The 45,801-nt window shown below is 60.3% G+C and carries 42 protein-coding genes and 1 pseudogene; 19 read left to right on the plus strand and 24 right to left on the minus strand.

All coding sequences use genetic code 11. From position 1 onward, the window contains the following. Positions 1-214: hypothetical protein (locus EBQ26_RS13070; RefSeq protein ID WP_238944320.1), on the plus strand; the 214-nt coding region annotated here is incomplete at its 5' end. Positions 215-337: 123 nt separating this feature from the next. Here the strand turns inward: EBQ26_RS13070 and EBQ26_RS10910 are convergent. The 3 genes from EBQ26_RS10910 to EBQ26_RS13075 form a co-directional block, all read right to left on the minus strand. Then, entirely contained in the window at positions 338-1,189 is an 852-nt protein-coding gene (locus EBQ26_RS10910) for a nucleotidyl transferase AbiEii/AbiGii toxin family protein (protein ID WP_122239086.1), read from the minus strand. After that, on the minus strand, positions 1,186-1,791 hold the full coding sequence (locus EBQ26_RS10915; RefSeq protein WP_122239088.1) for a type IV toxin-antitoxin system AbiEi family antitoxin domain-containing protein: 606 nt from the start codon (positions 1,789-1,791) through the stop codon (positions 1,186-1,188). The genes EBQ26_RS10910 and EBQ26_RS10915 overlap by 4 nt, the downstream gene beginning before the upstream one ends. A gap of 465 nt (positions 1,792-2,256) precedes the next feature. After that, positions 2,257-2,442 carry a hypothetical protein gene (locus tag EBQ26_RS13075; RefSeq protein WP_238944321.1) on the minus strand — a complete coding sequence of 62 codons (186 nt, stop codon included), beginning with the start codon at positions 2,440-2,442 and terminating at the stop codon, positions 2,257-2,259. 117 nt (positions 2,443-2,559) lie between these two features. Between EBQ26_RS13075 and EBQ26_RS13165 the strand changes: the two genes are divergently transcribed. After that, positions 2,560-3,303: an RHS repeat-associated core domain-containing protein gene (locus EBQ26_RS13165; RefSeq protein WP_275265350.1), complete on the plus strand. Its 744-nt coding sequence runs from the start codon at positions 2,560-2,562 to the stop codon at positions 3,301-3,303. Next, a complete protein-coding gene (locus EBQ26_RS12745; protein WP_147474052.1) occupies positions 3,300-4,394 on the plus strand; it encodes a hypothetical protein in 1,095 nt (364 codons plus the stop codon). The genes EBQ26_RS13165 and EBQ26_RS12745 overlap by 4 nt, the downstream gene beginning before the upstream one ends. Positions 4,395-4,536: 142 nt before the next feature. Here EBQ26_RS12745 and EBQ26_RS13085 read toward each other — a convergent pair whose 3' ends face one another. Next, positions 4,537-4,680, minus strand: a complete 144-nt coding sequence (locus EBQ26_RS13085) for a hypothetical protein (protein ID WP_238944322.1) — start codon at positions 4,678-4,680, stop codon at positions 4,537-4,539. A 271-nt stretch (positions 4,681-4,951) separates the two neighbouring features. After that, positions 4,952-5,284 (minus strand): integrase core domain-containing protein, encoded by a 333-nt coding sequence (locus EBQ26_RS10925; protein WP_238944323.1) that lies wholly within the window; start codon positions 5,282-5,284, stop codon positions 4,952-4,954. 751 nt (positions 5,285-6,035) lie between these two features. Here EBQ26_RS10925 and EBQ26_RS10930 point away from each other — a divergent pair. After that, entirely contained in the window at positions 6,036-6,530 is a 495-nt protein-coding gene (locus EBQ26_RS10930; RefSeq protein WP_122239093.1) for a DUF4240 domain-containing protein, read from the plus strand. A gap of 303 nt (positions 6,531-6,833) precedes the next feature. Continuing rightward, on the plus strand, positions 6,834-7,544 hold the full coding sequence (locus EBQ26_RS10935) for a hypothetical protein (protein ID WP_122239095.1): 711 nt from the start codon (positions 6,834-6,836) through the stop codon (positions 7,542-7,544). A gap of 73 nt (positions 7,545-7,617) precedes the next feature. Here EBQ26_RS10935 and purD read toward each other — a convergent pair whose 3' ends face one another. Both purD and EBQ26_RS10945 read right to left on the minus strand, forming a co-directional pair. Continuing rightward, complete coding sequence (gene purD, locus EBQ26_RS10940) at positions 7,618-8,913, minus strand: phosphoribosylamine--glycine ligase (protein WP_122239097.1); 1,296 nt, start codon at positions 8,911-8,913, stop codon at positions 7,618-7,620. An 81-nt stretch (positions 8,914-8,994) separates the two neighbouring features. Beyond that, a complete protein-coding gene (locus EBQ26_RS10945) occupies positions 8,995-9,714 on the minus strand; it encodes a YebC/PmpR family DNA-binding transcriptional regulator (RefSeq protein WP_122239099.1) in 720 nt (239 codons plus the stop codon). Between the two features lie 149 nt (positions 9,715-9,863). Here EBQ26_RS10945 and EBQ26_RS10950 point away from each other — a divergent pair, with 149 nt between their 5' ends. Together EBQ26_RS10950 and EBQ26_RS10955 are read left to right on the plus strand one after the other, a co-directional pair. Beyond that, positions 9,864-10,184, plus strand: a complete 321-nt coding sequence (locus EBQ26_RS10950) for a Dabb family protein (protein ID WP_122239145.1) — start codon at positions 9,864-9,866, stop codon at positions 10,182-10,184. Next, a complete protein-coding gene (locus EBQ26_RS10955; protein WP_238944324.1) occupies positions 10,174-10,611 on the plus strand; it encodes a PaaI family thioesterase in 438 nt (145 codons plus the stop codon). Before EBQ26_RS10950 ends, EBQ26_RS10955 begins: the two co-directional genes overlap by 11 nt. A gap of 162 nt (positions 10,612-10,773) precedes the next feature. On the opposite strand, the gene rnhB is transcribed toward EBQ26_RS10955, so the two are convergent. Both rnhB and lpxB read right to left on the minus strand, forming a co-directional pair. Then, positions 10,774-11,478 (minus strand): ribonuclease HII, encoded by a 705-nt coding sequence (rnhB, locus tag EBQ26_RS10960; protein WP_122239147.1) that lies wholly within the window; start codon positions 11,476-11,478, stop codon positions 10,774-10,776. Between the two features lie 22 nt (positions 11,479-11,500). After that, entirely contained in the window at positions 11,501-12,670 is a 1,170-nt protein-coding gene (gene lpxB / locus EBQ26_RS10965) for a lipid-A-disaccharide synthase (protein ID WP_238944325.1), read from the minus strand. On the opposite strand from lpxB, the gene EBQ26_RS13090 reads away from it, so the two are divergent. Next, positions 12,665-12,802, plus strand: coding sequence for a hypothetical protein (locus EBQ26_RS13090; RefSeq protein WP_238944326.1), 138 nt, complete (start codon positions 12,665-12,667; stop codon positions 12,800-12,802). The genes lpxB and EBQ26_RS13090 overlap by 6 nt on opposite strands. Positions 12,803-12,833: 31 nt before the next feature. On the opposite strand, the gene lpxA is transcribed toward EBQ26_RS13090, so the two are convergent. The 13 genes from lpxA to rpsB form a co-directional block, all read right to left on the minus strand. Further along, entirely contained in the window at positions 12,834-13,637 is an 804-nt protein-coding gene (gene lpxA / locus EBQ26_RS10970; protein ID WP_122239105.1) for an acyl-ACP--UDP-N-acetylglucosamine O-acyltransferase, read from the minus strand. Between the two features lie 83 nt (positions 13,638-13,720). Beyond that, positions 13,721-14,167, minus strand: coding sequence for a 3-hydroxyacyl-ACP dehydratase FabZ (gene fabZ, locus EBQ26_RS10975; protein ID WP_122239149.1), 447 nt, complete (start codon positions 14,165-14,167; stop codon positions 13,721-13,723). Beyond that, positions 14,167-15,213: a UDP-3-O-(3-hydroxymyristoyl)glucosamine N-acyltransferase gene (lpxD, locus tag EBQ26_RS10980; RefSeq protein ID WP_238944327.1), complete on the minus strand. Its 1,047-nt coding sequence runs from the start codon at positions 15,211-15,213 to the stop codon at positions 14,167-14,169. Before lpxD ends, fabZ begins: the two co-directional genes overlap by 1 nt. Before the next feature lie 196 nt (positions 15,214-15,409). Beyond that, complete coding sequence (locus tag EBQ26_RS10985; RefSeq protein ID WP_122239107.1) at positions 15,410-15,922, minus strand: OmpH family outer membrane protein; 513 nt, start codon at positions 15,920-15,922, stop codon at positions 15,410-15,412. A 21-nt stretch (positions 15,923-15,943) separates the two neighbouring features. Continuing rightward, complete coding sequence (gene bamA / locus EBQ26_RS10990; protein ID WP_122239109.1) at positions 15,944-18,238, minus strand: outer membrane protein assembly factor BamA; 2,295 nt, start codon at positions 18,236-18,238, stop codon at positions 15,944-15,946. A gap of 80 nt (positions 18,239-18,318) precedes the next feature. Beyond that, positions 18,319-19,812 (minus strand): site-2 protease family protein, encoded by a 1,494-nt coding sequence (locus tag EBQ26_RS10995; protein WP_122239111.1) that lies wholly within the window; start codon positions 19,810-19,812, stop codon positions 18,319-18,321. A gap of 85 nt (positions 19,813-19,897) precedes the next feature. Further along, positions 19,898-21,103, minus strand: coding sequence for a 1-deoxy-D-xylulose-5-phosphate reductoisomerase (gene ispC / locus EBQ26_RS11000; RefSeq protein WP_122239113.1), 1,206 nt, complete (start codon positions 21,101-21,103; stop codon positions 19,898-19,900). Between the two features lie 92 nt (positions 21,104-21,195). Beyond that, positions 21,196-22,089 (minus strand): phosphatidate cytidylyltransferase, encoded by an 894-nt coding sequence (locus EBQ26_RS11005; protein ID WP_122239115.1) that lies wholly within the window; start codon positions 22,087-22,089, stop codon positions 21,196-21,198. After that, complete coding sequence (gene uppS / locus EBQ26_RS11010; protein ID WP_122239117.1) at positions 22,083-22,865, minus strand: polyprenyl diphosphate synthase; 783 nt, start codon at positions 22,863-22,865, stop codon at positions 22,083-22,085. The genes EBQ26_RS11005 and uppS overlap by 7 nt, the downstream gene beginning before the upstream one ends. 132 nt (positions 22,866-22,997) lie before the next feature. Beyond that, on the minus strand, positions 22,998-23,558 hold the full coding sequence (gene frr, locus EBQ26_RS11015; protein WP_122239119.1) for a ribosome recycling factor: 561 nt from the start codon (positions 23,556-23,558) through the stop codon (positions 22,998-23,000). 99 nt (positions 23,559-23,657) lie between these two features. Next, on the minus strand, positions 23,658-24,389 hold the full coding sequence (pyrH, locus tag EBQ26_RS11020) for a UMP kinase (protein WP_122239121.1): 732 nt from the start codon (positions 24,387-24,389) through the stop codon (positions 23,658-23,660). A 276-nt stretch (positions 24,390-24,665) separates the two neighbouring features. Then, positions 24,666-25,550, minus strand: a complete 885-nt coding sequence (tsf, locus tag EBQ26_RS11025) for a translation elongation factor Ts (RefSeq protein WP_122239123.1) — start codon at positions 25,548-25,550, stop codon at positions 24,666-24,668. Positions 25,551-25,718: 168 nt separating this feature from the next. Then, positions 25,719-26,468, minus strand: coding sequence for a 30S ribosomal protein S2 (rpsB, locus tag EBQ26_RS11030; protein WP_122239125.1), 750 nt, complete (start codon positions 26,466-26,468; stop codon positions 25,719-25,721). 191 nt (positions 26,469-26,659) lie between these two features. Between rpsB and EBQ26_RS11035 the strand changes: the two genes are divergently transcribed. Both EBQ26_RS11035 and EBQ26_RS11040 read left to right on the plus strand, forming a co-directional pair. Next, positions 26,660-28,039 (plus strand): amidase, encoded by a 1,380-nt coding sequence (locus EBQ26_RS11035; RefSeq protein ID WP_390614195.1) that lies wholly within the window; start codon positions 26,660-26,662, stop codon positions 28,037-28,039. Continuing rightward, positions 28,029-28,415 carry a group III truncated hemoglobin gene (locus EBQ26_RS11040; protein WP_122239129.1) on the plus strand — a complete coding sequence of 129 codons (387 nt, stop codon included), beginning with the start codon at positions 28,029-28,031 and terminating at the stop codon, positions 28,413-28,415. Before EBQ26_RS11035 ends, EBQ26_RS11040 begins: the two co-directional genes overlap by 11 nt. Positions 28,416-28,618: 203 nt before the next feature. Here the strand turns inward: EBQ26_RS11040 and EBQ26_RS11045 are convergent, their stop codons facing one another. Next, on the minus strand, positions 28,619-30,586 hold the full coding sequence (locus EBQ26_RS11045) for a DEAD/DEAH box helicase (RefSeq protein WP_122239131.1): 1,968 nt from the start codon (positions 30,584-30,586) through the stop codon (positions 28,619-28,621). A gap of 485 nt (positions 30,587-31,071) precedes the next feature. Beyond that, positions 31,072-33,948 carry an isoleucine--tRNA ligase gene (ileS, locus tag EBQ26_RS11055; RefSeq protein WP_122239153.1) on the minus strand — a complete coding sequence of 959 codons (2,877 nt, stop codon included), beginning with the start codon at positions 33,946-33,948 and terminating at the stop codon, positions 31,072-31,074. Here ileS and EBQ26_RS12750 point away from each other — a divergent pair. From EBQ26_RS12750 to EBQ26_RS11090, 9 genes and pseudogenes are all read left to right on the plus strand, one after another. Continuing rightward, positions 33,947-34,327, plus strand: coding sequence for a hypothetical protein (locus tag EBQ26_RS12750; protein ID WP_147474053.1), 381 nt, complete (start codon positions 33,947-33,949; stop codon positions 34,325-34,327). The genes ileS and EBQ26_RS12750 overlap by 2 nt on opposite strands. Before the next feature lie 30 nt (positions 34,328-34,357). Further along, positions 34,358-42,253, plus strand: coding sequence for an RHS repeat-associated core domain-containing protein (locus EBQ26_RS11060; protein ID WP_122239135.1), 7,896 nt, complete (start codon positions 34,358-34,360; stop codon positions 42,251-42,253). A 1-nt stretch (position 42,254) separates the two neighbouring features. After that, positions 42,255-42,500, plus strand: a complete 246-nt coding sequence (locus EBQ26_RS11065) for a hypothetical protein (RefSeq protein ID WP_122239137.1) — start codon at positions 42,255-42,257, stop codon at positions 42,498-42,500. A 26-nt stretch (positions 42,501-42,526) separates the two neighbouring features. Further along, complete coding sequence (locus EBQ26_RS11070; RefSeq protein ID WP_122239139.1) at positions 42,527-42,739, plus strand: RHS repeat-associated core domain-containing protein; 213 nt, start codon at positions 42,527-42,529, stop codon at positions 42,737-42,739. Positions 42,740-43,079: 340 nt separating this feature from the next. Beyond that, complete coding sequence (locus EBQ26_RS12755) at positions 43,080-43,784, plus strand: hypothetical protein (RefSeq protein ID WP_147474054.1); 705 nt, start codon at positions 43,080-43,082, stop codon at positions 43,782-43,784. A gap of 8 nt (positions 43,785-43,792) precedes the next feature. After that, entirely contained in the window at positions 43,793-44,008 is a 216-nt protein-coding gene (locus EBQ26_RS13200; RefSeq protein WP_390614196.1) for an RHS repeat-associated core domain-containing protein, read from the plus strand. Positions 44,009-44,466: 458 nt separating this feature from the next. Continuing rightward, entirely contained in the window at positions 44,467-45,003 is a 537-nt protein-coding gene (locus EBQ26_RS12760) for a hypothetical protein (RefSeq protein ID WP_147474055.1), read from the plus strand. 228 nt (positions 45,004-45,231) lie between these two features. Next, entirely contained in the window at positions 45,232-45,678 is a 447-nt protein-coding gene (locus EBQ26_RS11085) for an RHS repeat domain-containing protein (RefSeq protein ID WP_238944329.1), read from the plus strand. 39 nt (positions 45,679-45,717) lie between these two features. Beyond that, positions 45,718-45,801, plus strand: a pseudogene (locus tag EBQ26_RS11090) (DUF1153 domain-containing protein); the annotation flags it as partial.

The following is a 45,801-nucleotide window of genomic DNA, read 5'->3' on the forward strand; positions in this document are numbered from 1 at the left end:
GCTTGCCCATCTGGGCTTTGATACGCAACACCTCTTTCACTACCCACTGGGGCTTGGGTTGGCCGATGCGCACTTGCCCCTGGTTTTGCGCAGCCGCTTCGCTGTCGGTGGGGGTGAGAGGAGCGCGACGATGCCGGAGTGTCTTCCTGCGTCGTTGGATTTGGGCGAACCAAAAACACACGAGCAGGATGAACAGGATCAGGCAAAGCAATAGCACGGGGCGTCAAGAAATACGGGGGATGAGCGGGGAGTCATTGGAGCCCCCATGCAAATCTGCATGGGAACTGGACCGACTGTGGCGATGAGCGCGAGCAGGTAGCGCCCAGGACGTGCGCAGTCATCGCACGGCGCGGTTCAATGCCGATTCCAAGGCTGTCCTTAGCCGAACCACGATGGCAGCCAGGGGCTCGGAGGCGAATTCATTCTTCTTGACGAACGACTGCCACAGCGCCTGCCGCGACGTATCGTGGGCGAACTCGTCCGTGAGACCGACAGGCAGCTCGGTAGGTACGGCCATGCCGCGACGCTCGAAGGTGGCCTTGATCGCCTGGGCGAGTAGATCGGCGTCGAGAGTTTCGCGCTCCAGCAGCACCGACAGGTCAAAGTAGTCCTTCACGCGGCTGTTCGTCATGCCTAGCAGGGCGATGGCGTGGAGCTTTTCCGCGACCACGGTGTAGGTCGGATAGACCCGCAGACGCGGCGCGGGCAAGTCGTTCAGCAACACAGGGTAGACCGAATCCACCGGCCCAGGCGTAACGGCGTCACCGAAGCCGACGTCGATCTGCGTCTTGCAGCGCGCTTTCGCCAGCTCGCCTGCGATAGTCACCCGCACGCCGCCGTAGCCTGCTTCTTTGCGGATTTCCTCAGCGGCGACTGAGGCCGGATCGAACACGATGCCATCGTTCACCGAGATGGCAGCGATCTCGCGGAAGACTTGCGCGACGGATTCCAAATCGCTTGCGCCGAAACCCAACAGGTCGGCATCGCGCGTAGCCCGGTGCGGCATGTCGTACCAAAGCGTGAACAGCAGCGCACCCTTGAGCAAAAAACGACCCGCATGCTCGGATTGGCTCAGGCGATAGAGGATGCGCTCCAGTGCGAAGCGCACCAGCACCTGATTGAAATCCGATTCCTGTGCCTTGGCGATGCCCAGCAGGCGTGCGCGGACGGATGCGGCCATGTTGCTCATTCGACAGCCTCCAGGTAGGGGCGCATCACGTTGGCCACGCGACAAATCTTTGCATAGCGCCACAGGTCATCCGCCGTTGCTTTGGCGCTGCGCCGAGCGTCTTTCAGTGCCTCCAACGCCACGTCTAGGCCGATCTTGTTGCGGTGCTTGAAGCAGTCCACGACCGTCTTGGCCGCGCCGTATACCCTCAGCTTCACGCCCTCGCGCAGGTGTTCCTCGACACCCACCGTGTAGACGCTCTCGATCATCTGAACCATCTTGATTGGCGGATAGTCGATCCGTGGCACGTGGCTGCCGCGTGGCATGGCGATCCAGATCTGGCGCGGCAGTTGTGTGGTCAGCTCGTGAAATTGCAACGCCGTGAGCAGGCAGAACACGGCCTGCGGCGCCTTGGTGGCGACGGCTGCGAGACTTTCGAATTCCGATCCCTGCGCATCTGACAGGCGGTACAGGCCACGCCCCACCCTGTCCAGAACGCCAGTGGCGATCAGGCGCGTCAGGACAACCCTGGGCGCATTGATGGCGTCTAGATCGCTGGCGCGCAGCAGTCCTTTCTGGCTGGCCAGTTCGAGGACGCGTCGGGTGTGGGTATCAGCGAGCATGGTGAGAGTTTGCTCCGTTTATTCGTTTAATACAACATTTTGACGATAAAACGGAACTTCTGCCGTCCAGCCATGTGACGACTGACATGCGCCATTGCGACGCCAGTTTCCGCCCATTCATGGCGCGATGGCACGCCTGTGCGATTCCCCGGGCCGGGATCAAACCACTGATAGTGCGTTGCCTGTGGCAACGAGCAAATGCGCGGTGGCGTCGCATTTCCCCTCGGGTGCACGATCAACGTAGAACTGCGCCGCCGATGGCAGCGCCCTTGTGACAGAAAGGCCTCCTCTTGTAGAGAACTGCACCACCAAATACAAACGCCCAACCATTCTCGGTTGGGCGTTTTTCTTTGCGCGCTCCGCACACCGCGTGGTGCCCCGTCCGATGTCCGCCGACACTTCTCCACCTGCTTTCAACCCCGTTTTTTCACAAAACAGGGCTGAAACCCGCAGTTGCGCGCGCCATCACAGCATCCGCACGCGTGATTTCCTCTCTTCCGCCACTACCAATACGACCCCGCCGGGCGCAGAATCAGCAAAACCACCGGCCAGGGCGCACAACAAACCACCACCTGGTACCTCTACAGCGACGAAGGCCTGGTAGAAGAAATCAACGCCGCCGGGCAAACCACCAAAAGCTACGGCTGGCAAGCCGACAGCGGCTGGGGCACAGCCCCGCTGTGGCAAACCGAGCACAACAGCGGTGCGCAAGGCCAGGCGCAGACCCAAACCCACTGGCTGCACACCGACCACCTGGAGCGCCCGCTGGTGGCCAGCGACAGCAGCGGAGCGGCCACCTGGCAAGCCCTGGCCGAAAGCTTTGGGCAAACGTGGGTGAACAGCACCAGCCGCACCGAAGTCAACATACGGCTGCCGGGCCAATACTGGGACGCGGAAAGCGGCAGGCACTACAACCAGCAAAGGTATTACGACCCGCAAACGGGCCGCTACATGCAAAGCGACCCGCTGGGCCTGTACGATGGCATCAACACCTACGGCTATGCGTACCAGAACCCGCTGAGCTACAGCGACCCCACGGGAGAGGCCGTTCCGGCCATTGTGTGGAGCTATGCGCGATGCGTGGCAAAGTGCAAAGTGTCGGATGCCCTCAGGGCTGCCATTCAGAGTGAGTGTGATCCTCGGACGTTGGGTGATTGTGCGCTTGAGTGCTTGAATCCGCTTAAGTGGCTGAAACTTGATAAGTTTGGCTTTAATAAACTGCCTCGATATCAAGGGCCAAAGCCAAAATATCATGTTAATCAAGCGCATGTTCGACTGCGAAGGGCAAACGATAAAACCCCGCTTCCGGCAGATGCTGAAGATGTTTACAAGAGGGCAGTTCCGGGGGATCCAAAAAATCCAAAGCATTGGTATGGACTAAACAGCAAAGGGGATGTATATCGATTCAGCTCTGGAAATGATGGCACTGCGCACTTTTCAGGAAGCAAGAATATACCCCCCGGGTTTGTTACCCCTCCATATGTACGTGATAGATTGAGGTTAAAGAAGTGAATATCGAAAGAATTATTGGCGCAGGCCCACTGAAAGTTAAGTACAAAATTATTAGCGACGTCGATTTTTTATACGGAAATATTTGCTTTGTTTATGATGGAGTGGAAATTGGCGATTACGATGATATCGTCAACTTAAATGACGTGCACGACTGGCTAAATGATTTTTCACAAAAAAAAGAGATGCGAAATATTGGTTTTTTAAATGGCGAACCAAAAGAATCGCTGCTTAATTTTATATATTTCCAAATAGTGACGTTTATGACTCCAGAATGTGATTTTGACAGCTACGAAAGTCCGCCATCATTGACCCTTTATCGAATGAATGATATATTTCATTTGGATGATAATTTGTCCTACTCTTTCTTGGATAAATTTTTTGGCATTTTGTTTGATGATTTTTCAATAAACAAGCAAAGATTTATATGGGGTTCCTGGAAAGATAGAGTGCCTCACGAAATTTTGCTGAGCACTGGATATTTTGAGGATTTGATATCTGAATTTTCATCTTCGTTTATGAGTTCTTATCCATACAAGGCCCGCAAGAATAATGATATAAACAAAAAAAACGGAATATTGGAAAACGTGATTGGTTGTGGATGTTTGAAATTTAAATATAAAGTCTCTGATAAAAGTAAAGCGATTGGAAATTTTTGCATTAAAAATAAAGATATGGAAATTGGCAATTACAGAAGCTCTGTAAATTTAATGAATCTGAGTGCGAGATTGAATGAATTTTCTGAAAAGAAAAATAAAAGATTTATAGGATTTTTGGATGGAGATTCTTCCGTGGATATATTTAATTTTATTTATGCGCAAACAGTTGACTCGAAAAACGGCTTGGAGCAGGATGGCCTTTCATCGCATCTTGCATGCAAAATGAGAGAAATTTTTTATTTGAGTGATTGTTTTTCTTCGTCTTATTTTCGAAAACATCATTTGATTCTATTTAATGATAGATTGATTAAAAAGCAGAGACTTATATGCTTTAGACAGGAGGATGAGGTTCTGCACGATTTTTTGCTTGAGCAGGATTATTTTGAAGAACTGGTGATGGATTTTTCTAGATCGCTGCATGAGTCGTTAAAATAGTAGGGTCTTTCCTGTTTTGTGGTTGGATCTTAAATCATTTCGATCAAGGGAAGCTGGATTTGGCGTTGAAGGAATATGCTTCGATTGCAAGGCAAGAATCCGACCTCTCGGGCCAGGCCAATAGGATGCTTGGGCTCATCAATCAAAAGGCCCGCAAAACAACCCGAACCAGACCGTAAAAATCAATTCTCAAGCAACCATGCGCCTTATTGTCCTCACCATCATCGCCCTTTTCCTTGTTCTGGGCATCAAGCACTGGCGCCAGAGCCGGGATCCGCTGGCCCATGCCACGGCATCAGCTCAGGGCTTCGTGTCAGTGCCCATGCCCGATGGCGCTGTCCCGTCCGCTGTCCGCCGACACTTCTCCGACTGCTTTCAACCCCGTTTTTTCACAAAACGGGGCTGAAACCCACAGTTGCGCGCGCCATCACGGCATCCGCACGTGTGATTTCTTCTCTTTTCGCGCTATTTCTTGCTCGATCCCGCCCCAACAGGCGCGTTGATCCCTTGCGCTACGCACAAACCAGCGGACAGTTCTGTGAAGCGGCTTGTACGCTTTAACGCCTGATCCAATAACCGCAAAGCACGCCATCCAGGGTTTGCACAAGCAGCGCGTCCCGTGCGCCCCGATGGAGATCTTCTGGTACCAGCCCAGCCCAAGCTTCTTTGGGCGTCAAGCCCTTGAGGTTTTGGTGCGGAAGCACATGGTTGTAAAACCAGGCGGCTTCCTGAAGAACGTTTTGCACATCCGCTGTGCTTTGATGAACCAGCTGCCGCAGCCAAGGCTTGATAGCGCCGAAGAATCGCTCTATCCGTCCATTGCACCAGGGCGCACAAACAGGCGTGGTTTGTTTGCGAATGCCCACCAGTTTCAGGAATGTGGTGAACACGAAGCTGTTGAAAGATGGCTTCGTTGTCCGTGCGCACCGCTCGGGGCTTACCATGCTGACCAATGGCCAGGCATAGGTGACCCAACAGTGTCCAGCTGCGTTTGTTGATCAGCGTGGTGAGCCGAACGCACAGCCGCGAGCCGTGATCGAGAATGCCCAGGCATGCTTGCGGTTTGCCACATGCGGCAACAAGGTTCAAATCCATGACCCAGACGGCATGCCTATCCAGCCTTTTGCCATCAATCAGTTCGAGCCCGCGACAGACAGGAAGTAACCGGGTATGCCGAGCTGATGGACTTGATGTTCCGGGTATAGGAAGGCACTCCATTCAACGGAAACCACGTCAAACAGTTGCGCCAGATCCTGCCGCAATGGCCAGAAGGACGAGTGGCATCGTGGCATTACAAAACCAACTGGAACAGCGTTGCAGCCATTGATGAGAACGGCGCGCTGATTGGCATCTCCTTCGAAGCGCGTCGCCCCATTCGACACGCCTTGCGGGCCGTTTGCGTGTGCTTGGGCCTATGCACATAGACTACAGACTGCGCCCATCATGCTTTTCCCTCGCTTCCGGATGCGCGATCTCGATACGAGCAGGATGAAACCTTAGAAACTGCAAGATGGAAACCTTGGTTAAATAAAAAACACGACTTGGACCCAGGTCGTATCGGGAAAAGAAATATGACGGATGATATGAAGAAAACTTCTTCAGCCAGTGCAGTTCAACTTTTTCATCTCTTTATGATTAGTTATGCCTAAAGACAAATCACCTGAAGATATTTTTTGGAGTTTCTATGATAACCACGAAAAATGGAGCAATGACTTTGTCACCGAAATAAACCATCAATATTCGATTCTAAGCAACGAAAACAAAATAAATGTCTCCATAGGCTTTCACAGAGTTGTGCTAAATTTACAAAGACAAGAGCTGTACGATCTTTGCAGAATTTTCAACAATGGATACTGTGGAGATGACAGATTCTCTTATTTTGCAAGGTCCATGATTTATCTTGGAAAATATTATTGTGAAAAATTGATTGAAAGCCCAGATTTATTTTTCTTCTTGGCCCTAGACAGTGGGTGGGGCGATTACGGATTCTGGATTGAAGATTTCGGAGAGCTTGAAAATAATGATTTTTGCGTAATGCATGACTCTCCAGAATTTGAATTTATAAAAAAATCCGAATCAGAATTAAACAAAGAATACCCCCTAACATCCGCCTTCTGTCATTCAAAAAAGTGTTGAAGTTCTCGATTCCGCTGTCCTTCGACGCTTTCCCTTCTACTGCCAGCCCCGTTTTGCACAAAACCATGGCGAAGTTTGCAGGAAGGCTCGGCCTCACAGCGTTTGCGCGCGTGATTTTCTCTTAACGGGCAGGACATACAAAGGCAAAATCATCGCTTCAAGAACCAAGCCTTACTCCTTTTGGAATTGGCCTCGGCTTGGAGAAGCGCTTCAGTATCAACCATGGCAACAATGAGGCAAGTCCCCAAGAAAGGCTAGCATCAGCAGACGCATTTCCATAGTGTGGAAAGAGCGCGTTTAACTTTGCCCCTCAAGGAAACTGACCTCTACAAGACACTGCTTACACTGCTCGAAAATGAAGCTCTTTACAACGTTTCATTCCTAATGAACCTGCAAAAAATCAAATCCTATCTTAACAATATCATGCATATTGAAAGTTATAAATTCCCCGGAGTTCATGAGCTAGCTTTAAGCCGAGGTACAATTAGGCTACATTGCAAATGCGACATAGAAGAAATGAGAGGATGGAGAGAGCGCAGGCACCCCATCAATAAAGATAAATTCCTCAAAAATTTCTTTGACTTCTCCTTCAAAACCAGTGTTGCATTCCTTATCTCTCCATTTTTAACTCACAACAACCGCCTAAATAGACACACCGGATTACAAAAAATATTGGAAAACCATTTTAAAATCGCCAATATAGAGCCAATCGAACAAAAAGCCTTGACAACGAATGGCAAATTGCTATTTATTGCAAGATGCCCCTTCAACTCAATAAACTACAGCCACATCCTGGAATTCTTTTTCTTCGGCGGGGAAGGCTTTATTCTTGACGCAACCAACCACTCCCCCGACCTTGAAAGCCTCATAACAGAGGCCAGCTTCCCAACCTCATTGGCATGCTCCGCAATAAATAGCTTGATCAGGTCTGATTTTGAATTGTTGATTTTTGACCATTACATAGAAACCGAAGATTTCTCCGCATTCAAAATCAAAAAATCAATTACCAAATAACAAATCCCATCATGTCTTGACTATCAAACCATGATGGGATTTGTTGTTTGTCTATGGTGTAGAAACCTGGTTCTTAGCCTTTTATTGCCCGATAGCCAATGTCTTTGCGGTACTGCGCGCCGTCGAATTGAATACGGCTGGCGGTTTCATAGGCTTTTTGCTGGGCCTGGCGCACGTTATCGCCCAAGGCGGTGACGCACAGCACGCGGCCGCCGCTGGTACGCAGCACGCCCGATTCATCCCAGGCCGTGCCGGCGTGAAAGACCATGACTTCCGGCTCCTCATCGTCTTCCAGCGGGGGCAGGTTGGTGATGGCATCACCTTTGCGGGGGGATTCAGGGTAGCCGTGCGCGGCCATGACGACGCCCAGGGCCACGCGGCGATCCCACTGCAATTGCACTTGGTCGAGCTTGCCATCGGCTGCTGCGGCCAGGACTTCATACAGGTCGCTTTTGAGGCGCATCATGATGGGCTGGGTTTCCGGATCGCCCATGCGGCAGTTGAATTCCAGCGTGCGCGGCTGGCCGTTGGCATCGATCATCAAGCCTGCGTAGAGAAAGCCGGTGTAGGGGATGCCATCGCGCTCCATGCCGCGGATGGTGGGCAGGATGATTTCGCGCATGGCTTTGGCGTGCACATCGGCGGTGACAACGGGCGCGGGCGAGTACGCGCCCATGCCGCCCGTGTTGGGGCCTTGGTCGCCATCCAGCAGACGTTTGTGGTCCTGGCTGGTGGCCAGGGCAAGGACGTTTTTGCCGTCGGAGAGGACGATGAAGCTGGCTTCTTCACCGGTGAGGAATTCCTCAATCACCACGCGGGCTTCGCCCTGGTTGTGGGCGGCGCCGTAGCGGTTGTCCAGCAGCATGTCGTCCACGGCTTGGTGGGCCTGCTCGATGGTTTCGGCCACGACCACGCCTTTGCCCGCAGCCAGCCCATCGGCTTTGACGACGATGGGCGCGCCCAAGCGGTCGATGAAGGCTTTGGCGGCCACCGGGTCGGTGAAGGTGTCGAACGCGGCCGTGGGGATGCCGTGGCGTTGCATGAACTGCTTGGAAAACGCCTTGGAGCTTTCCAGTTGCGCGGCGGCTTTGCTGGGGCCAAAGATGCGCAGGCCGTGGGCGCGGAATTCGTCCACCACGCCTGCGGCCAGCGGCGCTTCGGGGCCGACAACAGTGAGGGCGATTTTTTCCTGTTGCGCCCAGGCGCGCAGTGCCTGGATATCCGTGATGGGCAGCAGCTCAAATTTGGGGTTGAGCGCCATGCCGCCGTTGCCCGGCGCGACAAAGAGCCGCGTCACGCGCGGGGATTGCGACAGTTTCCAGGCCAGCGCGTGTTCGCGGCCGCCACTGCCAATGACCAGAACTTTCATGATGAATTGAAACGAGGGTTGTTCGAGGGTGCATCTCGCGCAGGAGATGCGTCCAGGGGCCACGGTTTGCGGCTTGGGCAACTACAGCGCGGCGTTGTGGAAGATGTCTTGTACGTCGTCCAGGTCTTCCAGCACGTCCAGCAGCTTTTGCATGCGCTGGGCGTCTTCGCCTTCCAGGGCGATGGTGTTGTCTGCGCGCATGGTGACTTCGGCCATTTCGGGCGTCAGGCCCGCGCTTTCCAGCGCATTTTTGACGGCCTCGAAATCGTTGGGATCGCACAGCACTTCGATGGCGCCTTCGTCGTCGGTCAGCACATCGTTGGCGCCGGCTTCCAGCGCCACTTCCATGACTTTTTCCTCATCCGTGCCGGGGGCGAAAAAGAATTGCCCCACGCGCTGGAACTGGAAGGCCACCGAGCCTTCCGTGCCCATGTTGCCGCCGTATTTGTTGAAGGCGTGGCGCACTTCGGCCACGGTGCGCTGGCGATTGTCGGTCATGGTGTCCACGATGATGGCTGCGCCGCCGATGCCATAGCCTTCGTAGCGGATTTCTTCGTAGCTCACGCCTTCGAGGTTGCCGGTGGCCTTGTCGATGTTGCGCTTGATGTTGTCCGCGGGCATGTTTGCGGCTTTGGCCTTGTCGATGGCCAGGCGCAGGCGCGGATTGGCTGCCGGATCGCCGCCGCCAGCGCGTGCGGCTACGATGATTTCGCGGATGATGCGCGTCCAGATACGGCCGCGCTTTTCATCTTGCCGACCTTTGCGGTGCTGGATATTGGCCCATTTGCTATGCCCTGCCATGCTGGAAAAACCTCCGTCGCTGCGCGGACGGACGGGGCCTTCGCGCGCGCGATCAATTGTGAATTGGGGAATACAAAAACGGGCTATTCTAGAGCGTGTTATGTCCTTTGCGCCCTGGGCCAAAGCCAGCCCTGGCGCCCTGCTTCTTCATGACGATCAAACACATAGTGATGTGGCAGTTGCACGAAACCGCTGAAGGCGCCGACCGCGCCACCAACATGCAACGCATGAAAGAAATGCTGATGGGCTGCGCCGCCATCGTGCCCGGCATCGTGCGTTTTGAAGTCGCCACCGCCGCCGAGGCCCAGCATGCGGGGCTGGAGGCTGCCGCTTGCGATGTGGTGCTCTACAGCGAGTTCACCGATCAGGCTGCCCTGGATGCCTATCAGAGCCACCCGCAGCACGAGGCCATCAAGGGGTTTATCGCTGCGGTGCGCCAATCGCGCCAGTGTCTGGACTATGTCGCCTGATCCCGCCCCTGCCCCAGCTTCGCCTGGCAGCCTGGCCGGGCGCGGCTTTCGCATTCCGTTTATTGAGCATTTGGGCATCGAGATCGTCGCCTATGGCCAAGGCGCTTCGCATCTGCGCATGACGCCTGCGGCAGAGCACCACAACGCCTACGCCATGGCGCACGGCGGCGTGGTGATGACTTTGCTGGATGTGACCATGGCCTTTGCTGCGCTGGAGCCTGATGCGCCCGAGATCGGCGCCATCACGGTGGAGATGAAAACGACGTTTCTGCGCCCTTCCACCGGCGCGCTGACGGCCCGCGGCAAAGTACTGCACCGCACGCGCACCCTGGTGTTTGCCCAGGCCACGGTTTACAACGCGGCGGGCGAGGCCAGCGCCCAGGCCAGCGGCACGTTCGTGCTCAAGCAACGGCCGGCCGCGGCCTGACACGCTGGCGCCCGTCACGCCAGGGCTTTGCACGGGCCCGAACTCATATACCAATCAAAGAAAAACCCACTTCAATACCATCATGCCGAAATATGGCAAATATTTTTCTTATTGATTAGCAAAAATAGCGCAAGCCAAGCCTGCTCCCGCCCATTCGCAGCATCAACTGGCATTGACCGGGGGCAAAGCGCCCGATTCCTCAGCCCATCGGGTAACGCTTTCGGCCACGGGCCTGAAGCTGCGGCGGTGCAGCGCGCAAGGGCCGTGCGCTTGCAAGGCGGCCAGGTGGGCGGCGGTGCCGTAGCCTTTGTGCCGGGCAAAGCCGTATTGCGGGTGCTGCTGATCGGCCTGATCCAGCCAGGCGTCGCGGTGGACTTTGGCGAGGATGGAGGCCGCCGAAATGGCCTGCACCTTGGCGTCGCCGCCAACGATGGCGACGGCGGGCACTTCCAGCCGGGGCGTGCGGTTGCCGTCCACGCACACCAGCCGCGGGCGGATGCGCAGCCCGGCCACGGCGCGCTGCATGGCCAGCATGGTCGCTTGCAGGATGTTGAGGCGGTCGATTTCCTCCACGCTGGCTTCGGCAATACAAAACGTCAGCGCATGGGCTTTGATGGCATCGCTGAGTTGCTGGCGTTTTTTGGCGCTCAGACGTTTGGAATCGTCCAGCCCGGCGATGGGATGCAAATCGTCCAGGATGACGGCGGCAGCCACCACCGGCCCGGCCAGCGGGCCACGGCCCGCCTCATCCACCCCGGCCAGCAGGGGCGGCAGCGCCTCCAGCAGCAAAGGCAACTCGCCCTGCTGGCGCGCAGTTTTTTGTGCAGCTTTTTGTGCAGCGCTGGAGGCGGCTTTTCGGGAGAGCATTTGGCGCGCGGCGCCTGCGGCGTCAGCGCGCGCGGAGGGTTTGGATGGCATGGGCGGCAAGGGCGGGGGTATCGGCTTGCAGGGATTGGTGCAGCGCGGTGAATTGGTGTTGCAGGCGTTGCCAGGCGGCGTCGCGGTCGATGCTGGCGGCAAGCCATTGGGCGACGGCATAGGCCAGCGCGCGGGGGGTGGCCTCGTCTTGCAGCAGCTCAGGCACCACGGCTTCGCGCAGCAAGATGTTGGGCAGGCCCACCCAGGGCTGCAATTGCTTGCGGCGCATCAGACGGGCGCTCCAGGGGTGCATGGCGTAGCTGATGACCATGGGTTTTTTGAACAAAGCGGCCTCCAGCGTGGCGGTGCCGCTGGCGATGAGGGTGACATCACAGGCTTGCAGCGCCAGGTGCGATTGGCCATCGAGCACCTGCACAGGCGCGCCGGGCACAGCGTGGGCGCGCAGCATGGCATCAATGCGCGCACGCTGGGCCGGCACGGCGGGCAAGACGATGGACAGTTGTGGCCAGTCGCGGCGCAGCAAGGCGGCGGCGGCCAGAAAGCGCGGGAGCAGGTAATCAATCTCTTTGCCCCGGCTGCCCGGCAGCAGCGCCAGCACAGGCCCCTCGAGCGGCAATCGCAAAGCCAGGCGGGCGGCTTGGGGATCGGGCTGCAAGGCGATGGAGGCCGCCAAGGGGTGGCCCACAAAGCTGGCCGCGATGCCGTGCTGGTGCAGCAAGGCTGGCTCGAAAGGGAAAAGGCACAAAACATGGTCGGCCGCCGCGCGGATGGCATGCACGCGCTCAGGCCGCCAAGCCCAGATGGAAGGGCAAACGAAGTGCACCGTGGGAATGCCCGCGCGGCGCAGGCGCTGCTCCAGCCCCAGGTTGAAATCGGGCGCATCGACGCCGACGAACACCTCGGGCCGCTGGGCCAGCAATTGGTTGCCCAGTTGGCGGCGCAGGCGCAACAGCCCGGCCACGCGCTTGACGACTTCCCAGCTATAGCCATGCACGGCCAGGCGCTCACTGGGCCAGCGCGCCTCAAAGCCCTGGGCTTGCATCTGCGGCCCGCCAATGCCCCAGCCGCGCACCGCCCAGCCTTGCCGGGCCAGGCCGCCAAGCAGCAGCGAAGCCAGCAAATCGCCAGAGGCTTCGCCAGCCACCATCGCCAGGTTCAGAGGAGTTGGAGCGCCATGCATACAGGTGAAGGGCTAGTGCCCAAAAAGCGGCAGGCCGCGATGGATGGCGGCCTGCACGGCAAGGGGGCAAATGCAGCAAATACAAATCAAAAGAAAATTCGCTTCAACACCATCATGCCGAAAAAGGCATGATTTATTTCCTTTTGAATGATAAAAACAGGGATTAACGTGCAATACCGCGTTCAGCCTGCTGAGCAAAGGCCAGGATGTTGAGCACTTCCTCCCAGCCATCGCCTTGCACCAGATTGGCCTGCAAGTCTTGCAGTTGCGCGCAAGCGTCGTCCAGCGAAAGGCCTTCGCGGAAAACGATGCGGTAGGCATTTTTCAGCGCGGCGATCTGATTGGCGTTGAAGTGGCGGCGGCGCAAGCCCTCCACGTTCAGTCCATGCACGGCGAAGGGGTTGCCCCCGGCCAGCACGTAAGGCAGCACGTCTTGCGAGACATGGCTGGAAAAACCAATCATGGCGTGCGCACCGATGCGCGTGAACTGGTGCACGCCCGTCAAGCCACCCAAAATGGCCCAATCGCCCACATGCACATGCCCGGCCAGCGCCACGCTGTTGGCCATGACGATTTCGCTGCCCACCTGGCAATCGTGCGCGATGTGGGCGTAAGCCATGATCCAGTTGTTATCGCCCACGCGCGTCACGCCGCCGCCTTGCGCGGTGCCGATGTTGATGGTGACGAATTCCCGGATCGTGTTGCCGTTGCCGATATGCAGCTCGGTGGGCTCGCCCGCGTATTTCTTGTCCTGCGGCTGGCCGCCAATGCAAGCATGCGGGTAAATGGCGTTGTTTTCGCCCAGCGTGGTGCGCCCATCGATCACGCAGTGCGCGCCAATGGTGCTGCCCGCGCCGATGCGCACGTGCTCGCCCACAACGGCATAGGGGCCAACTTGCACGCTGGCATGCAACTGGGCGCCTGGATGAACGATGGCGCTGGGGTGGATCAAGGCTTGTGCTGACATAAAAACGGGCCGTGCGGGCTGAGAGGGTTGGACAGGCTAGGCGGCAAGGCGGCGGGGCAGGCGCGTCAACGGGCGGCGCGCATTCAGCCCCGGTCCACCGGGCGCATCGTGCACATCAGGTCGGCTTCGGCCACCACCTGACCATCGACTTTGGCCACGCCTTTGTATTTGTAGATGCCGCCGCGCACCCGATCGATGCTCGCCTCGAGCACGAGCTGGTCGCCCGGCACCACGGGGCGCTTGAAGCGGGCGTTGTCGATGCCCACGAAATAAAACACCTTGTCTTCCCCCGGGGCTTCACCATAAGTCTCGAACGAGAGCAGACCCGCGGCCTGCGCCAGCGCTTCCAGCACCAGCACGCCAGGCATGACAGGGTTTTTGGGGAAGTGGCCATTGAAAAACGGCTCATTGACCGTGACGTTTTTGTACGCCACGATGCGCTCGCCCAAATGGATTTCCGTGACGCGATCGACCAGCAAAAAGGGATAACGGTGCGGCAGCAGCTCGAAGATTTTGTGAATGTTCATGATCATGATGCGTGTGGCGGCTTTGTCTCTGGATGGTTTTGTAATGCGGCCAGTTCTTTTTCCAGGCTGCGAATGCGTTCTCGCATTTTTTTCAGTTGTCGCAGCAGGGCGGCATTTTGCTCCCATTTGGCATGCGGCTCGAACGGATAAACCCCGGTATAGCGCCCCGGCTCGGTGAGCGAGCGAGAAATCACCGTCGCGCCGGAAACGTGCGTATCGTCGGCCAATTCGATATGGCCAACCACCCCCACTCCGCCAGCGAGCGTGCAATGCGCGCCAATTTTGGTGCTGCCGGAAATGCCCACGCAGGCCGCCATGGCGGTGTGCTCGCCGACCTGCACGTTGTGGGCAATTTGAATGAGGTTGTCGAGTTTGACTCCCTTGCCAATCACCGTATCGCCCAGCGCGCCACGGTCAATGCAGGTATTGGCACCCACTTCCACATCGTCGCCAATGCGCACGCGGCCCAGTTGCTCGATCTTCACCCAAGGGCGGGCCGGATCGCTGCGATCGGGCGCAAAGCCAAAGCCATCGCCGCCGATGACCGCGCCCGACTGGATGATGCAACGCGCGCCAATGATGCAATGACGCTCGATGGTCACGCGCGAGCCTACGCGGGTTTCAGGGCCGATCTCCACCCCCTCCTCCACCACGCTGAGCGCGCCAATAGAGGCGGTAGGGTGGATACGCGCCGTGGGGTGCACCACTGCGCTGGGGTGAATGCCTGCAGCAGGTAGCCCTTCACGGCGCTGGCGCCACCATTGCGTCAGACGGGCGAAGTACAAATAGGGATCGGTGGTTTCGATGCAGGCCGCATCCGCGCCGCCCTGGCGGGTCTGGGCTTGCGCCAGTTGGTTGGGATGCACGATGACGCAAGCCGCCCGGGTATGCCCCAGCGCTGGCGCCAACTTGGGATCGCTGAGAAAGCTGATGGCCTGCGGGCCTGCCGACTCCAAGGGCGCAATACCCTCAATAACGGTATCGCCCCGGCCATGCAATTGGCCGCCGAGCGCCTGGATGATGTCCTCAAGAGTGATGGCCTGCCGCACAGAAGCCTCTCCAAAGCCTTGCAATACCCATCCCCTGGCTCAAGGTTGCCGACATTGCCCAGCCAAGGACGCACAGCCAAGGACGCACAGCCAAGGCCACTACACCAGCGCTTTGTTACAGGGAATGGAATGAAACAGTTTTGCCCAGCCACACCCTTGGGTTGCAAGGGCATGGCTGGGCAAAAAGGGAAGGAACTTAACGCTTGCTGGCGTTGAGGGCGTTAATCACCTTGTCGGTAATGTCGAGTTTGGGGTTCACCCAAACCGCTTCCTGCAAGATCACATCGTAATTTTCGCTTTGCGCCACTTGTTGCACGACGGCGTTGGCGCGCTCAAGCACCTGGGCCAGCTCCTCGGTTTTACGGGCAGCCAAGTCCTCCTGGAATTCGCGGCGCTTGCGCTGGAATTCACGATCTTGCTCCATCAACTGGCGCTGGCGCTGCATACGCTGGGACTCGGACATGGTGGCCGATTCGCGCTCAAAACGATCCGACGCCGCTTGCAAGCTGTTGCCCAGGTTCTGGATTTCCTTCTCGCGGCGCGAGAACTCCTGCTCCAGGCGCTGCTGGGCGGACTTGGCCATGTTGGAATCGCGCAGGATGCGGTCGGTATTGACAAAGCCGGCCTTGAACGCTTGCGCGTAAGCGGGCGCCCACGCCAAAGTCGCCGCAAGCAAAACAGCCGATGAAAGTTTGAGTACTGGTTTCATGACGGTAAAAACCCTTTTGTTTTAAAACGAAGTTCCGATCTGGAATTGAATTTCCTCGATTCTATCGCCTGCTTTCTTGCGAATGGGGTGCGCATACGCAATACGCAGCGGGCCAACAGGCGAAATCCAGCTCAAGCCCACGCCCGTGGAAGCACGCAAATCCGAAAAGCGCACCTTCTCATGCGCGCCAAACACATTGCCGGCATCGACAAAAGCAAAGATGCGCAGCGTGCGGTCATTGCCCGCACCAGGGAACGGCGTAATGAACTCCACATTCAGGTTCACTTTCTTCAGTCCGCCCAGCGAAGCACCGGTCAAATCACGCGGCCCCAGGGAGCTTTGCTCAAAACCGCGAACCGAACCCAAGCCACCCGAGTAAAAATTCTTGAATACGGGGAAAGGTCGATCGCCCATGCCCTTGCCCCAGCCTACCTCGCCATTGAAGGCCAGCGTGTAGCGCTTGCTCAGCGGGATGTATTGCTGGTATTGGTAGTTGCTCTTGAGATAGCGCGTATCGCCTGCGAAAGACCACTCGCTGTTAAAGCGCTGGTAACGCCCCTCATTGGGCGCCAGCGCACTGTCGCGGCTATCGCGCGACCAACCAACGGTGAACGGCACGGAAGTGCTGGTGTAACCAAAGCGGTCTGCGTAGTGCAGATACGCGGCGGGGATCATGGTGCCAGGCTTGATCTGGTTGCGCTCGGCCCCCAGGCCGAAGTACACGGTATCGATTTCGCTGAACGGCACGCCAAAACGCACCGAAGCGCCATACGTCACCAGCGAGTAATTGCCGCCCATGTAGTCATAAGGCTTGTCGGTGCGGTAGTAGGCATCCAGCGTGCGCGAAACGCCGGACTGGGTGAAGTAAGGGTCGGTGGTACTGAACACCAGCGTGCGGTTGTACTTGCTGGTGTTGAGGTCCAGGCCCAGGTAATGCCCCGTACCCATGAAGTTGTCCTGCTTCAGGCCAAAGGAGAAAGAGAGCTTCTCGGCACTGGAAAAACCCGCACCCAATTGCAGCGAGCCGGTGGGTTTTTCCTTGACGCTCACCTGCAAGTCCACCTGGTCGGGCGAGCCGACCACCTCCTGGGTTTCCACATCCACTTCCGTGAAGTAGCCCAGCCGATCCACCCGATCGCGCGAGAGGCGGATTTTCTGCCCGTCGTACCACGAGGCCTCAAACTGGCGGAACTCGCGGCGGATCACCTCATCGCGCGTGCGCGTATTGCCCGTGACGATGATGCGACGCACGTACACGCGGCTGCGCGGCTCGGCGCGCAGCACCACTTCCACCGTGTTGTTTTCGCGGTTGACTTCCGGCTGAGCCTCCACCTGGGCAAAAGCGTAGCCGTAATCCGAGAAATGCTGGGAAATGGCCTCGGTCGTTTGGGTGACCTGCTCCTCGTTGTACGCCTCGCCAGGCTTGATTCGCACCAGCGACTTGAACTCATCGTCGCGGTCCAGAAAGTTGCCTTCCAGCTTGACGCCCGAGACGCCAAAGCGCTCCCCTTCATGCACATTGATGGTGATGGAGATGCTTTGCTTGTCCGGCGAAATCGCCACCTGGGTCGAATCGATGCGGAAATCCAGATAGCCGCGCTGCAAGTAGTGGGAGCGCACCGATTCCAAATCGGCATTGAGCTTGGCGCGCGAGTAGCGGTTGGATTTGGTGTACCAGCTCAGCCAGCCGCCCGTGTCCTGGTCCATCAAACCTTTGAGGGTGGACTCCGAAAAAGCCTTGTTGCCCGTAAAGCGGATTTCACCGATCTTGGCCACGCTGCCCTCATCGACCGTGAAAACCAAATTCACGCGGTTGCGATCAATGGGGGTGACGGTCGTCACAACGTTGGCGGCATAAAAACCCCGCGACAGGTATTGGCGCACCAACTCCTGCTCCGCCCGGTCGGCCATGGAGCGATCGAAGGGGCGGCCTTCCGCCAGACCCACATCGCGCATGGCTTTGCTCAGCACATCGCGATCGAACTCCCGCGTGCCGGAAAACTCCACATTGCCGATCACGGGGCGCTCTTGCACAACTACGACCAAAACATTGCCATCTGCCTCAATCCGCACATCGTTGAACAAACCCAGCGCAAACAGCGCACGGATGGATTCGGCCGCCTTTGCATCGGTGTAGCGATCACCCACCCGAATGGGCAAAGAGGCAAAAATAGTGCCGGCCTCAACCCGCTGCAAACCTTCCACGCGGATATCCGCCACGGTAAAAGGCTCGACGGCCCAAAGCGTCAGGCTGGTGGCGCAAGTGGCCACAGCCACCGTCGCACGGGTACAAAAACGTTTGAAAAAGTGGTTCATGGATTGGTCAGACACGCGGCAAGAGGCGGGAGGCAAAAGGCGGGAAGATGCAGGCATTGCAGGCCAGTTCGTCACACGCTTTAGCCTATCCACCGGCTCAAATCGTTGAACACAGCCAGGGCCATCAACATCAGCAGCGCTGCGACCCCAAAGGCCTGCCAGCGCTGCTCCCATAGCTGCGATACGGGTTTGCCCGTCACAGCCTCCCAAAGATAATACATCAGGTGCCCACCATCGAGCAGCGGCACGGGCAGCAGGTTCAGCACCCCAAGGCTAAGGCTGATGACGGCCAAAAAATGCATAAACGCCATGCCGCCAAGGCTGGCCGATTGCCCCGCATACTGTGCAATGGAAATCGGCCCACTGAGATTGTTCAACGAAGCCTGCCCTAACAACATCCGGCCCAACATGCGCAGCGTCAGCCCCGCCATTTCCCAAGCGCGCTCGGCCCCGCGCACCAGGCCCTGCCATGCGCCATAGCGCACCAGGGTCATGGCGGCCTCACCACTGCTGCCCAGCATGGCGCCAATCGTGGCTTTCGCTGCCGGTGCAGGCGCAACGGCCGTCGTATTGGGTTCAGGCTGCGCGTTGGCGCTGGGCTGGTGCGCTTGCGCACGCGCTTGGGGGCGCACGGGCAACTGCAAGGTTTGCCAGTTTTCGCCATTGGCCGCGGCCTGCTGCACCCCAGCGCCTGCCTGGCGGCGGCGCACGCTCCAAAGCTGTGGGCCTTGCGCGGCGTCGTAGGCGACGATCACCGCGCGCAATTGCACCGCATCGCGCATCGGCACGCCATTGACGGCCAGCACCACATCGCCTGCACGCAAGCCTGCCTGCTGTGCTGCGCCACCCTCCAGCACCTGCCCCAGTACGGGCGCGGCCAACGGGGCTACGAGGCCAATGGTGCGTTGCACCTGCCCGTCCCAATCGCTGGCCTGCAACTGCGCCAACGGCAGCCGCACCACGCGCTCGGCGCCATGTTCGCTTTGCACGCGCAAGGCGAGGTCTTGGCGCTCCAGCGCAGCGCGGCTGAGCCGCCATTGCAGCTCATCAAAAGAAGGCACGGCATGGGTTGGTTCAAGCCCCATCGCCTCATCCCATGCCTGGCCAGCGGCCAGGGCGTAAGCCTGGAGCACCCTGTCGCCCTGGCGCAAGCCAGCCGCTTCGGCCAAGGAGCCAGGCTCGGGCGTCGCCAGAATGGGCTGGGGCGCTTGCACGCCCCACCAGTTGATGGCAGCAAACAGCAGCACGGCCAGCGCCAGGTTGGCCAGCGGCCCGGCCAGCACTACCGCCACCCGCTTGCGCAGCGGCTGGCGATTGAAGGCGCGGTGCAGTTCATCGGGGGGCACGGCTCCTTCACGCTCGTCCAGCATCTTGACGTAGCCCCCGACTGGCAAGGCCGCGATGACGAATTCCGCTTCCCGCCCCGGCCAGCGCCAGCGCAGCAGCGGCTTGCCCATGCCGATGGAGAACCGCAGCACCTTGATGCCGCAGGCCACGGCCACGCGGTAATGGCCGTATTCGTGCACCGCCACCACCAAACCGATGGTGATGAGAAAAGCCAGCAGAGTCAGCATGGGGTGGCACGCGCCCTACGCGTGTTCAAAACGTATTCCAAAACGGGGGAAAAGGCCGTTGACGCAAGCCGCTTGCCACGGCGGCTCACGCCTGGGCCTGCACACAGGCCTGGGCAACGCGGCGCGCCCGGGCATCCAGCTCCAGCAGCGCCTCCAGGCTGTCGCACGCGCCCGGCTGGCAGGTTTGCAGCGTGTGGGCGTTGACGGTGTAAATGCGATCAAAGCGCAGCGCGCCATCCAGAAACGCCTGCACCGCCACTTCATTGGCGGCGTTGAGGATGGCCGTGCTGCCCGCCGGGCCACGCAACGCCTGCCAGGCCAGGGACATGCAGGCAAAGCGTTGCTGGTGGGTAGGGTCGTCAAACGATTCAAACGTCAGCGCCGCCAGTTGGCGGAAATCCAACCGGGCGCTGCCCGATTCCATGCGCTGGGGCCAGGACAGGCCATAGGCAATGGGCACGCGCATATCCGGCGTGCCCAGTTGGGCGACGATGGAGCCATCACGGTACTGCACCATCGAATGCACCACACTTTGCGGGTGGATGACCACCTCCAACTGCTCGGGCGGCAGGTCAAACAGGTAGCGCGCCTCAATCACCTCCAGCGCCTTGTTCATCATGGTGGCCGAATCGACGGAAATCTTGCGCCCCATGCTCCAGTTCGGGTGCGCGCAAGCCTGCTCGGGCGTGACCTGGGCCAGCGTGCCCACATCGCGCTGGCGAAACGGCCCGCCCGAAGCGGTGAGGATGATTTTCTCCACCCGCTGCGCCCAGGTCGCCGGGTCTTCGGGCAGGGATTGGAAGATGGCCGAATGCTCGCTATCGATGGGCAGCAGCGTCGCGCCGTGCGTGCGCACCTGCTGCATGAACCAGGCACCGCCCACCACCAACGCCTCCTTGTTGGCCAGCAACAAACGCTTGCCCGCCTGCGCCGCCGCCAGCGCAGGCGGCAGCCCGGCCACACCGACGATGGCGGCCATCACCACATCCACCGCCTCGTGCGCAGCCAGCGCGGCAATGGCTTGCGGGCCTGATGCCACCTCGGTGCGCAGCCCCTGGGCCTGCAAAGCCGCGCGCAACTGCGCCGCGCTGGCCTCATCGGCCATGGCCGCCACGGCGGGCCGAAATTGCAGGCACTGCCGCACCATCAAATCCACATTGCGGCCCGCGCTGAGGGCAAAGGCCTCGAAGCGATCGGCATGGCGGGCCAGCACATCCAGCGTGTTCACGCCAATAGAGCCTGTCGAGCCCAGCACAGCCACCCGCTGCAACGGTGCAGTCGTCACAGTCATACCCATCCCCAATCAACCATTCAAAAGAAAATCATCTTTATACATACCATGCCAAAATAGGCATTTTTTATTTCTTTTGATTTGCAAAAAACTCACGACAAAGCCACCAGCAGCGCCCCCACCGGCAGCACGGGCAGCAGGCCATCGATCCGGTCGAGCACGCCGCCGTGGCCAGGCAGCACCTGGCTGCTGTCCTTCATGCCCGCAGCCCGCTTGGCCAGGGATTCGAGCAAATCGCCCATCACGCTCATGGCCGCCAGCAGCAGGCACAGCGGCACCAGCGCGGCAACGCCCCATTGCTGGGCGGCCACGCCGTAAAAGCTCTTGCCCCAGGCAGCGGGCACATGGCCATCGGCCCACAGGCAGGCCGCCGCCAGCGCCAGCACCGCCAGCATGCCGCCGAGCACGCCCTCCCAGCTTTTGCCGGGGCTGACGGAAGGGGCCAGCTTGCGTGCAAAAAACTTCTGCCCGCAGCTTTTGCCCGCGATGTAAGCGCCCGTATCGGCCACCCACACCAGCGCCAGCAGCGTGAGCAAAAAATAAACGCCGTGGGCAAACACCTGCACCGCCGCCGCCCACGCCGCGCCCAGCACCACCAGCCCTGCCAGCCTGCGCGCCAGGCCCAGCCCGCTATCCGCAGCCACGGCCTGCCAGGCAGGCACCCCGCCGCGCAGGGCCAGCACAGCCAGCAGCAGCCAAGCCATGAGGTACACAGCCCAAGCCAGCGCCCACCCGTCGCTGTGCGCCTCTGGCGCGCGGGTGGGCCAGCCCAGCAAGGCCGCCGCCGCCGCGCCCACCAGGGCGAAGCCCAAGCCCAGGGTGCGCGCCGCCCCTTCAGGCAAGCCGCTCAAACGCCCCCACTCCCACGCACCCAAGCTGATGAAGGCCGTAATCAACAAGGCAAAAGGCCAGCGCCCAGGGGCTGCCAAACATACGGCAACAATCAACAGCAACACGGCGGCGGTGATGACGCGCTGCTTCAGCATGGCAACTCTCCCGGCTCGGCTCCACGGGCGTCCTGCCCCTTATCCTGCCGCTTGACCTGCCCTGTCACTTGCTCGCCCGTCTTGCCAAAGCGGCGCTGGCGCTGGGCGTAATCGCGCAGGGCGGCGTCCAAATCGGCGGCGTCGAAATCAGGCCACAGCGTGTCGCTGAAATACAGCTCGGCATAGGCCAGTTGCCAGAGCAAAAAGTTGCTGATGCGGCGCTCGCCGCCGGTGCGAATGAGCAAATCGGGATCGGGCACATGCGCCAGCGCGGTGTGCGCTGCCAGCGTTTGCTCGGTGATCGGTGCATGGGGCGATTGCTGGCGCGCGCGCTCGGCGGCCTGGGCGATATCCCAGCGGCCGCCATAGTTGAAGCACACGTTGAGGATGAGGCCGTCATTGCCCGCCGTCTCGCGCTCGGCCTGCTCCAGACCCTGGCGCACTTTTTCCGCCAGCGGCGCACGCTCGCCCACGCAGTGCAGGCGCACACCGTGGGCCTTGAGGCCCGAGACTTCGCGGGCCAGCGCGCTGAGCATCAAGCCCATCAGGCCGGAGACTTCTTCGGGCGGGCGGCGCCAGTTTTCCGACGAAAACGCAAACACGGTGAGCACGCGCACCCCGCGCTCACCGCACAGTTGCACGCAACGGCGCAGGGCCTCCACCCCTTTCTTATGCCCGGCCAGCCGGGGCAACAGGCGCTTTTGCGCCCAACGGCCATTGCCATCCATGACGATGGCCACATGGTGCGGCAGCGGCGCTAAAGCGTTGGATCCCATCGTCGCAAGACTCGCAAGGTGAAACGACCAAATTATAAATCAAAAGCAAAGAAACCGCCCTATTTCGGCAATTCTACAATAAAACGCATTTGCTTTTGATTTGGAAAAATAGAGGAATATCGGCGCAACGCCTCACACCTCCATCACTTCTTTTTCCTTGCTCTCCACCAGCGTGTCGATTTCGGCGATGAATTTGTCGGTCAGTTTCTGGATATCCGCTTCGGAGCGTTTTTGATCGTCTTCCGATGCCTCTTTCTCCTTCACCAGCTTCTTGACCGCGTCATTGGCGTCGCGGCGCAGGTTGCGCACGGCGATCTTGGCGCCCTCGCCTTCGCTGCGCACGAGCTTGGTCATCTCCTTGCGGCGCTCCTCGCTCATGGGCGGCATGGGCACGCGAATCAAATCGCCCATGCTGGCGGGGTTCAGGCCCAGATCGCTTTCGCGGATGGCCTTTTCCACCTTGGCCGCCATGTCGCGCTCCCAAGGCTGCACGCTGATGGTGCGCGCATCCAGCAGAGAAACGTTGGCCACCTGGCTAATGGGCACATGCTGGCCGTAGTACTCGACCTGCACGGTATCGAGCAAGCCGGGGTTGGCGCGGCCGGTGCGGATTTTGGCCAACTGGTTTTTGAACGCGGCGATGGATTGCTCCATCTTGTGCTGGGTGGTTTTGCGAATATCGGCAATGGACATTGGGATCACTCCTTATTTGCAGCGCTTGTCGCTTATTTCTTGATTCTTGAATCGGCACATGGGCCGGAATAAGGGCTGGAAGATGGCTCAGGCAGGGCTTCAGGCGTACACCAGGGTGCCTTCATCCTCGCCATGCACCACGCGCTCCAGCGCGCCAGGCTTGACGATGGAGAACACCTTGATGGGCAGCTTTTGATCGCGGCACAGCGCAAACGCCGTGGCATCCATGATGCCGAGGTTTTTCACCATCGCCTCATCGAAACTGATGCGGCTATAGCGCGTGGCCGAAGGGTCTTTCATGGGATCCGCGGTATAGACGCCGTCAACCTTGGTGGCCTTGAGCACGATTTGCGCGCCAATCTCCGCCCCGCGCAGGGCTGCGGCCGTATCGGTGGTGAAAAACGGGTTTCCCGTCCCGGCGGCGAACACCACCACCTTGCCCTCCTCCAGATATTGCAGCGCCTTGGGGCGGACATACGGCTCGGCCACCTGGTCGATGGAAATGGCCGACATCACCCGCGCAGGCACGCCCTTGCGGTCGATGGCATTGGCCAGGGCCAGCGAGTTCATCACCGTTGCCAACATGCCCATGTAATCGGCCGTGGCGCGATCCATGCCCGCCGCGCCACCCGCAATGCCACGAAAGATGTTGCCGCCACCAATCACAATCGCCAGCTCCACCCCCGTCTTGGCCACGGCGAGGATTTCGTCCACCATGCGCTCGATGGTGGCGTGGTTGATGCCGAAGGCATCGTCACCCATCAGGGCTTCGCCCGAGAGCTTGAGCAAAATGCGTTTGTAAACAGGAGCGGGGCGGGTATCAGTCGTCATAGCGGGAGGGTTGAGCAAAAGGCTTGACAGAAGCCCAAAAGGCCTTGTGGGCCGACTGGCATTTGCACATCACACGGCAAGCCGCCATGCAATCTGCAAAGACCATGCCCGAATGCCATGCCCATTGATTGAAAGAAGGCAAAAGCAGGCAAGGCGCGGGAAGCTACAAAAAGCCCGCCGGGCCTTCTGCACCGCACCGCCAGGGCCAAGGCGGTGCGCATGCCCTACCCTATCAAAGACAGACCAGGGCACACGCAAGGTGCAAGGCAGACGCGATCAAGCGCCTTTGGCAGCGGCCATCTGGGCGGCCACTTCGGCGGCGAAATCATCCACCTTCTTCTCGATGCCTTCGCCCACGACATAGAGCGTAAAGCCTTTGACGGAGGTGTTTTTCTCCTTGAGCATCTGGCCCACGCTTTGCTTGTCGTTTTTCACGAAGGGCTGATCCAGCAGCGAGACTTCCTTGAGGTATTTGGCCACGGCGCCATCGACCATCTTCGCGGCGATGTCGGCAGGCTTGCCCGATTCGGCCGCCTTGCCCTGGGCCACAGAGCGCTCTTTCTCGATCAGCTCGGCAGGCACATCGGCGCTGGAGAGCGCCACGGGCTTCATGGCGGCCACGTGCATGGCCACATCCTTGGCGGCAGCCTCATCGCCATCGAACTCCACCACCACGCCGATGCGCGTGCCGTGCAGGTAGTGGGCCAGCTTGGTGTCGGCAAAACGCACGAAACGGCGCAGGCTCATGTTCTCGCCGATCTTGCCGATCAGGCCTTTGCGCACTTCTTCCAGCGTGGGGCCAAAGCCGTCTTGCTCATAAGCGAGCGCGCCCAGCGCCTCGATATCGGCAGGGTTGTGCTTGGCCACCAGATCGGCAGCAGCATTGGCGAAAGCCAGGAAGCTGTCGTTCTTGCTCACGAAGTCGGTTTCGCAGTTGACTTCCACCATCGCACCCGTTGCGCCTTGCATCGCCACGGCGATCACGCCTTCGGCGGTCACGCGCGAAGCGGCCTTGCCCGCCTTGGTGCCGAGCTTGATGCGCAGCAATTCTTCAGCCTTGGCCATGTCGCCATTGGCTTCCACCAGGGCTTTCTTGGCCTCCATCATGGGGGCATCGGTCTTGGCGCGCAGTTCGGCCACCATGCTTGCTGTCACTGTCATTGGGTTTCTCCAGTCGGGGATTTCAAAAATGTCAAAAAAACACAGACCTGCCACGGTGCCACCGCCAGCGCAGATACAAAAAAAGGGGCCTCTTGCAACGATGCCCCTTTTGGGTTGCGCCCTGCGGCCCTGACGGGCCTGGCAGCGCCAACAGGTCTTGCGGGACGCTTATTCGGCAGCTTCTTCTTGCACTTCCACGAATTCTTCTTCGCCGGCAGCCAGCTTGGCGACTTCTTCCACGGCGTTGTTGCGGCCTTCGATGATGGCGTCGGCAATGCCGCGCGCATACAAAGCCACGGCCTTGGCCGAGTCGTCGTTGCCAGGAATCACGTAATCGATGCCTTCGGGGTTGTGGTTGGTATCGACCACACCGACCAAAGGAATGCCGAGCTTGTGCGCTTCAGACACGGCGATCTTGTGGTAGCCCACATCGATCACGAAAATCGCGTCGGGCAAAGCGCCCATATCCTGAATGCCGCCAATGTCGCGCTCGAGTTTTTCGATCTCGCGCGTGAACATCAACTGCTCTTTCTTGCTCATGGCCTCCAGGCCAGCTTCTTGCTGGGCCTTCATGTCCTTGAGGCGCTTGATGGAGGTGCGCACCGTCTTGAAGTTGGTGAGCATGCCGCCCAGCCAGCGCTGATCGACGTAAGGCATGCCAGCGCGCTTGGCCTCCTGGGCCACGAATTCGCGCGATTGGCGCTTGGTACCGACGAACAAAATGGTGCCGCGATTGGCCGCCAATTGACGCACAAACTTTTGCGCCTCCTGGAACTTGGGCAGCGTGGCTTCCAGGTTGATGATGTGGATTTTGTTGCGATGACCGAAGATGTAAGGGGCCATCTTGGGGTTCCAGAAGCGCGTTTGGTGGCCAAAGTGCACACCGGCTTCCAGCATTTCACGCATGGTGACGGACATAAATAACTCCAAAGGTTGATTTCCAAGACGGGCCGCCACTGCACTCGACTCATTTTCGCAACCGAAGCACAGCCGAAAATGAAGCACAGCACCCAGGGATGAACCCGTCTGCTATTTGTTTTGCGCGGCGAGCGCCCAAAATCCGGGCTATCGGCGGCAAAACCCGCGGATTCTAGCATACTCGCCCCATGATGCCTGCTCACACCCCCTCCCCGGCGCATGCGGCCGAGGCCGCCCACGGGCGCTGGCGCCAAGCGCTGGCGGCAGCCCACAGCCCCATTGGCCAGACGGCGTTTCGCAGCGTGGCTGCCGACGCGCCCGTCCCTGCCAGCCCCGCCCACGTGCCAGCGGCCGCCCAACCGCTGCAAGACTGGCTGGTTTCGGTCAAGGATTTGTTTGACGTACAAGGCCAAGTCACCGCCGCTGGCTCGCTGGCGCTGGCCGATGCGCCTGTTGCCACGCAGCATGCGGGCGCGGTGCAGCGCTTGCTGGATGCCGGGGCGCACCTCGTTGGGCGCACCCACATGGTGGAATTTGCCTTCTCGGGCATGGGCTGCAACCCGCATTTCCCGCCCCTATGGGCCGTTGATGCCTGCCATGCCCCGCGCGGCGCGCTGTTTCGCGCGCTGGAGGCCGAACATGTCAGCGGCGGATCCTCCTCCGGGGCGGCCCTTTCGGTGGCGATTGGCGCGGCCGATATCGGACTGGGTTCGGATACCGGCGGCTCCATTCGCATTCCGGCCGCCTTCAATGGCCTGGTGGGCTTTAAAAGCACGCAAGCCTTGGTGCCGCTGGATGGAGCGCTCCCGCTCTCGCCCACGCTGGACACGGCTTGCGCCATCACGCGCGATGTGCGCAGCGCCATCCGTGCGCATGAGGCGCTGGCGGCGCGCACCGTCACGCGCAGCCCGGCGCCGCTGTCCGCCTGGCGCCTGGCGGTGGTGCGCAATTACTTTTGCGAAGGGCTGGATGCGACCACGCAAACGGCCTTCACGCGCAGCCTGGACGTTTTGCGTCAAGCCGGTGCGCGCATCACCGTGCTGGATTGCCCGCCCCTGGACCGCCTGGCAGAAATGGCGCGCCTGGGCAGTTTTGCCGCAGCGGAAAGCTACGCCTGGCACCAGCCGCTGTTGGCCCAGAAAGCCCTGATGTACGACCCGCGCGTGCGCCAGCGCATCGAAGCGGGCGCGGCCATGTCTGCGGCCGACTATCTGCGCCTGCACGCTCTGCGGCGCGCCTGGCAAGCCCAAATGGCGCAGGCGTTGGGCGGATTCGACGCCGTGCTCAGCCCCACCGTGGCCATCACCGCGCCGCTGCATGCCCAGGTTGCGCCCGGCGCTGCGCGCGACGGGGCTTTCTTCCAGGCCAACGCACAGGTATTGCGCAACACCAGCGCCATCAACATGCTCGATGGCTGCGCCATCAGCATCCCCTGCCATGCGCCGCAAGAGCTGCCCGTCGGGCTGATGCTGTGGCACGGCGCAGGCCATGACGACGCCATCCTCAACATCGCGCTGCTGGCCGAAGCGGCCTTGGCGCACCAATGGTCGGGAGAATCCCATGAGCCGTGAGCACGACACCATCTGCACCGAGGCCGAAGTCAGGCAACTGGTTGTGCAGTTTTACGCGCATGTGCGCGCCGACGCGCAACTGGGGCCGGTGTTCGAGGCCCACATCGACGACTGGCCCCAGCATCTGGAAAAGCTGATCGATTTCTGGTCCGGCCTGCTGCGCGGCACCACACGCTTTGAAGGCTCGCCCATGTCGCGCCACATCGCCTTGCCCGATTTGTCCTCCGCCCTCTTTCGCCACTGGCTGGCCTTGTTCGAGCAAACCTGCCTGGAAACCGGCAACCCACGCCTGCACGCCAAGGCCACGGAAATCGCCCACCGCGTGGCCAACCGGCTGTGGAGCGGCTACCAGCGCGTGCATCCCGAGGCGGTTTGAAGCTATCCCAAAAATATCAATCAAAGGAAAAACATCATATTGACTATCATACCGAAATAGCGCAATTTAATTTCCTTTGATTGGTAATTCTCACGACAAAAAGGCCCCGGAATGCGCCTTGCATCCTGGGGCCATGACAAATAACGGGGCACGCGGGGGATGCGCGCGCCAATAGACCGCATCAGGCCCGAATCAGGGCCGCATCAGCCTTTGCGACGGGCCTTGCCCTGGTTTTTACGCGGCGCATCGAAGGCGGCAAAGCGGGCGGCGGCGCGCTCCTGGCTACGGCCGTAGCCCTGCTCACGCGGGCGCGCCGCTGCGCGCTCGGGGTGTTCGCGGCGGCGCTGGAGGCGGTGCTCATCGCCCTCCCAACGGCCTGGGCCTCGCGCCTCGGTGCGGCGTTGGTCAAAACGGCTCTCGGCTCCGCCTTCCCGCCAGTCCTCAAAGCGCCCTGCTGCCCGGCCTTTGCCGGGACGGGCGTCGAAGCGCTTGTCGGCCTTGTCAAACGCTTGCCCGGCATCGAAACGCTTGCCCCCACGGCCCTGCGGGCGGGCGTCGAAGCGGCTGCTGCTGTCGCCGTAGCCGCCAAAGCGCTCGCCACTGCGGTCATCGAAACGCGCGCGGCCGTGGCCACCTTCGGCGTTGCGCTCGCGGTACTCGCGGTAGGGGCGGTGGCTGTTGCGGCCATCGCCTCGGGCCGATGGGCGGCCTTGGCTGCGTCCGCCCCGCCCTTGGCCTGCCGGGGCCGGACGCCAAGGCGCAAAGCGCTGGCGCGGCTCCAGGCCGGGCAGGCTGTCGATTTCAAACGGCTGGCGGGTGAATTGCTCGATGTCGTAAATGCGGCGGCGGTCGCGGAATTCGGCAAAGCTGATGGCCAGGCCGTGGCGGCCCGCGCGGCCGGTGCGGCCGATGCGGTGGGTGTAGTCCTCGCTTTTCATCGGCAGGCCGTAGTTGAAGACGTGGCTGATGCTGGGCACGTCGATGCCGCGCGCGGCCACGTCGGTAGCGACCAGGATGTGCACGCGCCCATCCCGCAGCGCGGCCAGGCGGCGGTTGCGCAGCCCTTGCGGCATGGCCCCGTGCAAGGCGACGGCACTGAAACCGGCTTGCTGCAAGTCTTCGGCCAAGGCGTCGCATTCGATTTGGGTGCTGGCAAAAACGATGGCTTGCTCGATGCTGGCATCGCGCAGCCAGGCGTCGAGCAGTTCGCGCTTGTGTTCGCTGCTGTCGGCCCAGAACAGTTTTTGCGTGATGTCGGCGTGTTTTTGCTGGGCGGAGGCGACTTCGATGCGCTGCACGTGCGCGCCGCCTTCGTGCATCACGCGCATGCCCAGTTGCTGGATGCGCGGCGCAAAGGTGGCGCTGAACATCATGGTCTGGCGGCGCGCGGCGGTGAGGTGGTGGATGGCTTCGAGGTCTTCGGCAAAGCCCAGATCCAGCATGCGATCGGCCTCATCAACCACCAGGCATTGCACTTGATCAAGCACGAGCTGGCCGCTGCGCTGCAAATCCAGCAAGCGCCCAGGCGTGGCGACTACGAGCGCCGCGTTTTGCAACTGGGCGACTTGTTTGGGATAGGGCAAGCCGCCGATGACGCTGGCCACGCGCACGCCGCGGCAGTGCTGGAGCAAATCGATGGCATCGCGCGCGACCTGGGCGGCCAGCTCACGCGTGGGGCACAGCACCAGCGCGCCGGGCGTGGCGGGCTCAAAGCGGCGGTTGAGCGGGTTTTTGCGCTTGGGCTTTTTGGGCGCAGGCTGGCCTTGGGCCAGGGCCTCGGCCACGCGCTGCTCGAAGGCGGCTTGCTCGGCGGCCTTGCGCGCTTCGTGCGCGGCAATCAGGCTGTGCAGCACGGGCAGCAAAAAGGCTGCCGTTTTGCCGCTGCCGGTTTGGCTGGAAACCATCAAATCGCAATAGCCCTGCCCTTGGGCATCGGCGTTTGGCCCAGCGCCTTGCATGGCAAAGGGGATGGCTTGGGCTTGCACCACGGTGGGCTGGGTGTAGCCCAGCTCGGCCACGGCTTGCACCAACGCAGGGGCCAGGCCCAGGGCGGCGAAGGCCGAAGCATCGGCAACGGGGGTATCGGCAGAAGCTGGGGTGGCGAAAGCGGCATCCAGCACAGGCGCAACCAGAGCGCCCGCAACGGGGGCTGGGCGAGAAAAATCAGTCATGGGTGAGAAAAAGAAAAGTCCCGCAGCCCGCCGGGCAGGAGCCGGCTGGGCCAAACGTGGATGGAAAGAAAAACATCATCCATCCAACAGAAGCGGGCATGCGCGGCGCGTGATTCCCGCCTGCGGCGGGGGCGTGGCATGCCAGGGGGCGGTCCTTGTCCGGGGGCGGCGCGCCGAGCAGCGGTTGCTGCATGGGCTTGCTGCCACCCGCCATCACCCAGCGAGATAGAAAGATGTGCATCAGCCCCTGCCAGCCGGCGCCTGCAAGGCAGGCTGTTGTGATGCTGGAGAAAGGGGCGTGGCCTGCCTTGTCTGCGCAGTCGCACAGGGTAAGGCTTGCTTCAGGCCAAGGGGCGGATTGTCGTGATTTCCGCCCTGTGCGGCAAGCGTTTTTTACGCTGATTTCTATTTACAAATCAAAGGAAATATCACTTTATACCCATCTTGCCGAAATAGGCATGTTTTATTTCCTTTTGATTTACCAATCAGGCAATGCTGCGCACTTCTCCGGCGCCAAACAGGTTGCTGATGGCGCGCGCGGACAGCTCGGGGTACTCGGGGTGGCTGCCCACGTCCTCGCTGTAGTGCCAAGTCATGGCGCATTTGCGGCCTGGGGCCAGCGCCACTTGCACGGTCGGCTCCCCTTCGGGGCCGACTTGCAGTTGCGCGGCGGAGGTGATGAACACGTATTTCAAATCCTGCCCCAGGCTGGCGAGCAGCTCGTAATCCCCTGGCGCGGCGCTGATGGTGATGGCCGCTTGCAGCGATGCGCCGAGCTGGCCGCTGGCGCGCACGGTTTCGATCTCCTTGTTGGCCACGTCGCGGATGGCGCGGATGCGGCCCCACTTGGCGAGCAACTGGTCGGCGCTGGCGGTGACGGGGATGTCGTAGAAAGTCTCGATGAAGATGCTCTCGCTCTGGCCGGGGGCGAAGATGGGCCAGGCCTCCTCGGCGGTGAAGGAGAGGAAGGGCGCCATCCAGCGCAGCATGGCGTGGGTGATGTGCCACAGCGCGGTTTGCGCGCTGCGCCGCGCCAGGCTTTTCTCCTGGGTGACGTAGAGCCGATCCTTGAGCACGTCCAGATAAAACGCGCCCAGCTCCTCGGAGCAATAGACCTGCAATTTCGCCACCACGGGGTGAAATTCATAGACGTGGTAATGCGCCAGGATCTCGCGCTGCAAGGCGGCGGCGCGCGCCAAGGCGTATTGGTCGATCTCCAGCATTTGCTCCAGCGGCACGGCGTCGCGCGCGGGGTCGAAATCGCTGGTGTTGGCGAGCAAAAAGCGCAGCGTGTTGCGGATGCGGCGGTAGGCATCGACGACGCGGGCAAGGATTTTCTCGTCGATGGCCAAATCGCCCGAGTAGTCGGTCGAGGCCACCCACAGGCGGATGATTTCCGCGCCCAGCTTGTTGCTGACCTGCTGCGGCGCGACGGTGTTGCCCAGGGATTTGCTCATCTTCTTGCCCTGGCCATCGACGGTGAAGCCGTGGGTGAGCAGGCCCTTGTAGGGTGCGCGGCCATTGAGCGCCGAGGACAGCAACAGCGAGGAGTGGAACCAGCCGCGGTGCTGGTCGTGCCCTTCCAGGTACAGGTCGGCCTCTTGACCGCTGTGGTGGCCCACGGCGGCGTGCGTGCCGTGCAGCACGTGCGAGAAGGTGGAGCCGGAGTCGAACCACACATCCAGCACGTCGTTGAGCTTGTTGTAATGCGGCGCGTCCTCAGGGCCGAGGATGTCCTCGGCGCTGGCGCGGCTCCAGGCCTCGATGCCGCCTTGCTCGACGATGGCAATGGCCTGGTCGAAGATTTCCATGGTGCGCGGGTGCAGCTCCTCGGTCTCCTTGTGCAGGAAGAAGGGCAGCGGCACACCCCAGTTGCGCTGGCGCGAAATGCCCCAATCGGGCCGGTTGGCGATCATGTCGTGCAATCGCGCCTTGCCGTTGGCGGGGTAAAAGCTGGTTTGCTCGATGGCAGCCAGCGCCGTCTGGCGCAGCGTCATGGGCGGCTGCTCCTGGGCAAACAGGCCCTGGCCTTCGTCCATGCGCACAAACCATTGCGCCGTGGCGCGGTAGATCACCGGCGATTTGTGGCGCCAGCAATGCGGGTAGCTGTGCGTGATGGGCTGCGTGGCCAGCAGGCGCCCGGCGAGCTTGAGCGCATCGAGGATGACGGGCACGGCCTTCCAGATGTGCAGGCCGCCAAAGAGCGGGAAGTCCTGCGCGTACACGCCGCCCGCTTGCACGGGGGTGAGGATTTCGTTGTGCTTGAGGCCGTAGCCCAGGCAGGAATAAAAGTCGTCCACGCCATAGGCGGGCGCGGAGTGCACGATGCCGGTGCCGTCCTCGGCAGTGGCGTAATCGGCCAGGATCACGGGCGAGAGGCGGCGGTAGCCCGCATCGGCGTCGTAAAGCGGGTGCTCGAAGGGCAGATCGGCCAGGGCTTTGCCTTGCGCGGTGGCGATGACTTCGCCCGTCAGGCCAAAGCGCTCCAGGCACTTCTCTACCAGCACGCGCGCCAGGATCAGATAGCCCCGGGCGGTATCGACCAGCGCGTACTCGATCTCGGGGTGGAGGTTGAGCGCCTGGTTGGCCGGGATCGTCCAGGCCGTGGTGGTCCAGATCACGGCAAACGCATCCTTGGCCGCATCGGGCAGGGCCGGCAGGCCAAAGGCCGCGGCCAGGCGGGCGCGGTCGTGGGCCTTGAAGGCCACGTCCAGCGTGTCGGATTTCTTGTCGGCGTATTCGATCTCGAACTCGGCCAGCGAGGATTGGCAATCAAAGCACCAGTACACGGGCTTGAGGCCGCGGTAGAGAAAGCCGCGCTCCATCACCTTTTTCAGCACGCGCAGCTCGCCCGCCTCGTTGGCGTAGTTCATGGTTTTGTAGGGCTGCTCCCAGTCGCCCAGCACGCCCAGGCGCTTGAAATCGGCCATTTGCTGGGCGATTTGCTCCTGCGCAAAAGCGCGCGCCTTGGCCTGCATGTCGTCGCGGCTGAGGTTGCGCCCGTGCAGCTTTTCAATTGCGTTCTCGATCGGCAGGCCGTGGCAATCCCAGCCGGGCACGTAGGCCGCGTCAAAGCCTTCGAGCTGGCGCGATTTGACGATCATGTCCTTGAGGATTTTGTTGACCGCGTGGCCGATGTGAATCTGCCCGTTGGCATACGGCGGCCCGTCGTGCAGCACGAACAGCGGCCGCCCCTTGCGCGCCGCGCGCAGCTTCTGGTAGAGGCCGCCTTCTTCCCACTGCTGCACCCATTGCGGCTCGCGCTTGGGCAAATCGCCGCGCATGGGGAAAGGGGTATCGGGCAGGTTGAGCTTGCTGCGGTAGTCAACAGGGGTGGAGGCCGGGGTGCTGTGATCGGACATGGTCAAAAAAAGCCCGCGCCGCAAGGCAGGCTGGGCAGTGAGGGGCGACAAAAACAAAAAGGGGGCGATTTTAGAGCGTGTTCAAAGTCTCGGCGCGAGTGGGCAAGAAGCGGTTTGGGATGGACGGCAAGGCGCAGAAATTGCCAACAGGGTTTTTCCTGATCCCCAAACGACGCAAAAACGGCTTTGCAGCATTTACATCGACATACGAGTTGTTACACTCCTCCTCATGAGAGTCGATGCCATGCCATTCATGAACGCTCCCTTGCAGGCGAAAAGTTTTCGCCTGTTCTGGCTTCTCTCATCGCTCACCCGGCCCCGCCTGTTCGCGTCGCCGGTTTTTTTGTGCCCGTTGCCTGCCTGCGCTGATCAGCCCTGAGCGACTCAAAACCAATCAAGGAGGAGCCTCATGCCCATCCCCCCTCCATTACGCCACCGCTCCTTGAGCGCTGCTGCCCTGAGTCTGGCGCTGGTTCTTGCTGCCCAGGTCGCCAGCACCGCCACCCAACCCGCTGCGCCTGCCGCATCGCCCATCAGCGTCGCCACCTGCGTCGCCCAGCCCCTGCCCAGCGGCTGGCAGGACATCCAGGCCGTCTACCTCGCCTTCTACCTGCGCCCCGGCGACCCCGCCGGGCTGCGCTACTGGGCAGAAAAAGCAGGAGGCGACATCACCACCATCCTGGCCGACTTCGGCCACTCCGCAGAAGCCAAGCGCCTCTACGGCGACATCACGCCAGAAACCATCGGCGATGCCATCGACAAGATTTACCAGGCCCTCTTTGGCAAAGCCCCCGACGCCCCCGGCAAACAACACTACATCGACGGCTACCGTGACGGGCGCTACAGCGCCGCCGACCTGGCCTACCGCATCCTGCAAGGCGCGCAAAACGACGACAAACGCGCCATCGAGCACAAACTGGCCGCCGCCGACTTCTTCACCCGCACCGTCGATACCGACCTGGACGGCAAAGACCAGCAAGTCACCTATGTGCAAAAAGACGAAGAAACCGTGCGCCAATGGATGCGCAGCATCACCGCCGCCAGCGCACCCACGCCCGAGCAAGCACGCCAATTCGTGCGCGACCACGTCGCCGCCGCCAGCGACCCCCTGCGCAGCCAGCCCCAGCCCAAACCTCGCTGGCTCAGCCTCACTCCCGGCCAAGCCCCAATCGGCCAAGCCACCCGCTTCACCATCCGGGGCCAACACCTGCCCAGCACCGCACGCCTGAACATCGGCGACGCCCAATGCGACGCCCCCGCGCAAGTGCAATGCAACGGCAGCGGCTTCACCCAAAACTGCACCTTGGGCGGCGATGCAGGCAAACGCACCATCACCGTGCAAATCGCAGAAGGCGGCCAGGCCATCGACCGCAAAACCATTCAAGTCACCAGCCCGGCCCCCAACCCTGAACCGCAGCCGCCCCAACCCACCCCCATCCCCAAACTCGACAGCATCATGCCCTGGCGCGTCGCGCTCGGGCATGCCACCGTCTTTACCGTCAAAGGCCGCGATCTGCCCGCCACGGCCACCCTGCAAATCCCCGAAACCCGCTGCACAGCCCCCACCGACGTGCAGCCCGATGGCAGCGGCTTCAAGCAAAGCTGCACCCTGAGCGGCCAGCCAGGCCAACGCCCCGCGCGCGTGCGCACCGATGAGCAGGCCAACGGCGGCACACTCATCGACGGCGTCTATACCGTGACCGCCGAATCGCTCACACCGACGCCGCCTGCACCGACGCCGCCCGCGCCGCCCATCACCCCCACTCCCCCCACCGGCCCTGGTCAACGCGATCTTTCCGTCTTCGAGCAAGCCAGCGCGTTGCCGCGCTTTCTCAGCCATCCGCAACTGGCAGCGCGCGTCGGCCAGCCTTGGCAGTATCAGGTCAGCGCGGCGGATCGCGAGGGCCAAAGCCTGCCCGTGCACATCGTGGCCGCGCACAGCCCGGCGGGCCTGCACATCAGCGGCAGCGCGCCCGATCAAACCCTGCACTGGACGCCGCCACAGGCGGGCCTGCACACCATCACCTTGCAAGTGCGGGATGCGCAAGGCCAGGTGCAGCAGCAAAGCTTTGTACTGGGCGTGAGCGACGAAACCCGCCTGCCCGCCGACCCCAAACAGCGCGCCACGCCCCTGCCAGAGCACGTCTTCACCCCGTTTGCCGATAGCACGCGCTTTCTCTACACCGGCGCCGACCCCATTCAGCAAGGCGTGAGCGCCCCCATGGATCCGCTGCACGCGGCCGTGCTGCGCGGCCAGGTCAAGGGCCGCGATGGCGCGCCGCTGGCGGGCGTGCGCGTGCAAGTGCAGGGCCGCCCGGAATTCGGCCACACCCACACCCGCGCCGACGGCTGGTTCGACCTGGCCGTCAACGGCGGCGGCTGGCTCACGCTGCACTACGAGAAGACCGGCTACCTCAGCGCCCAGCGCAAGGTGCAAACGCCCCGACGCAACTGGGCCTATGCCGATGACGTGACGCTCATCGCTCTGGACGGCCAATACAGCCAGATCGACCTGCAACGCAACGAACTGCAAATCTACTGGGGCGGGCTGAATCAGGACGAACGCGGGGCGCGGCGCACCGCCGTCGTCTTCCCCGCAGGCGTGCAGGCCAGCGCCGAGCTGCCCGATGGCAGCCTGCGGCCCTTGCAACGCCTGACGGTGCGCGTGACCGAATACACCTTGGGCGAGCAAGGCCCGCAAACCATGCCCGGCGCGCTGCCGCTGTCGGTGGGCTACACCTGGGCTGCCGACTTTTCTGCCGACGAAGCCCGCGCCCTGGGCGCGCGCCACCTGCGCTTTGACCGCCCCGTGTACGCCTACACCAGCAACTTCATCGGCGCGCCCGTGGGCACGGCCGTGCCTGCGGGCTGGTACGACTTTGAGCGCACGGCCTGGATTGGCGCGGACAACGGGCGCGTGATCGAAATCCTGGGCATCGAGAACGGCCGCGCCCAGTTACGCGTCAGCCAGGCCCAGCGCCCGGCCACAGCCGCCGAGCTGGCGCAACTGGGCATTGGCGAGGACGAGCTGCAAGCCCTGGCGCAGATGTACCCGGTGGGCGAGCAGCTCTGGCGCACCCCGATGGCGCACTTCACCCCTTGGGATTGCAACTGGCCCTGGGGGCCGCCCAAGGACGCCTCACCGCCGCCCGATGACGATCCGCCAGATCCCAATGATCCTTCTGGCCCCGGAAGCTCTCCGCCCGACCCCGGCGACCCGGACAACGAGGAACAGGACGAAGAGCACGAAGACGTGGAATGCGGCTGCGACATCTACGTCAAGCAGCGCGCCGTGGGCCAGGGCATCGCCCTGCCCGGCACCCCCTTTGAGCTGTATTACCGTAGCGACCGCCCCCTGACCGATCCAACGGCGCCCCATCCCACCGTACCGCTGCGCAAGAGGCTTAAATCACCAGAAGCCTCCCTGCATGCCAATTTTCGCTATGCCGAGGTGCAGCACCAAATCGCGGGCCATCGCCTGCTGCAAAGCTGGGATCCTGCGCAATGGGTCGCTGCAACGCAATTCGTGGAACAGCAATGGAATGGCACCGACATCTATGGTCGACCCGTCCGCACCGCCTTTGCACAGCTGCACAGCAGCGTCGCCTATGGCTATGCCGGGGTGTATTACAGCGTCAGGGCCGACTTCACCCGCGCTTTCGAATCTATCCAGCTCGCAGCAGGCGGGGAATCCAGGCTCTCTTTTGCAGGTGACAGGAGTGCTGCCAGCCCGACCATTAAGCTTCACCTCGACTCAGCGCCACGCTGGATCAAAGTGCCCACAGCCAATCCGGACCTTGCCCAGGCCCACGCCGGCGGCTGGGCCCTGCGCGGCCTGCGCCTGTACGACCCCGAGGCGCAAATCCTCTACGAATCGGGCAGCCTGCGCAAAGGGCGGCGCCTGCCGCCGAGCACGCAAACCGTGCCCAATGCGCACATCGCCAGCGGCAATGCCCGCCTGCTCAGCGATGGCGCGCTGCTGGCCAGCCAGGGCCACCAGTTGCAACGCTACGCCGACACCCAGGGCACGGCTGCGCCCACCGTGTACGCCGGCCAGGCCGAGGCCGGCTTTGCCGGCGACGGCGGCCCGGCCAGCGCCGCCCGTTTTGACCGCCCCCGCGTGCTGGCGCAAGGGGCGGACGGCAGCATCTACGTCATGGATGCGGGCAACCACCGCCTGCGCCGCATCGGCCCCAATGGCCTGGTGCACACCGTGGCTGGCAATGGCCAACCCACCCCGGTCAACTCGCCCTGGGATCAGCCCGTAGTCGCCACGGCCAGGGGCTTTGACGCCCAGTCGCTGGCGGCCCTGCCCGACATGAACCTGCTGGCCGTGGACAAGCAGGGCCAGCTGCTGCAACTGACGCCCGGCGGCCTGCTGCACCGCATTGATCTGCCGGAAGGAGCCGGCCTGGCCACGAACGTCGTTGCAGGCCGCCAGGGCCAAGCCTGGATTGCCACCAACACCGGCCAACTGTACCGGCTTGATGCCGCAAGCCTGCGCCATGTGGGCGATGCACTCCATTTCCCCGGCGCTGTGGCTGGTCCAGGCGATGAGGTGCTCGTGCCCATGGGCAGCCAAGTCTGGCGAGTCAAAGCCTCCGGCAGACGGCAGTTGCTTGTCCATGCGCAGCAAAATGAACTGCGCCACGACACCCTGCTGGGCTACGCCCCCGATGCCGGCCTGCTCAGCCTCTCCAACACCCGACTGCTGCGCACCTCTGCCGGCTTGCCCCAGCTCGGCTCCAGCCAGGCCGCTTACCGGGTCGGCCGCCCCGACGGACTGAGCTACGACGAATTCTTCGGCAACGGCCTGCCCAGCGCCACCAGACACGCCTTGACCGGCGCCACGCTGGCCCGCTACAGCTACCAGGGCGGCTACCTCAACAGCGTCAGCGACGCCTTTGGCAACACCGTGCAACTGCAACGCCAAAACGCACGACTGGTGCGCGTAGTGGGGCGTGATGGCCAGGTCAGCACGCTGGATTACGACGCTCAAGGCCGCCTGGCCCGTGTCACCCTGCCCGGCGGCATCACCCACCGCATGCGGTACGACGAGCGCGGCCTGCTCACCGAATACCACGACCCGCGCGGCGGCATAGATCGCTTCAGCTACGACGCGCAAGGCAAGCTGCTGCGCAACACCGCCCCCGATGGCAGCGGCTGGCAACTCAGCCGCGCCGAGGACAACACCATCACCGCCACCACCGCCATGGGCCGCAGCAAAAGCGTGCGCCAACTGGCGAAAGGCCCTATCACCGAGCAAATCCGCATCGGCTTTGATGGTCTGCGCTCCAGCACCGTCATCGACACCGTATGGGGCCAATCCACACAAGAGCACCCCGATGGCACAAGCATCCAGCGCCAGCGCATTCCGGACCGCGTTTTTGGCAGCATCGCGGCCACAGAGAACATCGACCTTCACAACGACTCCCTTCACCTGTACAGCAACACCAATCGCTCAGGCCACTGGAACGGACAGCACTACACCAGTTGGAACAGCGCCAGCACATCCAACGACGCCACCTGGCGCAGCCAGTTCAGCCATGCCGACATGCAACTGCGCCACACCGATGCCGACGGCCACAACACCGACATCGCCGTCAACGCCCAAATGCAACCATTGCACTGGCACACCGCCAGCGGCGCGTATGCCACGCTGGGCTACGACAGCCGTGGTCAACTGGAGGACGTCCGCCTCTCCGCCCCAGACGTGCCCGAGCGCCGCAGTCACATCGCCTATCACCCGCCGGGCCAGCCCGGCGCAGGCCAAATCGCCCGTTTCACCAACGCCCTGGGCCAGTCCACCCATTACCGCTACGACCCGGCCGGCCGACCCGCGCAAACCACCCTGCCCGATGGCCGCAGCATCCGCTACGACTGGGACGCCGCCAGCAACCTGCGGGGCCTGCACACCCCGGCGGGCAACCACCACCAGTTCCACCACAACAGCGCCCAGCAAGTGGGCCGCTACGACGCTCCAGGCAGCGCTACCACCACCCACTGGCAATACGATGCCGAGCGCAAGCTCACCAGCGTGCGTCGCCCCGGTGGGCAGGACATCCGCCTGAGCTACGACAGCGCCGCGCGCCCCAACCGCATCACCACCGATGCCGATACCACCACCCTGAGCTACAACGCCCTGGGCCAGCTCGCCAGCACCGGCAACGCCACCCAGCGCATCACCTACGAGCGCAGCAATGGCCTGATCACCAGCGAGCACTGGGAAGGCGCCATCCAGGCCCGGCTCGACACCCCCACCGACAGCCGCGGCCGCCCCACCGAAATCGGCCTGCTTGCGGGCGCCGAGCACATCCAACTGCCGCTGCACTACAGTCCATCAGGGCGCTTGCAGCGCATCGACCAAACCTGGCTGCACTACGGCGCGCACGGCCAGCCCGTAAGCCTGCATGGCCCCTGGGGCAGCATCACCCACCAATACAACGGTCTGGGCGAGAGCCTGCACACCCGGCACATCGCCAGCGCCAATACCGCCCAGCCCCAGGCCGAAGCCACCCGCCAGGCCCTGCTGGCCGGGCTGGGCGCGCTGCAAGGCGCGCTGGACGAGCGCATACGGCAGATGAACACCTGCCGCCTGCGCGGCTGGCAGGTTCATGGCCTGCTGCCCGGCAGCTCGGAAATCATCGACTGGCACTGGCAATACGACCGCAGCGACATGGACGAGGTCGAGCGCCAGGAACTGATCGCCCAATACGGCCCCGCCCAATACCGCGAGCCCGACTACTGCCTGGATGTCGTCAAGCGCCACATCGAGCATCTGCACTACCTCGCCCAAGCCCCGCTCTCACCCTACGGCTGGGGCGAACAACTCGCCAGCGAGCTGACCCGCTTGCAACAAGCCACCGCAGGCGGCGCTGCGGGCGTGGCCAGCCTGAGCTACAGCAACGATGCCGCCGGTCTGCTCACCGACGCCACCAGCTACAACAGCCCCGCCATTGAGGCCCATTACCAGGCTTTGCAGCAACTGCTCCAGCAGTTGCAGGCCAACCAGTTGCACTGGGGCATCCCTGCCGAATACCAATACCAGCGCGACGCCCTGGGCCGCATCAGCAGCTTGCATGAGCGCCTGCTTGACCAGCAGCGCCAGCACCACTACGAATACGACAGCAGCGGTCGCCTGCTGACGCATACCGTAGACGGCCAGCGCACGGAGTGGGCCTACGACGCCAATGGCAACCGCACCCATAAAAACGGCCAACCCATAGCCAGCTACGACGCGCAAGACCGGCTGCTGACCTGGAAAGACCAACACTACAGCTACAGCCCAGCGGGCGACCTGCAAGCCAAAACCAGCGCCGCAGGCCAGACCCGCTACGACTACGACGCCCTGGGCAACCTGCGCCAAGTGCTGCTGCCCGGCGGCCAGCGCATCGACTACGACATCGACCCCCTGAACCGCCGCATCGGCAAGCGCAAGAACGGGCAGCAGCAATACCGCCTGATCTACCTGGACGACCTGCGCCCCCTGGCCGAACTGGACGCCCAAGGCCAGCTGCGCAGCCTGTTCATCTACGCCGGCCAGGGCAACGCCCCCACCCTGATGCTCAGGGAAGGCAAAACCTGGCGTCTGATCGCCGATCATCTGGGCAGCATCCGCCTGGTCATCGACGCCGAGACGGGCCAGATCGGCCAGCGCATCGACTACGACGCCTGGGGCCGCGTCACCCACGACAGCCAGCCGGGCTTCCAGCCCTTTGGGTTTGCGGGCGGCCTGTACGACCCAGACACCGGCCTGACCCGCTTTGGGGCAAGAGACTACGACGCAGAAACGGGCAGATGGACGGCCAAGGATCCCATTCTGTTCGATGGTGGGGATTCCAACCTCTATGGGTATGTTTTGCAGGATCCGGTGAATTTTGTGGATCCGAGTGGATTGGCGAATAGCGGTTGGAGAGGACCACGCTTAATTCCTTATTCGGAATGGAGAGAGCCGACTCCTGTGATGATTTGCTTCAGACCTGTGGATATCGATGGTTTAGGATTTATTAGAAAATTTATTCCATATCACGCATGGATAAAAACCCCAAACCTAGAGGCAGGCATGGGAGGCGAATGTGAAATCCCAGGCCAACAGTGCTCAGACAAACCATACAGTCAGACGGTGGTGAAGGATCACTCTGGACAATCTGAATCTGACGATGCCTCGTGCATACCGACGTCACCCACCATCGACATAGATTGCGTAGAGAGAAAAATTTCAACAGGCCAGCCTACAGGTAGGTGGACGCCTCTCAATCAATGCCAATCTTTCGCCTACAGCGTGATTGATTCGTGCAGGAGGTAGTATGAAAAAGATTTTTACCTCCCTTATTATTATTATTGTTGGATTATTTGGTTTTTATATAGCCTACTTTTACGCCTGGCTAATCACCGCCAGCCCCAATATAAATGAAGCCATTAAGACACGTTACGAAACCATTGCCTCCATGCTTGCTCCATTATCATTATTTATAATAATAATTGGATTTTTTATATTCATTCGATCCGCGCTAAAAATAATCAAAAATAAAAATCCGAATAAAAATCAGTAAAACCTGCCCATTCCCAACCCAGCGCGATGATCCATCATTCGTGTCAGCACCGGTACGAATCGGGCCAGATCGGCCAACGCATCGACTACGACGCCTGGGGCCGCGTCACCCACGACAGCCAGCCGGGCTTCCAGCCCTTTGGGCTTGCGGGCGGCCTGTACGATCCAGACACCGGCCTGACCCGCTTTGGCGCAAGAGACTACGACGCAGAAACGGGCAGATGGACGGCCAAGCACTAGGCCCGGTGGTCGGCGGCGTAGCCGCGTGTGTGCTTGCTGGTGTATGTACTTTCAATGAAAAGGATGAATCCAATTCATCTGAACCTACTCCCCCAGTTCCTATTCCTGAAGATTGGAAGGGCGATACCTGCCCCGCTCCCGATTGGACTTGGTCTGGACCAGATGAGCCGGGTGGAGAAAGAGGAGCGTGGATATCTCCCGATAAAAGACATAGCTACCATGCCGATAACGATCACCCACCGCCAATAGGGCCTCATGTAGATTGGAACGACAAGTTGGGTAATCGACGTTGGCGGATATTTCCTGACGGAAAAATAGAACCGAAGTGAGACTCTAAATCATGACAGAATTTTTTCAAAAAAAAATGGATACTACAAATCATTTCCCATATGAAATGGTTGAACTCGATTTCCAGAAAACCCATAAATGGGCACTTGATAAATTAATCAACGGCCCTTCTCTTGGAGTATCAAGAAAATTATCCCGTAAACTAACAAAAAATAATTTTTCATTTATCACATTCTTACCCAATAAAACCCCAATATTATCAATTTATAGCTTCAAGCATTCATTTGGCGACTTCTCCTATGAATCAGAATGGAGAATGATTAATTTTTTAAAATCAAAAGGAAAGTCAAAAAATATTTTACTTTGCGAAGATTGGACTATGCAGCGCAGTGCTCTGAATTTTCAAAATGGAGTATGGCATGATCATAATTTTAAGGAAAAAATTTTATTGCAAGACGAAGATTTCTACTGCTACGCCACCATAGACGAATTTCTTGCATGGAAAGTCCCATCTAAGCTAAATGGCTCCGCTTGCTACACATTTCAAGGATTTTTATTAAATAAAGAAATTATTATAAAAAACCAAGAAGTAGCAAATGATTTTATATCACATCTTATTGAAAATATAGAAGCAATTTTGTTTTTTGGCGTTTACGATGGAGAGGGTTGTATAGCAGCAATTAATCACAATAAAATAAATGGCGACAATCGTGAAAATCAGACTCGCCCACGCATAAATGCTGATACAGGGAAATAGGCCAACACATCAACTACAACGCTTGGGGCCAGATCACCCACGACAGCCAGCCGGGCTTCCAGCCCTTTGGGTTTGCCGGTGGCCTGTACGATCCAGACACCGGCCTGACCCGCTTTGGGGCAAGAGACTACGATGCCGAGACGGGCAGATGGACGGCCAAGGATCCCATTCTGTTCAATGCGGAGACACCAACCTCTATGGCTATGTGTTGCAGGATCCGGTGAACCTCAAAGACCCCAATGGCCTCATCGCACCCGCCATTGCGATAGGGATCAGAGTTGTCGGAGGTATTGCCGCAGGGAGCGTCATTAGAGTAGGTGCCGCTCGGGTGTCAGCTTCCCACATCAGTAGATTTATAGCTTGTGTATTAGTCGGGTCTTGCACTTTTAACGAAGACGCAAATGAAATCCCTGATCCAAATGATGTTGTTCCCGGGGGGGCCGTGGGAACCTAATCCAACTAATAGAAAGGGGAACTTCCTTGGACCCAAAGAGCCCGGTGGCGGGCGTTCTCAATGTCAGTGGGTTCCTCGCTTCGGAGAAGGTGGTCCTCCTGGCAGTGAAGGTTACTGGAAAGTCAATACTCACGGGAAAAAGGGATGGATCCGTTTTAATAGAGAAGGAAACCCTATAACTCCCGAACAAGCACACCTTGGATTGAATTCCATGAAAGGAATTTTCAGATGAATCAAGTCCTTATGTATTACGACTGCGAAGTCATAGATTTTCTATCTTCTTCGGGCTTTACAATCCTGAAAAACGGAGTAATAAAACCATCAAAACAAAAGCATGATGAAAAATCATCCTCCTACTACCCGAATCTAAACGCCATCAATCTTTATGCATTATGTCGCGAAATTTCAAAATGGCTTAATCCTCACGATTTTTTTGTATTCTGTATAGACAATTACACTCCAATAATAGAGGACGAGGTAGAAATAATTAATTCCATACTTGGAGAGAAATCAAATTTCAAAAAAACAAATGGGGCAATAGTAAGAAAAGATCCGAAAATAGAAAATCACATAATATCAAGTCTATCCCTGACGGTTTATTTTTCTTTAATTTTCTGCTGGAATTCATATTTATTTTCAGACAAAACAACAAAAAGAAGGATTGAATTAAAAGATGGGGTTATTATTTTTTATGAAAATGAAAAATCCAATGAAAGCAGCGCCGCCATAATTAAAAAATTTCAGCCATACGATAATCAAATGTAGTTTCTAGAGGTTGTTATGGACTTTGTCGACAAGCAGTACTGGATTTGGGTACAAGGCCAACCTGTCTCGTGAGCCTCAAAATTAAAGGGCTTAGAAAAGAGCAGAGTGGGCCTATGACGCAACGGCAACCGCACCCACGAAAACAGCCAGCCCATCGCCAGCTACGACGCGCAAGACCGGCTGCTGGCCTGGAAAGACAACCAGTACACCTACACCCCTGCTGGCGATTTGCTGACCAGAACGTCCCCGCAGGGCCAGACCCGCTACCAATACGATGCCCAGGGCAACCTGCGCCAGGTGTTGTTGCCTGGCGGCCAGCGCATCGATTACGAGATCGATCCTTTGGGTCGCCGTATCGGCAAGCGCAAGGACGGGCAGGTGCAATACCGCCTGATCTACCTGGACGACCTGCGCCCCCTGGCCGAACTGGACGCCCAAGGCCAGCTGCGCAGCCTGTTCATCTACGCCGGCCAGGGCAACGCCCCCACCCTGATGCTCAGGGAAGGCAAAACCTGGCGTCTGATCGCCGATCATCTGGGCAGCATCCGCCTGGTCATCGATGCCGAAACGGGCCAGATCGGCCAGCGCCTCGACTACGACGCCTGGGGCCGCGTCACCCACGACAGCCAGCCGGGCTTCCAGCCCTTTGGGTTTGCGGGCGGTGTATTGACCTAGTGAAAACCTGCTCAGGAGTTAACGTTGAAGGAAACGACGATGAGCACCCTGATGGAAGACGACATCAAGCGCTGGACGGCCAAGCGTAAAACGGCCCTGGTCCTGGACATCATCCAAGGCAAG

Source organism: Allofranklinella schreckenbergeri, assembly GCF_003703475.1.
GTDB lineage: Bacteria > Pseudomonadota > Gammaproteobacteria > Burkholderiales > Burkholderiaceae_C > Lampropedia > Lampropedia schreckenbergeri.

What these genes read in the sequence shown, in the direction of transcription:
- EBQ26_RS10910 (WP_122239086.1), bottom strand. Translation starts at nt 1,189, where the DNA reads ATGAGCAACATGGCCGCATCCGTCCGCGCACGCCTGCTGGGCATCGCC.
- EBQ26_RS10915 (WP_122239088.1), bottom strand. Translation starts at nt 1,791, where the DNA reads ATGCTCGCTGATACCCACACCCGACGCGTCCTCGAACTGGCCAGCCAG.
- EBQ26_RS13085 (WP_238944322.1), bottom strand. Translation starts at nt 4,680, where the DNA reads ATGGGCCAGCGGATCCCGGCTCTGGCGCCAGTGCTTGATGCCCAGAAC.
- EBQ26_RS10930 (WP_122239093.1), top strand. Translation starts at nt 6,036, where the DNA reads ATGCCTAAAGACAAATCACCTGAAGATATTTTTTGGAGTTTCTATGAT.
- purD (WP_122239097.1), bottom strand. Translation starts at nt 8,913, where the DNA reads ATGAAAGTTCTGGTCATTGGCAGTGGCGGCCGCGAACACGCGCTGGCC.
- EBQ26_RS10945 (WP_122239099.1), bottom strand. Translation starts at nt 9,714, where the DNA reads ATGGCAGGGCATAGCAAATGGGCCAATATCCAGCACCGCAAAGGTCGG.
- EBQ26_RS10950 (WP_122239145.1), top strand. Translation starts at nt 9,864, where the DNA reads ATGACGATCAAACACATAGTGATGTGGCAGTTGCACGAAACCGCTGAA.
- EBQ26_RS10955 (WP_238944324.1), top strand. Translation starts at nt 10,174, where the DNA reads ATGTCGCCTGATCCCGCCCCTGCCCCAGCTTCGCCTGGCAGCCTGGCC.
- rnhB (WP_122239147.1), bottom strand. Translation starts at nt 11,478, where the DNA reads ATGCTCTCCCGAAAAGCCGCCTCCAGCGCTGCACAAAAAGCTGCACAA.
- EBQ26_RS13090 (WP_238944326.1), top strand. Translation starts at nt 12,665, where the DNA reads ATGCATACAGGTGAAGGGCTAGTGCCCAAAAAGCGGCAGGCCGCGATG.
- lpxB (WP_238944325.1), bottom strand. Translation starts at nt 12,670, where the DNA reads ATGCATGGCGCTCCAACTCCTCTGAACCTGGCGATGGTGGCTGGCGAA.
- lpxA (WP_122239105.1), bottom strand. Translation starts at nt 13,637, where the DNA reads ATGTCAGCACAAGCCTTGATCCACCCCAGCGCCATCGTTCATCCAGGC.
- EBQ26_RS10985 (WP_122239107.1), bottom strand. Translation starts at nt 15,922, where the DNA reads ATGAAACCAGTACTCAAACTTTCATCGGCTGTTTTGCTTGCGGCGACT.
- bamA (WP_122239109.1), bottom strand. Translation starts at nt 18,238, where the DNA reads ATGAACCACTTTTTCAAACGTTTTTGTACCCGTGCGACGGTGGCTGTG.
- EBQ26_RS10995 (WP_122239111.1), bottom strand. Translation starts at nt 19,812, where the DNA reads ATGCTGACTCTGCTGGCTTTTCTCATCACCATCGGTTTGGTGGTGGCG.
- ispC (WP_122239113.1), bottom strand. Translation starts at nt 21,103, where the DNA reads ATGACTGTGACGACTGCACCGTTGCAGCGGGTGGCTGTGCTGGGCTCG.
- EBQ26_RS11005 (WP_122239115.1), bottom strand. Translation starts at nt 22,089, where the DNA reads ATGCTGAAGCAGCGCGTCATCACCGCCGCCGTGTTGCTGTTGATTGTT.
- uppS (WP_122239117.1), bottom strand. Translation starts at nt 22,865, where the DNA reads ATGGGATCCAACGCTTTAGCGCCGCTGCCGCACCATGTGGCCATCGTC.
- frr (WP_122239119.1), bottom strand. Translation starts at nt 23,558, where the DNA reads ATGTCCATTGCCGATATTCGCAAAACCACCCAGCACAAGATGGAGCAA.
- pyrH (WP_122239121.1), bottom strand. Translation starts at nt 24,389, where the DNA reads ATGACGACTGATACCCGCCCCGCTCCTGTTTACAAACGCATTTTGCTC.
- tsf (WP_122239123.1), bottom strand. Translation starts at nt 25,550, where the DNA reads ATGACAGTGACAGCAAGCATGGTGGCCGAACTGCGCGCCAAGACCGAT.
- rpsB (WP_122239125.1), bottom strand. Translation starts at nt 26,468, where the DNA reads ATGTCCGTCACCATGCGTGAAATGCTGGAAGCCGGTGTGCACTTTGGC.
- EBQ26_RS11035 (WP_390614195.1), top strand. Translation starts at nt 26,660, where the DNA reads ATGCCTGCTCACACCCCCTCCCCGGCGCATGCGGCCGAGGCCGCCCAC.
- EBQ26_RS11040 (WP_122239129.1), top strand. Translation starts at nt 28,029, where the DNA reads ATGAGCCGTGAGCACGACACCATCTGCACCGAGGCCGAAGTCAGGCAA.
- EBQ26_RS11045 (WP_122239131.1), bottom strand. Translation starts at nt 30,586, where the DNA reads ATGACTGATTTTTCTCGCCCAGCCCCCGTTGCGGGCGCTCTGGTTGCG.
- EBQ26_RS12750 (WP_147474053.1), top strand. Translation starts at nt 33,947, where the DNA reads ATGGTCAAAAAAAGCCCGCGCCGCAAGGCAGGCTGGGCAGTGAGGGGC.
- ileS (WP_122239153.1), bottom strand. Translation starts at nt 33,948, where the DNA reads ATGTCCGATCACAGCACCCCGGCCTCCACCCCTGTTGACTACCGCAGC.
- EBQ26_RS11060 (WP_122239135.1), top strand. Translation starts at nt 34,358, where the DNA reads ATGCCCATCCCCCCTCCATTACGCCACCGCTCCTTGAGCGCTGCTGCC.
- EBQ26_RS11065 (WP_122239137.1), top strand. Translation starts at nt 42,255, where the DNA reads ATGAAAAAGATTTTTACCTCCCTTATTATTATTATTGTTGGATTATTT.
- EBQ26_RS11070 (WP_122239139.1), top strand. Translation starts at nt 42,527, where the DNA reads ATGATCCATCATTCGTGTCAGCACCGGTACGAATCGGGCCAGATCGGC.
- EBQ26_RS12755 (WP_147474054.1), top strand. Translation starts at nt 43,080, where the DNA reads ATGACAGAATTTTTTCAAAAAAAAATGGATACTACAAATCATTTCCCA.
- EBQ26_RS12760 (WP_147474055.1), top strand. Translation starts at nt 44,467, where the DNA reads ATGAATCAAGTCCTTATGTATTACGACTGCGAAGTCATAGATTTTCTA.